At 68.8% G+C, this 57,483-nt stretch carries 53 protein-coding genes (1 of these 53 only partly in view); 25 read left to right on the plus strand and 28 right to left on the minus strand.

Going from position 1 to position 57,483, the window contains the following annotated elements:
• Nucleotides 1-129 precede the first annotated feature (129 nt).
• Nucleotides 130-540, plus strand: a complete 411-nt coding sequence (locus A8G15_RS20650; RefSeq protein WP_068163974.1) for a hypothetical protein — start codon at nt 130-132, stop codon at nt 538-540.
• Nucleotides 541-547: 7 nt separating this feature from the next.
• Here the strand turns inward: A8G15_RS20650 and A8G15_RS20655 are convergent, their stop codons facing one another.
• From A8G15_RS20655 to A8G15_RS20695, 9 genes are all read right to left on the minus strand, one after another.
• Entirely contained in the window at nt 548-1,705 is a 1,158-nt protein-coding gene (locus tag A8G15_RS20655) for a globin domain-containing protein (RefSeq protein WP_068163975.1), read from the minus strand.
• 275 nt (nt 1,706-1,980) lie between these two features.
• Complete coding sequence (locus tag A8G15_RS20660; RefSeq protein ID WP_068163888.1) at nt 1,981-2,424, minus strand: hypothetical protein; 444 nt, start codon at nt 2,422-2,424, stop codon at nt 1,981-1,983.
• A gap of 115 nt (nt 2,425-2,539) precedes the next feature.
• Complete coding sequence (locus A8G15_RS20665) at nt 2,540-3,202, minus strand: ABC transporter permease (protein WP_068163976.1); 663 nt, start codon at nt 3,200-3,202, stop codon at nt 2,540-2,542.
• Nucleotides 3,199-3,846: an ABC transporter permease gene (locus A8G15_RS20670; protein WP_068163890.1), complete on the minus strand. Its 648-nt coding sequence runs from the start codon at nt 3,844-3,846 to the stop codon at nt 3,199-3,201. The genes A8G15_RS20665 and A8G15_RS20670 overlap by 4 nt, the downstream gene beginning before the upstream one ends.
• Nucleotides 3,843-4,934, minus strand: a complete 1,092-nt coding sequence (locus tag A8G15_RS20675) for an ABC transporter ATP-binding protein (RefSeq protein WP_068163893.1) — start codon at nt 4,932-4,934, stop codon at nt 3,843-3,845. The genes A8G15_RS20670 and A8G15_RS20675 overlap by 4 nt, the downstream gene beginning before the upstream one ends.
• A gap of 9 nt (nt 4,935-4,943) precedes the next feature.
• Nucleotides 4,944-5,852, minus strand: coding sequence for an ABC transporter substrate-binding protein (locus A8G15_RS20680; RefSeq protein ID WP_068163900.1), 909 nt, complete (start codon nt 5,850-5,852; stop codon nt 4,944-4,946).
• Between the two features lie 69 nt (nt 5,853-5,921).
• Nucleotides 5,922-6,419 (minus strand): cysteine dioxygenase, encoded by a 498-nt coding sequence (locus tag A8G15_RS20685; RefSeq protein WP_068163902.1) that lies wholly within the window; start codon nt 6,417-6,419, stop codon nt 5,922-5,924.
• A gap of 191 nt (nt 6,420-6,610) precedes the next feature.
• Nucleotides 6,611-7,510: an amidohydrolase family protein gene (locus A8G15_RS20690; protein WP_068163979.1), complete on the minus strand. Its 900-nt coding sequence runs from the start codon at nt 7,508-7,510 to the stop codon at nt 6,611-6,613.
• A gap of 56 nt (nt 7,511-7,566) precedes the next feature.
• Nucleotides 7,567-9,660: a sensor histidine kinase gene (locus A8G15_RS20695; RefSeq protein WP_068163905.1), complete on the minus strand. Its 2,094-nt coding sequence runs from the start codon at nt 9,658-9,660 to the stop codon at nt 7,567-7,569.
• A 251-nt stretch (nt 9,661-9,911) separates the two neighbouring features.
• Here A8G15_RS20695 and A8G15_RS20700 point away from each other — a divergent pair, with 251 nt between their 5' ends.
• The 4 genes from A8G15_RS20700 to pucL all read left to right on the plus strand — a co-directional run bounded on the left by A8G15_RS20700 (nt 9,912) and on the right by pucL (nt 12,700).
• Entirely contained in the window at nt 9,912-10,835 is a 924-nt protein-coding gene (locus tag A8G15_RS20700) for a LysR family transcriptional regulator (protein ID WP_068163908.1), read from the plus strand.
• Nucleotides 10,836-10,937: 102 nt separating this feature from the next.
• Nucleotides 10,938-11,453, plus strand: a complete 516-nt coding sequence (gene uraD / locus A8G15_RS20705) for a 2-oxo-4-hydroxy-4-carboxy-5-ureidoimidazoline decarboxylase (RefSeq protein WP_245687925.1) — start codon at nt 10,938-10,940, stop codon at nt 11,451-11,453.
• Nucleotides 11,450-11,773 carry a hydroxyisourate hydrolase gene (uraH, locus tag A8G15_RS20710; RefSeq protein ID WP_068163910.1) on the plus strand — a complete coding sequence of 108 codons (324 nt, stop codon included), beginning with the start codon at nt 11,450-11,452 and terminating at the stop codon, nt 11,771-11,773. Before uraD ends, uraH begins: the two co-directional genes overlap by 4 nt.
• A gap of 18 nt (nt 11,774-11,791) precedes the next feature.
• On the plus strand, nt 11,792-12,700 hold the full coding sequence (pucL, locus tag A8G15_RS20715) for a factor-independent urate hydroxylase (protein ID WP_068163912.1): 909 nt from the start codon (nt 11,792-11,794) through the stop codon (nt 12,698-12,700).
• Between the two features lie 2 nt (nt 12,701-12,702).
• Here pucL and A8G15_RS20720 read toward each other — a convergent pair whose 3' ends face one another.
• Nucleotides 12,703-14,184, minus strand: coding sequence for a PucR family transcriptional regulator (locus tag A8G15_RS20720; protein ID WP_068163984.1), 1,482 nt, complete (start codon nt 14,182-14,184; stop codon nt 12,703-12,705).
• A gap of 174 nt (nt 14,185-14,358) precedes the next feature.
• Between A8G15_RS20720 and A8G15_RS20725 the strand changes: the two genes are divergently transcribed.
• From A8G15_RS20725 to A8G15_RS20735, 3 genes are read left to right on the plus strand one after another with little or no spacing between them, the layout of a single operon-like run.
• Entirely contained in the window at nt 14,359-15,732 is a 1,374-nt protein-coding gene (locus A8G15_RS20725; protein WP_068163914.1) for an 8-oxoguanine deaminase, read from the plus strand.
• 4 nt (nt 15,733-15,736) lie between these two features.
• Nucleotides 15,737-16,546 (plus strand): FAD binding domain-containing protein, encoded by an 810-nt coding sequence (locus A8G15_RS20730; RefSeq protein WP_068163916.1) that lies wholly within the window; start codon nt 15,737-15,739, stop codon nt 16,544-16,546.
• Nucleotides 16,543-19,245 carry a molybdopterin-dependent oxidoreductase gene (locus A8G15_RS20735; RefSeq protein ID WP_068163920.1) on the plus strand — a complete coding sequence of 901 codons (2,703 nt, stop codon included), beginning with the start codon at nt 16,543-16,545 and terminating at the stop codon, nt 19,243-19,245. Before A8G15_RS20730 ends, A8G15_RS20735 begins: the two co-directional genes overlap by 4 nt.
• A gap of 27 nt (nt 19,246-19,272) precedes the next feature.
• On the opposite strand, the gene A8G15_RS20740 is transcribed toward A8G15_RS20735, so the two are convergent.
• On the minus strand, nt 19,273-20,145 hold the full coding sequence (locus A8G15_RS20740) for a LysR family transcriptional regulator (protein WP_068163923.1): 873 nt from the start codon (nt 20,143-20,145) through the stop codon (nt 19,273-19,275).
• A gap of 76 nt (nt 20,146-20,221) precedes the next feature.
• On the opposite strand from A8G15_RS20740, the gene A8G15_RS20745 reads away from it, so the two are divergent.
• Complete coding sequence (locus A8G15_RS20745) at nt 20,222-21,484, plus strand: MFS transporter (protein WP_082900040.1); 1,263 nt, start codon at nt 20,222-20,224, stop codon at nt 21,482-21,484.
• On the opposite strand, the gene A8G15_RS20750 is transcribed toward A8G15_RS20745, so the two are convergent.
• Entirely contained in the window at nt 21,427-22,212 is a 786-nt protein-coding gene (locus A8G15_RS20750) for an ABC transporter ATP-binding protein (protein ID WP_068163986.1), read from the minus strand. The genes A8G15_RS20745 and A8G15_RS20750 overlap by 58 nt on opposite strands.
• Before the next feature lie 412 nt (nt 22,213-22,624).
• Between A8G15_RS20750 and A8G15_RS20755 the strand changes: the two genes are divergently transcribed.
• Genes A8G15_RS20755 through A8G15_RS20805 form a run of 11 tightly spaced genes read left to right on the plus strand, consistent with a single transcriptional unit; the run spans nt 22,625 to nt 34,442 of the window.
• Nucleotides 22,625-23,980 carry an 8-oxoguanine deaminase gene (locus tag A8G15_RS20755; RefSeq protein WP_245687926.1) on the plus strand — a complete coding sequence of 452 codons (1,356 nt, stop codon included), beginning with the start codon at nt 22,625-22,627 and terminating at the stop codon, nt 23,978-23,980.
• A 58-nt stretch (nt 23,981-24,038) separates the two neighbouring features.
• Nucleotides 24,039-25,685: an ABC transporter permease gene (locus tag A8G15_RS20760; protein ID WP_068163930.1), complete on the plus strand. Its 1,647-nt coding sequence runs from the start codon at nt 24,039-24,041 to the stop codon at nt 25,683-25,685.
• 9 nt (nt 25,686-25,694) lie between these two features.
• Nucleotides 25,695-26,729 (plus strand): ABC transporter substrate-binding protein, encoded by a 1,035-nt coding sequence (locus A8G15_RS20765; RefSeq protein WP_068163935.1) that lies wholly within the window; start codon nt 25,695-25,697, stop codon nt 26,727-26,729.
• A 23-nt stretch (nt 26,730-26,752) separates the two neighbouring features.
• Nucleotides 26,753-27,418 carry a Rieske (2Fe-2S) protein gene (locus A8G15_RS20770; protein WP_068163939.1) on the plus strand — a complete coding sequence of 222 codons (666 nt, stop codon included), beginning with the start codon at nt 26,753-26,755 and terminating at the stop codon, nt 27,416-27,418.
• Nucleotides 27,415-28,017 (plus strand): glutathione S-transferase family protein, encoded by a 603-nt coding sequence (locus tag A8G15_RS30770; protein ID WP_068163941.1) that lies wholly within the window; start codon nt 27,415-27,417, stop codon nt 28,015-28,017. Before A8G15_RS20770 ends, A8G15_RS30770 begins: the two co-directional genes overlap by 4 nt.
• Before the next feature lie 28 nt (nt 28,018-28,045).
• Nucleotides 28,046-28,546 carry a thiamine pyrophosphate-binding protein gene (locus tag A8G15_RS20780; protein ID WP_068163944.1) on the plus strand — a complete coding sequence of 167 codons (501 nt, stop codon included), beginning with the start codon at nt 28,046-28,048 and terminating at the stop codon, nt 28,544-28,546.
• 20 nt (nt 28,547-28,566) lie between these two features.
• Complete coding sequence (locus A8G15_RS20785; protein ID WP_245687927.1) at nt 28,567-29,157, plus strand: thiamine pyrophosphate-dependent enzyme; 591 nt, start codon at nt 28,567-28,569, stop codon at nt 29,155-29,157.
• Nucleotides 29,144-30,694 carry a GMC family oxidoreductase gene (locus tag A8G15_RS20790; protein WP_068163948.1) on the plus strand — a complete coding sequence of 517 codons (1,551 nt, stop codon included), beginning with the start codon at nt 29,144-29,146 and terminating at the stop codon, nt 30,692-30,694. The genes A8G15_RS20785 and A8G15_RS20790 overlap by 14 nt, the downstream gene beginning before the upstream one ends.
• A 4-nt stretch (nt 30,695-30,698) precedes the next feature.
• On the plus strand, nt 30,699-32,081 hold the full coding sequence (locus tag A8G15_RS20795) for an amidohydrolase family protein (RefSeq protein ID WP_082900042.1): 1,383 nt from the start codon (nt 30,699-30,701) through the stop codon (nt 32,079-32,081).
• Nucleotides 32,068-32,937, plus strand: a complete 870-nt coding sequence (locus tag A8G15_RS20800; protein ID WP_068163951.1) for a (2Fe-2S)-binding protein — start codon at nt 32,068-32,070, stop codon at nt 32,935-32,937. The genes A8G15_RS20795 and A8G15_RS20800 overlap by 14 nt, the downstream gene beginning before the upstream one ends.
• Nucleotides 32,934-34,442, plus strand: a complete 1,509-nt coding sequence (locus tag A8G15_RS20805) for an aldehyde dehydrogenase family protein (protein WP_068163954.1) — start codon at nt 32,934-32,936, stop codon at nt 34,440-34,442. Before A8G15_RS20800 ends, A8G15_RS20805 begins: the two co-directional genes overlap by 4 nt.
• Nucleotides 34,443-34,592: 150 nt before the next feature.
• Here A8G15_RS20805 and A8G15_RS20810 read toward each other — a convergent pair whose 3' ends face one another.
• The 7 genes from A8G15_RS20810 to A8G15_RS20840 form a co-directional block, all read right to left on the minus strand.
• Nucleotides 34,593-35,315, minus strand: a complete 723-nt coding sequence (locus tag A8G15_RS20810) for an SRPBCC family protein (protein WP_068163955.1) — start codon at nt 35,313-35,315, stop codon at nt 34,593-34,595.
• Between the two features lie 18 nt (nt 35,316-35,333).
• Nucleotides 35,334-36,188, minus strand: coding sequence for an FAD binding domain-containing protein (locus tag A8G15_RS20815; protein WP_068163956.1), 855 nt, complete (start codon nt 36,186-36,188; stop codon nt 35,334-35,336).
• Entirely contained in the window at nt 36,185-38,581 is a 2,397-nt protein-coding gene (locus A8G15_RS20820; RefSeq protein WP_068163957.1) for a xanthine dehydrogenase family protein molybdopterin-binding subunit, read from the minus strand. The genes A8G15_RS20815 and A8G15_RS20820 overlap by 4 nt, the downstream gene beginning before the upstream one ends.
• Nucleotides 38,578-39,069, minus strand: coding sequence for a (2Fe-2S)-binding protein (locus A8G15_RS20825; RefSeq protein WP_068163958.1), 492 nt, complete (start codon nt 39,067-39,069; stop codon nt 38,578-38,580). The genes A8G15_RS20820 and A8G15_RS20825 overlap by 4 nt, the downstream gene beginning before the upstream one ends.
• A 117-nt stretch (nt 39,070-39,186) precedes the next feature.
• Complete coding sequence (locus tag A8G15_RS20830; protein WP_068163960.1) at nt 39,187-40,329, minus strand: XdhC family protein; 1,143 nt, start codon at nt 40,327-40,329, stop codon at nt 39,187-39,189.
• Nucleotides 40,322-41,458 (minus strand): vWA domain-containing protein, encoded by a 1,137-nt coding sequence (locus A8G15_RS20835; RefSeq protein ID WP_245687928.1) that lies wholly within the window; start codon nt 41,456-41,458, stop codon nt 40,322-40,324. Before A8G15_RS20835 ends, A8G15_RS20830 begins: the two co-directional genes overlap by 8 nt.
• A gap of 7 nt (nt 41,459-41,465) precedes the next feature.
• Nucleotides 41,466-42,359 (minus strand): AAA family ATPase, encoded by an 894-nt coding sequence (locus tag A8G15_RS20840; protein ID WP_068163961.1) that lies wholly within the window; start codon nt 42,357-42,359, stop codon nt 41,466-41,468.
• A gap of 254 nt (nt 42,360-42,613) precedes the next feature.
• Here A8G15_RS20840 and ahpC point away from each other — a divergent pair, with 254 nt between their 5' ends.
• On the plus strand, nt 42,614-43,177 hold the full coding sequence (gene ahpC / locus A8G15_RS20845; protein ID WP_068163995.1) for an alkyl hydroperoxide reductase subunit C: 564 nt from the start codon (nt 42,614-42,616) through the stop codon (nt 43,175-43,177).
• A 146-nt stretch (nt 43,178-43,323) separates the two neighbouring features.
• Nucleotides 43,324-44,919: an alkyl hydroperoxide reductase subunit F gene (ahpF, locus tag A8G15_RS20850; RefSeq protein ID WP_068163962.1), complete on the plus strand. Its 1,596-nt coding sequence runs from the start codon at nt 43,324-43,326 to the stop codon at nt 44,917-44,919.
• A gap of 53 nt (nt 44,920-44,972) precedes the next feature.
• On the opposite strand, the gene A8G15_RS20855 is transcribed toward ahpF, so the two are convergent.
• Both A8G15_RS20855 and A8G15_RS20860 read right to left on the minus strand, forming a co-directional pair.
• Complete coding sequence (locus A8G15_RS20855) at nt 44,973-46,094, minus strand: CaiB/BaiF CoA transferase family protein (RefSeq protein ID WP_068163963.1); 1,122 nt, start codon at nt 46,092-46,094, stop codon at nt 44,973-44,975.
• A complete protein-coding gene (locus A8G15_RS20860; RefSeq protein ID WP_068163964.1) occupies nt 46,091-47,278 on the minus strand; it encodes an acyl-CoA dehydrogenase family protein in 1,188 nt (395 codons plus the stop codon). Before A8G15_RS20860 ends, A8G15_RS20855 begins: the two co-directional genes overlap by 4 nt.
• Nucleotides 47,279-47,420: 142 nt before the next feature.
• On the opposite strand from A8G15_RS20860, the gene A8G15_RS20865 reads away from it, so the two are divergent.
• A complete protein-coding gene (locus A8G15_RS20865; protein WP_068163965.1) occupies nt 47,421-48,428 on the plus strand; it encodes a LacI family DNA-binding transcriptional regulator in 1,008 nt (335 codons plus the stop codon).
• On the opposite strand, the gene A8G15_RS20870 is transcribed toward A8G15_RS20865, so the two are convergent.
• From A8G15_RS20870 to A8G15_RS20900, 7 genes are all read right to left on the minus strand, one after another.
• A complete protein-coding gene (locus A8G15_RS20870; protein ID WP_068163966.1) occupies nt 48,429-49,193 on the minus strand; it encodes an alpha/beta fold hydrolase in 765 nt (254 codons plus the stop codon).
• On the minus strand, nt 49,190-50,254 hold the full coding sequence (locus tag A8G15_RS20875) for an isopenicillin N synthase family dioxygenase (RefSeq protein ID WP_068163967.1): 1,065 nt from the start codon (nt 50,252-50,254) through the stop codon (nt 49,190-49,192). The genes A8G15_RS20870 and A8G15_RS20875 overlap by 4 nt, the downstream gene beginning before the upstream one ends.
• Nucleotides 50,235-51,662, minus strand: coding sequence for a uracil-xanthine permease family protein (locus A8G15_RS20880; RefSeq protein WP_068163968.1), 1,428 nt, complete (start codon nt 51,660-51,662; stop codon nt 50,235-50,237). The genes A8G15_RS20875 and A8G15_RS20880 overlap by 20 nt, the downstream gene beginning before the upstream one ends.
• Nucleotides 51,663-51,774: 112 nt before the next feature.
• Nucleotides 51,775-52,743, minus strand: coding sequence for an allantoicase (gene alc, locus A8G15_RS20885; protein WP_068163969.1), 969 nt, complete (start codon nt 52,741-52,743; stop codon nt 51,775-51,777).
• Entirely contained in the window at nt 52,740-54,104 is a 1,365-nt protein-coding gene (gene allB, locus A8G15_RS20890) for an allantoinase AllB (protein WP_068163970.1), read from the minus strand. The genes alc and allB overlap by 4 nt, the downstream gene beginning before the upstream one ends.
• On the minus strand, nt 54,101-55,378 hold the full coding sequence (locus tag A8G15_RS20895) for a DUF6986 family protein (RefSeq protein ID WP_068163971.1): 1,278 nt from the start codon (nt 55,376-55,378) through the stop codon (nt 54,101-54,103). The genes allB and A8G15_RS20895 overlap by 4 nt, the downstream gene beginning before the upstream one ends.
• A 120-nt stretch (nt 55,379-55,498) precedes the next feature.
• Entirely contained in the window at nt 55,499-56,272 is a 774-nt protein-coding gene (locus A8G15_RS20900; RefSeq protein WP_068163972.1) for an IclR family transcriptional regulator, read from the minus strand.
• A 205-nt stretch (nt 56,273-56,477) separates the two neighbouring features.
• Between A8G15_RS20900 and A8G15_RS20905 the strand changes: the two genes are divergently transcribed.
• Nucleotides 56,478-57,245, plus strand: coding sequence for a CoA transferase subunit A (locus A8G15_RS20905; RefSeq protein WP_068163973.1), 768 nt, complete (start codon nt 56,478-56,480; stop codon nt 57,243-57,245).
• Nucleotides 57,242-57,483, plus strand: the start of a protein-coding gene (locus A8G15_RS20910; protein ID WP_281180727.1) for a 3-oxoacid CoA-transferase subunit B. 439 nt of this gene lie beyond the right edge of the window; 242 of the gene's 681 nt are visible here — the first part of the coding sequence; the start codon lies at nt 57,242-57,244; the stop codon falls past the right edge of the window. The genes A8G15_RS20905 and A8G15_RS20910 overlap by 4 nt, the downstream gene beginning before the upstream one ends.

Below are 57,483 nucleotides of genomic sequence, written 5' to 3' on the forward strand. Positions count from 1 at the left end.
TCGCTCCATTACAAGTCGGACCCTTCACCCGGATAGGCCGACTGAAGGTTCCCATCGCCGTTAGGGTGGTGTGGCAGTTCGCAATCGGATGTCGGGAACAGTGTGTCGGGGAGAACAGTGAGGACGAACATGCGCGCAGTCACCCGACGGGCCGCACGGATCACCGCAGCGGTGACCGGCGCGGCGCTGATCTGTACAGGTGGTGCGGGCATCGCCGCTGCCGACGAATGGCCGCCCGTGCCGGACGGGCCCAGCGCCATCGGCCCCTTCGAGACGAGCGGGTTCCTGACCCCCGACAATCCGGACTTCTGGAACCCGCTGGTCAGCCGGAACCGGCTGACCTCGCCGTTCGGCAACAACACCCGCATCGTGTGCACTGCATTCCACGGCGTGCTGATGGACTGCTGGCAGGCCGATCGGGACGGAAACCCGCACAAGCTCGTCAAGTTGCCGCTCAACTTCCCGTCCGTCACCGGGTCGTCGCTGCCGGGTGGCGGTCCCGGCCACTACGTCTATCCCGGCTTCGTCCCCGGCATCTGAGGGAGCGTCAGGGCTGCGGATCGTGGTGGATGCGCTCGAGCGGAACACCCGCCGCCCGCAGGTGCGACACGGTGGTGCGCACCATCGACGGTGACCCGCAGATCTGCACGTCGTGATCGGTCCACCTGCCGTGGTCCGCGACGATCCGGCCCACGCTGCCCTCGTACACTGCCGGTTGCGGACCGGCCGGACCGGTGTGCCAGCGCGGGTTCTCCGCGTTCTCGACGACCGGGACCACCGTCAGCCAGGGCGCCACCCGCGCCAGGGCATCCAGGGTCGTCAGGTCGTAGAGGTCGTACGAGAAACGGCCGGAGTAGAACACGTGCACCGGTGTGTTGTCGGTGCGTCGTGCCATCGACATCAGCTGTGCCCGGATCGGTGCGATTCCCGTGCCGGACGCGATCATCAAGCGTGCGCGCCCTACACGGTCGCTGTCGTCGCGATCGCCGAGCGAACCCAGGGGAGATCCGAGCACCCACGTCTCCCCGACCCGGGTGTGGCGCACGATCGACGGGCTGACCCAGCCGCTCGACACTCTCCGGACATGGAACTCGACGATCCCCGTGCTGTCCGCCGGGGTGGCCGGTGACAGATACCGCCACATCCGTGGCCGTCCCGGCACCTGGACGCTCACGTACTGTCCCGGAACGTAATCCATCGGCCGGTCGAGCCGAAGCCGGACCACGGCGATGTCGTCGGTCAGCAGTCGATGCTCGACGACGGTGCCGACCCACGCGGCCGGACCCTGGTCGGCGCGAGCCGCATCGGTCATCGCGGTGGTGACGAGATCGAGGGCAGTACTCCATGATTCGGCGAGATCGCGAGTCCAGTCGTCACCGTTCGCCTGTTCCACGGCCAGTGCCAACGCCTCGGTGAGACAGGCGAACCGGGACGGATCGAACCCGTGTTTCCGGTGTTCACGCCCGAGTTGCCGGACCAACGGCAGAATCGAATCGGGCCGGTCGAGCCCGTCGACGATATGGGCGAGGCCGTGCACGATACGGTCGCGCTGGCCGCCCATCGACGCGGGAAAGTACTCGCGAGTCTCGGGATGGCGCGCAAAGAGTATGGAGTAGAACGAGTTGGACAGTGCGTGTGTCCGGTCGGGACTGTCGGTCAGAGATTCGAAATTGGACCGGATCAGCGAGCACTGCCTCGATTCCACCGCGTTCGCCACCTCCGTGATGCGCTCCCTCCGTACGGATGTGAGGGGCGTCGTCCCGGAAGGCGACTCTAGGCGGCGCGCGTGCCGCCCCGAACACACATGCCCTTCGAAACGTTCTCTGCGGCATCGAAAACGGGGACCATGGATACCGGTCCGAGGTCCCGGTCCGATGGGGGCTTCCGGTCATCGTCCGATGTAGGCGCCGCCTTCGCCGATGCGTCCGGTTCGTGACGAACGTCTCGACATCGTTCGGGCGTGGCCCGGTCCCGGGCCTGTCAGGCGGCGCCGACCGAACACCAGTCGACGGTGACCGACCGCGCACCGGAATGACACAGCAGGGAACGCAGCGGCCCGTCGCAGCACAGCCGGTGATCCAGGTCGCGTTGCCCGGCGGCCTCGTCGCGGTCGTCGGTGCCGACGAGGATCTCCGCCTGCAGGCCGCTGCGTCCACCCTCCAGAAGCAGGCGCTCCTCACCGACTGCGCGGACCGGCACGTCGTCGCACCCCCGCACGTCCCCGACCATCAGGGCCACGTAGTCGTGGTCGTCGTCGGCGTCGTGGTACGCGAGCAGACGCCCCCGTACCGTCCCGGTGGCGACCTGCCGGTCCATCGTCAGGCCCGAACCCGACGCGGTGCCCGAGACCACCGCGGTCAGTGTCCGCGGCAGCATCACCCGCCGCGAAGTCCAGCCGAAGAACGCCCCGCGCTCCGTGTCCATGACACTCGCGCCTCCCTGATCGCAGTCGGCCCTGTCGAAACCGGCCCCGTCGAAAACCTGCCGAGCAATCCTGTTGAACACCAGTGTGAACCGGGGGTCCGACACGTTCGCCGGCTCAGCGCAGACCCGGGGACACCAGCACGCGCCGCAACACCGCGAAGATCCCGAGCACCACGAGCGAACACAGGGCGGCCAACGCCGCGCCACCGACGACCAGCGCGTAGTCGCTGCGGGCGAGCCCGTCGACGATCGGACGCCCGACCCCGCCGAAGCTGACAGCGGCAGCGATCGTCGCGGTCGCGACGATCTGCACCGCCGCCGTCCGCGTCCCCACCAGGATCAGCGGCAATGCCACAGGCAACTGGGCGCCGAGCAGCACCTGCCGGCGCGTCATGCCCATCCCGCGTGCGGCGTCGGTGAGGGCGGGGTCGACGCCGCGAATCCCCTCGTACGTGTTGAGCAGGATCGGGGGAATCGCGAGCGCGAGCAGCGGAATCAGCACCGGCACCAGCCCGATCCCGGACAGCACCACGAGCAGCACGAGCAGACCGTAGGTCGGCAGGGCCCGCGCGGAGTTCGCGACCAGCGTGACCACGGCACCGCCCCGGCCGGTGTGACCGGTCCACAAACCCAGCGGAAACGCGACAGCGAACGCCAGGACCAGCGCGAGCAGTGTGTAGCCGACATGCTCGCGTATGCGGGTGGGGATGCCGCCCGGACCGGTCCAGTTCGCGGCCGAGCCGAAGTACTCGGACAGATAGTGCAGGAGCGTCGTCATCGGGTCCTCCCGCTCCGTGTCCGGCGCAGCCACGGCGTCGCCAGCCACTGCACCCCCAGCAGCGCCCCGTCCACGACCAGCGCCATGCCGACGGTCACGAGGATGCCGGTGATCGCGAGGCCCAGCCGGTCGAGCTGGACCGCGGCGGTGAACAGCGATCCGAACGCCCCCATGCCGATGAGCGCACCGACGCTGACCATGCTGATGTTCGCGACCGTCGCGACGCGCAGGCCGGCCAGCACCGTCGGTGATGCGATGGGCAGATCCACCGTCAGCAACTGGCGGGTCGGTGAGTACCCCATCGCGGTGGCGGACTGGCGTACGCTCTCCGGGACCGAGCGCAGGCCGTCGACGACGTTGGGAACCAGCACGGCGAGCGTGTAGACGGCGAGGGGGATGACGACCGTCGTCCGGCTGATCCCGGTGAACGAGATGAGCAGCACGAAGAACGCAAGGGACGGAATCGAATACAGCACACTCGCGAGCGCGAGCACCGGCGGATACCACCGTGGATGGCGCGCGCACAGCAACCCCAGCGGTAGTGCGACGACCAGTCCCAGCAGCGACGCCCCCAGCGCCATCAACAAATGGTCGATGAACAGTTCGCTGAAACTTCCCAGATACGAAGGGATTCCGAGGTTCACGCATCCGTCCGATCGGCGGTCCCGGCGGAGCGGGCGGCGTGCCGGGCGCGGATCGTTCCGGCAAGGTCCTCCTGGCTGATCACGCCGAGCACCCGACCGTCCGGATCGACCGCCACGGCGTGCCCGGACGGGGAGAGCACCGCCGCGTCCAACGCCACCCGCAGCGGATCGCGGCCCGGAACGAATCCCCGGCCCGTGGGGACGAGTGCCCCGGCGCGGTCGCGCCAACCGAGCGGTCGCCGCTCGGTGTCGACGAGCAGCAGCCACGCTTCGCCGCTCGCGGCACGATCGTCGTCGGCGTCGACGACCGGTTCCGTGCGCAGCGGCAGGTCGTCGGACGGGAAGAACGACAGCAGCCGGACACCGCGGTCCGTGCCGAGGAAGTCGGCGACGAAGTCGTCGGCCGGCGCCGTCAGCAGATCCTCCGGCGGACCGTAGTGCGCGAGCGTCCCGCCCGGGCGGAGCACCGCGACCCGGTCGCCGAGGGTGATCGCCTCGTCGATGTCGTGGGTGACGAGCACGATCGTCTTGGCGAGCACCGACTGCAGGCGCAGCAGCTCCTGCTGAAGCTCCTTGCGTACCACCGGGTCCACCGCGGAGAACGGCTCGTCCATCAGCAGGATCGGCGGATCGGCCGCGAGTGCGCGCGCCACCCCGACACGCTGCTGCTGGCCGCCGGACAACTGGGCCGGATAGCGCCGCGCGTATTCCGCGCCGAGCCCGACCCGTTCGAGCACCTCGAGCGCGGTCGCGCGGGCCTGCCTGCGGGTCGCCCCCAGCAGCCGCGGCACCGTCGCGACGTTGTCGACGACCGTGCGGTGCGGGAACAGACCGGCGTGCTGGATGACGTATCCGATGCCGCGCCGCAGAGTCTGCGGATCCTGATCGCGAACGTCGTTGCCGTCGAGCAGAACCCGGCCGGCGGTCGGATCGACCATCCGGTTGATCATGCGCAGCGACGTCGTCTTCCCGCAGCCGGACGGGCCGACGAGGACCGTGAGTGTCCCGGTCGGCACCTCGAGGCTGAGCCCGTCGACCGCGACCGTCCCGTCCGGATACCGCTTCTCGACGCTGTCGAACGTGATCACCTGCGTGTCCTACCCGATACCGGCGGACTGCAACCATTCCGCGGCGACCACATCGATGTCGCCCCCGTCCGTGACCACCTGCCCGACCAGAACGATCAGGTCCTCGGTGCTCAGCTGCGCGGACACCTCGTTCAGGGTGGCGACCGCCTCGTCGGACAGGTCGGCGCGATGCACGAGCGGCGTCACGTTCTGTGCGCCGAACAGCGTCTTCGGATCCGAGAGCGCAACAAACGGTTTCGTCGACAGCGACGGATCCGTGGTGTAGATGTTCGCGGCCTGGACGGTGCCGTCCTCGAGCGCGGCGATCGTGATCGGCCCGCCCGTGTCGGTGGGGACGAACTGCCGGAACTCCACGCCGTACACATCCTTCAACCCGACCACCCCCTGCTGCCGGGTCTCGAATTCCGGTGCCGCTCCGATCGCGAGCTCGCCCGCGACCGGAGCGAGGTCGGCGATGCTCTCCAGGTTGTACCGGTCCGCCGTCTCCCGGGTGACGACCACGGCATCCTTGTTCTCGGCGCTCGCCGAGTCCAGGATCTGCACGCCCTCCGGAAGCGATTCGCGCAGTGCGGCATTCACGTCGTCCGTGGTGGTCGCCGTGCTGTCCGGGTCGACGCGGGCCAGCAGCGCCCCATTGTATTCGGGCAGCACGGTGATGCCGCCGGAGGTGACCTGGTCGTAGTAGATCTCGCGACTTCCGATGTTGAACCTGCGCGTGACGTCGGCGCCGGTGCTCTCGAGCGCCTGCGCGTAGATCTCAGCGAGCAGGACGTTCTCCGGGAAGTTGGCCGATCCGACGACGATGCTGTCGGTGTCGCCCCCGGATGCCAGCGGATCGGTGGTGTCCCCGCCGGAACAACCGGTGAGGACCACGGCCGCGGCAGCGGCGGCGGCGAACGTACGCACGAGACTCTTCATGCGGGGAACTCCCTTGCAGGTCGGCGACCGACCGACTCTAACCCGCGGTCCCGTCGTGTGCCGGATTTGTCACCAATCGGCCCCGGCGCGTTCGGAACTCGTCAGGCGCAGAACGTCGTCCTCGAGGCGGTACCGGTGCATGGAACTCAGCGCCGGCGCATAGACGTGCACGGTCACGGCGCGACGGTCGCTGTCGTTGACAACCTCGTGCACGTGATGGGGGCCGAACGCCCGGGCCTCCCCGGCGGCGTACACCGCGGTGGACAACGCCGCGGTCGCACCGTCGAGCAGGCCGGGACGCGGATCCTCGACGACGATCTCGCGCAGCGTCCCGTCCGCGACGGCGAACACCCCGGCGCTGCCACCGTGGTCGTGGATGCCGGTCCGCTGCCCGGGCAGCCAGCTCAGCAGCCACACCTCGTACTCGTCGGTGAACGCCAGCCGCGTGTACCAGCGTTCCTCAGCGTCGAAGCGGACGAACGGCAGCCACTGTTCGGGGTCGGCGGCGATGGAGCGGGCGACGGCGGTGAGATCGACGGACGTGCGGAGACGAACGGGGGCAGACATCGTGGTTCCTCGAAGTACGGCGGGGGCGCACGCACCCGAGAGCAGGCAGGGTTGTCGGGGTCAGTCGAGACAGTGACAACAACAGCCACAGGAACCACCGGCGACATGGACGAGGTCCACATGAAGCCCGCGTGGTCGCGGGGTCGCCGAAGGATGCATGCCGCCCATGTCATCGGCGATCGTTCGCTTTGTCAAGGGTTTCGTGCGGGAAAACTCGGCCCGAGCAGCAGCGCGGGATTCTCGACCCGCAGCTGCCGATTCCGGGCCCGGGCGCTCAACGGCGCCGCGTACGGACGGTCGGACCCGAGCACGATACGGTCGGCGCCGAGCTGCGCGGCCACCGCATCGACGATCCCGTGTCCGTACGACGACGTCTCGACGAACACGCCGGCCGCCGGGAGTCCCTCCGGCCCTCCGCGCGCGGCAAGACGATCGCCGTGCAGCGGAGCGAGTCCGGCCAGCATCGCGAACACCACCCGCAACCGCGGGTACCGGCGCGCACCGTACTCGTGCCATGCGAACCACGCCGCGTGCATCTGCCCGACGTACCCGACGACCGCAGCCCACCACGCCGGGCCGCTCGCGGACGGCACCGGCCCGGGGTGCACGAACAGAGGCTTGCCGCTCCGCTCCAGTTCGGCCAGCAGCGGGGCGCAATGCTCGTATCCGGCGCCGTCCGCCAGGGCGTTCGCGGGCAGCTGTAGACCCACACACCCTGCTGCGAGGACATCGCGCAGCGCAGCCGGGTCGGGGACGTCGAGTCCCGCGGCCGCCCACGCCCCGAACGGGCGGGGCAGCGCGAGCACCCCTTCGTGATACGCGTCGAGCAACGGCCGGGCCTCGTCCGCAGGCAACGACTCGATGCCGAGCGGACTCGACAGCGACACCAGCGCGAGATCGATTCCGTCCGCCGCGGCGAGTTCGGCACGCGCCGAGATCGAATGATCGCCGGGCTCCACCCGGTACGGTGGCTCCCCGGTCGTGTGCAAAGTCCAGTCGTCGAGCCGGGGCGCGGACCGCCGCGCCCGCAGCGCGGCCAGAAACGGCTCCGGCCACACATGCTGGTGGACGTCGATCCGCGGTTCGCTCATGTGTCCACGGTCGCAGACCACCGTGGCCCTGTGCCAATCGCGGACCGCGCCGGGCGTCAGGGACGCAGCGTCCACCCCTGGGTGTCGGGGCTGTCCGGTTGCCACGGCTCGGACGGGCGGTGGTGGTGTGCACCGCTGGCCGCACCCACGGGCTGCCACTGCTGCGTGGCCACCTGCGGATCCGGTTCGGGGGTCTCGGGGATCACCCCGTGGTACGGCTCGACGGCACCGCCGTACGGCGTCGGCTCGTAGTCGTTGCCCGGCAGCCGCCGCGGCTCGACGCGATAGGGGTCGACGAAATGGCTTGTGCCGGTGAGTAGTTTCGTCGGAATGTACACGCTGGCGGTGATCCCGCTGTTCGCCGCGGTATCGAAGGTCGGGCGCAGCCGGATGGTGATGCCGTGCCGTTCGGCGAGCCGCGCCACCACGAACAGGCCCATGCGCCGGGTCGCGCCGGTCGCGTTCTCGTTGCCGGATGCCAGTCTCGCGTTGACCTCCGCGAGATCTTCGGCGGGGATGCCGATGCCCTGGTCGGCGATTTCGAGGAGCATCCCGCCGTCGACCGCGCCGGAGAACGCGAACTTGACCGTGGTGTTCGGTGGCGAGGCGCGCAGCGCGTTGTCGAGCAACTCGGCGACGAGATGGGCGACGTCGGCGACGGCGCTGCCGACGAGGTTTCCGGCCGGCATCGCGCCGATGTGCACGCGCTCGTAGTTCTCCACCTGGGACACGGCCCCCCGCAGCACGTCGCCGAGCGGTGTGTCGGGCATACGGCCGAGACGCTGCCGGGTTCCGGCGAGCACGAGCAGGGAGTCGCCGGTGCGGCGCATCCGGGCGGCGAGGTGGTCGAGCGCGAACAGACTCTGCAGCCGGGCGGGATCCTTCTCCTCGAACTCGAGCGATTCGATCAGCGAAAGCTGCTGTTCGACGAGGGTTTTGTTGCGTCGCGCGAGCGTTTCGAGCATCTCGTTGACCTGCCGCCGCAGGTGCGCCTGCTCGCCGGCGAGGCGCAGGGCCTCGAACTTCATGGTGTCCACGGCGCGAGCGACCTGGCCGACCTCCTCGACGGTGTTCACCCGGACCGGCGGCAGCACCACCGAGTCGATGTCGCCACCCTCGCGGATGCTGGTGATGGCCTCGGGCAGGTCGTGCTCGGCGGCGCGCAGCGTGTCGTCGCGCAGCCGTCGCAGCGGCCGGACGAGCGAGACCGACATGGCGATCGCGAGGACAATCGCGAGGCCGAGGACCGTGACGACGGCGATGCCGTCTCGCCACGATTCCGCGCGGGTCCGGGAGGCGAGGTCGTCGAGGGTGACGACGATCTTGTCGGCCGAGGCGTCGACGAACTCGTTGTACCCCATCAACGCGGCGAACAGAGAGTTGCGCAACGTGCCGACGTCGGCTGTCGAATCTTCGAGATTCGCGGTCAGTGCACGCCGGTTCTCGACTTCGACGATGAGCGCGTCGACCGGTGCCCGGTCGGGAACGGAATCGGCGAGCACACGCAGCTCGGCGAGCTCGGTGCCCATCGCGGTGTTCCACATGAGCAGCGCGGATTCGGGCTCGTTGCGCAGCGCCGAGAACGCCACGACCTGGTCGAGCAGCACCCATTGGATCGACCAGCCGTCGAGGAGGGTGTTGCCTTCGGCCAGGACCGCCGGGTTGGTCGACGAATTGATGATCGCCCGGTACGCGTCTGTCATGCGGGAGACGAATTCGCGGACGCGTTCGTTGGCGACGAGCGGGGTCATCTGCCGCGACAGGGAGCTGGCGAGCAGCTGTTTGCCGTCCTCGAGGATCCGCGCCACCGGCGCCGCGATCGCGGGATCGAGGTTGCCGTTGCGCAGCAGATCGACGAGCACGCCTTCGTTCTCCCCGGCGATCTGCGCCCCGTTCTCGGCGGGGATGCCCAGGATCGTGGCGGCACCGGCACCGGCGACCGCGGTGCCGTACTCGGTCAGGGCCGGCAGCACGGCCACCTGCTCGGACTGGGCCGAGTAGTGCCTGGATTCCTCCAGCAGCCGGTTGACCCGGGACGCACCGAACAGGCTTGCCGCGATCACCGGCAGGCAGAGCAGCACCGCGACCTTGCGCCACAGGCGCCAGTTCTGCGGCGAAAAGGACCGTAACGGCCGCGCTGCTCGGCTCATGGAAGGACCGATTCCTTTCGAGCTTCGGGCACCACCGGGCCTGGGGAAACGGCGTTATACACGAATATGGCGATGTCGAAACAGATTTCGGGGGGATTCAGGAGGTCAGACTAGGAATGGCGCATGCCGCGCACAAGGTGCGAGGCACATTCGAATAGCAGATATATGTCTGGACATATGTGTCGAATCGGACTACGCACGGGTTAAGATCCGGTGGAATTTCACAGTGGGGCCGGGTGTGGGGAGACAGGGTGGATTTGCGACGGGTCGACCTCAACCTGCTCGTGGTGCTCGACGCGCTGCTCACGGAGTGCAACGTGACCCGGGCCGCGCGTCGCCTGCACATGTCGCAACCGGCCACCAGCACCGCCCTGGCGAGGCTGCGACGGCAGCTCGAAGACCCGATCCTCGTCAAGGACGGCCGCTCGCTGCGCCCGACGCCTCGTGCGCTGGCGTTGGCCGAACCTCTGCGCAGCGTGCTGGCGACCGTCGAACGGTCGATTCTCAGCCCCCCGGACTTCGACCCGGCCCGCGACTCGCGCGTGTTCACCGTGCTCGCGGGTGACTACGCCGAGGTCGCGTTGCTCCGGGTGCTGATGCGGTCCGACCGGTACCGGGCCACCGCCGTGCAGTTCGACCTGCGACCCGTCACCGGGCGGAGCCTGGCCGCATTCCACCGCCACGACGTGGACCTGGCGGTCCTGCCCGACCATCTCCTCGAACAACCACAGTTCGACCGCTGCGGCCGGGCGCTCGTACTCACCGACCGGTTCGTCGGGGCGGTGTGGCACGGTCATCCCTACCGCGGGAACGAGCTCACCCCGGAGGTCCTCGCCCGATACCCGATGCTGTCGTACGCACCCCACGACGGCGTCAGCCACCTCGACCGGTCACTCGCGCGCGCCGGTGTGCACGCCCGGATCGGAGCGACCACCTCGAACGTCGCGGTGATGCCGTATGCGCTGGAGGAAACCCACCTGGTCACCCTCCTGCCCGCGCGGATGGCGGCACGGCTCGCCGGAAGCGCGGACATCCGCATCCTCGAGCCGGCATTCGCGCTGGCGCCGGTGCGGCAGTACGCGGTGTGGCACGAAGTGCACGAGTCCGATCCCGCGCACACCTGGCTGCGCGGACAGATCGTCGAGATGTCCGGCCTCGTTGCGCGGGTTGGCTGATCCTCCAAATCGGGCCGGACGCTCCCCGTCGACTTTGTCGCGGTGTTCCCGTTGCCGTGGCCGCCGATCCGTCAAGGTGGAGGGGAACAGATCGGAGGAACCGTGCACTGTGCGACATTCGATGCGCTGCCCGACGACGAGGCCGTCGCGCTCTTGCAGACGTGCTGCAGCAGTCCCGCGTGGGCGCATCGGGTGGCCGCGGCCCGGCCGTACGGCAACCGCGATGCCCTGCTGCGGGCCGCGGCCGATCTCGCCCTCACTCTGAGCGACGCCGAACTCGCTGACGCCTTGTCCGGGCATCCGCGGATCGGTGAGCGCAGCGACAGTGCGGCATCGCAGCGGGAACAGGCGTCCGTGGCGACCTCGACCGCGGAGGTGCGCGCGGCGCTGGCCGCCGGGAACCGCGCCTACGAGGAGAAGTTCGGGCACGTGTACCTCGTGCGTGCCGCGGGTCGTTCGGCCGGTGAACTGCTCGGGATCCTGAACCGGCGGCTGGGCCACGACGCCGAGACCGAGCGCGGGGAGGTTCGTGCCGCGCTCGCCGACATCAACCGCCTGCGGCTGGAACTGCTGATCGACGGTGCGGCCGGCGCGGAGGGCACTGGAGGTAACGAGTGAGCACTGTGAGTACACACATCCTCGACGCCACCGCCGGCGTTCCTGCCACCGGAGTGACGGTGACGCTCGCGAGCGGGGGCACGCCCCTCGCGTCCGGGGTCACCGACGACGACGGCCGCATCGGTTCGTTCGGCGATGTTCCGCTCGAGCCGGGCACGTACACCCTCACGTTCGCCACCGGCGGGTACTTCGAGGCGCGCGGCACCGAGTCGTTCTATCCGGAGGTCGTCGTGACCTTCCGCGTCCCGCACGACGACCGGCACCTCCACGTGCCGCTGCTGCTGTCGCCGTTCTCGTACTCCACCTACCGAGGGAGCTGATCCGTGGACCCTGTGCCCGTGAACCACCTGACCGGCCGGATCGTTCTCGGCCCGAATCGGTACGGCAAGGCCGAGAACCGGGTCGTGCGCATCTACCGCGACACCGTCCGGCACGAGATCCGCGACCTGAACGTCACGTCGAGCCTGCGCGGCGATTTCGACGCTGCGCACGTGACGGGCGATCAGCACGCCGTGCTGCCCACCGACAGTCAGAAGCAGACGATCTTCGCCTACGCCGCGACGCACCTGCGCGGGTCGGTCGAGGACTACGGGCTTGCGCTCGCCCGGCACTTCGTCGACGACATCGGTCCGGTGTCCTCCGCGCGCATCGAGATCGAGGACTTCCCGTGGGAGCGTGTCGGAGATCATCCGCACACGTGGACCCGGAAGGGCTCGGAGGTGCGTACCGCCGCGATCACCGTCTCCGGTGCCGGGGGCACCCGCCGGGAATGGGTCGTCGCGGGGCTGAAGGATCTGGTGGTCCTCAAGTCCACCGGCTCCGAGTTCTCCGGGTTCCTCGAGGATCCGTTCACGGTGCTCGAACCCACCGACGATCGCGTTCTCGCGACCAGTCTCGTCGTCCGGTGGCGGTACGCGCACACCGACGCCGACTGGGACCGGACCTACGCGGGTGTTCGCGCGGTGATGCTCGACCGGTTCGCGAACCTGCAGTCGAAAGCCTTGCAGCAGACCCTGTTCGAGATGGGACGCGCGGTCCTCGAGGCATTCCCGTATCTCGCGGAGATCCGCCTGCAGGCGCCCAACAAGCATCATTTCCTGTACGACCTCGACGCTTTCGGTATCCCGAACCGCGGCGAGGTGTTCCACGCCGACGACCGTCCGTACGGGCTCATGCACGTGACCGTGCAACGTGAGGACGCTCCCGAGGCCGGCATCGCCTGGGACGAATACACCGGGCGTGCCTGAGCTCAGGTCAGCGCCCGCACGGCCAGGAACACATCGAGCCGGTCGCCGGTGTGTGCGAGGTTGCGTCCGGTGAGCGCCTCGACGCGTCCGATCCGGTAGCGCACAGTGTTGGGGTGCAGGTGCAGCCGATCCGCGGTGCGCCGCCACGAGCCGTCGCAGTCCAGGAACGCCTCGAGGGTGGTCATCAGGCCGGCCCGGCTGCGGCGGTCGTAGTCGAGGACCTGCCCCAGGGTGCGGTCGGCGAACGCGCGGCGCACCCGGTCGGGCACCGCGGCCAGCAGACCCACCGCGGAATCCAGTTCCGCGGCCCGCACCGACACCTGATCGGCGTCCTCACGCGCGATGGCCGCGGCGGCCTGGGCCGAGCGGATCCCGCCGTCGATCGACTCACCGGCACACGTGCCGCTCACCCCGGCGGCGATCCGTCCGCCGGCGAGCGCGGGGGTGAGACGACCGAGCCGGCGCCCGAGTGCCGTGATGATGCAGGACCCGGTGCCCGGCACCACCGCGACGACGCGTCCGCCCGCGTCGATCCCGGTCACACACGACGGCAGCGCATCGTGCACCGCGGCGCGCAGGGCGATCCGCTGTTCGGGGGTCGCGGCGGGTGCGCGCTCGACGACGACCGCCACGAGCGGGGTGCCCGACGGGTGGGCCGCCCCGACCACGTCCGCCAGGTGCCGCGCGTCCGAGGTCTCCCACACCGCACGCCGCCGGTCCTCGCGCCGTACCCGCTCGAGTGCGGCGACCGTCGCGAGTTCCGTGAACGCGTCGAGGCATTCCTCGGGGCCGGCCGTCCCCGGCCCGAGTGCGAGGAACCACGCCGTCGTGCGGTCGCGCAGGGCTGCACCGACCGGCAGCACCGTGTGTCCGCCGCCGGTCGTGGCGGGGAAGCGCGGTGTGGTCAGCGCGGTCGTGCAGATCGCGTCGACCGCGGTTTCGTCCACCGGGCCGTTCCCGGCCACGAGGGTGCCGGTCGCGGTGAACAACCATGCCGGAACATCGAATTCGCGGCACAGCCGGGCGAGAAGATCGTCGAGCGCGTGACCGTCCGCGAACGCGGCGAGCAACCTGCGCTGGCGGGCCAGGCCGGTCTGCAGCCGGTCCATCCGGGCACCGGACCACTGCCGGGTCATGAACTCGATGACTCGGCTGAACGGCACCTCGTCGGGTACCGCCAGCAACGGTAGATCGTGCCGCACACAGGCATCGACGAAGTCCGCGGGCACCTCGCCGAACAGGGCCTCTCCGGCCGCGACGGCCGCGACCCCGGACCGGACGAGATGCGCGACGAACACCTCCGAGTCCTCCGGCGCGCGCCGCCACACGAGCCCCGTGAACACCACCGATCCGGTGCTGACGTAGCGGGTCGGGTCGGGCATGTCGGTGGTGCACGCGCGGTGCACCGGGCGGGTGAGCGCCGCGGCGCCGTGGAGGAGCCGGATACCGAGATCGGGTGCGTCGAGGACGTCCTGCAGCAGCACGATCGTCACTCCTTCCGGGCGAGGACCGACAGCAACCGCCACCGGATCCGCGGGATTGGACGATCGCACAATAGGAAGCCGCTGTTTCGATTCGGTTTCGTCGATGCTGCACGCGATATTGCGGCCGATTCGGAGGTTGACTGGAACTGTTCGCAAGGGTGAGGAGCAGCGCCGATGAATCCGCAACAGCCGACGGCCCCGATCGTGATCCGCAACGCCTACGTGGTGACGATGGACGCCGCCCGTACCGAGCACCGCCGCGGATACGTCGTCGTGGACGGTAGTCGCATCACCGAGGTCGGTGCCGGTGAACCGGCCGGATACGATCGCGCCACGGTCGTCGACGGCAGCGGATGCGTGGTCACGCCCGGATTGATCAACACCCATCACCACCTGTACCAGTGGATCACCCGTGGGCTCGCGGTCGACCACACGCTGTTCGAATGGCTCACCACGCTCTATCCCGTGTGGGCCGGGATCGACGCCGACGCCGTGCACGTCGCGGCGAAGGGCGCGCTCGCGCACCTCGCGAAAACCGGGTGCACGACGAGCACCGACCACCATTACGTCGTGCCCCGCGACGGCGGCGACGTGTTCGGCGCGGAGATCGCCGCGGCCGCCGAGGTCGGAATCCGGTTCCATCCGTGCCGCGGTTCGATGGATCTGGGCACCAGCGCCGGGGGCCTGCCGCCGGACCACATCGTCGAGGACCTCGACGCGATCCTCGACGGCAGCCGGCAGGCGGTCGAGCAGTGGCACGATCCGTCGTTCGATTCGATGCTGCGGATCGCGCTGGCGCCGTGCTCACCGTTCTCCGTGACCACCGAGCTGCTGCGCCGATCCGCGGTGCTGGCCCGCGATCTCGGGGTGCGCCTGCACACGCACCTCGCCGAGACGCTCGACGAACAGGAATTCTGCCTCGAACGGTTCGGTTGCAACCCCGTGCAGTACATGGAGTCGCTCGGCTGGACCGGCCCGGACGTCTGGTACGCGCACGCCGTGCACCTCGACGACCGCGACATCGGTGTCCTGGCCGCATCCGGCACCGGAGCCGCGCATTGTCCGACCTCGAACGGCAGGCTCGGCGCGGGTATCGCGCGTGCCGCCGACCTGTACGCGGCGGGAGTGCCGCTCGGTCTCGGCGTGGACGGCGCCGCCAGCAACGAATCGTGCTGCATGCTCGAGGAGGCTCACCATGCGGCACTGTTCGCCCGCGCCCGCAGCGGGCCCCGTGCGATGACGGTGCGGCAGAGCCTCGAGCTCGCCACGATCGGCGGAGCCCGAGTGCTGGGCAGGGAGAACGAGCTCGGATCCGTCGAGGTGGGCAAACTCGCCGATCTCGCGCTGTGGCGCATCGACACGCTCGCGCACTCCGGGATCACCGACCCGGTCGCGGCGATCGTGCTGGGTTCGCAGCCGCCCCTCGAACTGCTGTTGATCAACGGCCGCGAGGTGGTGCGCCGTGACGAGGTCCTCACGGTGGACGAGGACACCGTCGCGGGTGAGGTCGCCGCCGCGCACCGCGCCCTCGTCGCGAAAGCGGGGTGAGGTCATGGATCTGCACACCGTCACCGACTACACGGTCGCCCGTGATCGCGTCGATCTCGTGACCGAGCCGGGCACGGCATTCGTCGGAGGGGGAACGTGGTTGTTCTCCGAACCGCAGCCGCACCTGACACGACTGCTGGATCTGACGGGTCTCGGGTGGCCGGCGCTCACCGCCGACGACGACGGGATCGAGATCGCCGCGACCTGCACCGTGGAGCAGATCGCGGCGCTGTCCGATTCCGGAATGTGGACTGCGGCACCGCTGTTCCGGCAGTGCGCGTCCGCGCTGCTGGCGTCGTGGAAGATCTGGAAACGTGCGACGGTCGGTGGCAACCTGTGTCTGTCGTTTCCGGCCGGTGCCATGATCTCCCTGGTCGCGGCCCTCGACGGAACCGTGCTGATCTGGTCTCCGGACGGAACCGATCGTCGAATGCCGCTGGCGGACTTCGTGACCGGGAGTGCCGCCAACGCTCTCGGCGCCGGCGAAGTCCTACGCAGCATCCACATACCTGTCCGATCGTTGGAGGCGCGCACCGCGTTCCGGAAGATCGCGTTGTCTCCGCTCGGGCGGTCGGGTGCGGTCGTGATCGGCCGCCGGGACCGGGACGGGACGTTCGTGCTGACCGTCACCGCCGCCACCGACCGTCCGTACGCGCTGAGATTCGACCGTATTCCCGGCCCGGGAGAATTGGGGAACACACTGCGCGAACGGATTCCGGTTCCGGCGTACCTCACCGATGCACACGGCGCGGCGGACTGGCGACGTGCGGTCACCGCCGTGCTCGCCGGTGAGATCTGTGAGGAGCTGTCGTGAAATTCACCGTGAACGGCCGTGAGATCGACGCTCCCGTCCGGCCCGGGCAGTGCCTGCGCACCCTGCTGCGCGAGAACACCCACTTCGAGGTGAAGAAGGGCTGCGACGCCGGTGACTGCGGTGCCTGTTCTGTCCTCGTCGACGGCGAGGCGGTGCACTCCTGCGTCTACCCCGCCCAGCGTGCCGGCGGCCACGTCGTCACCACCGTGTCCGGGCTCGGCACACCCGGAAACCTGCATCCGATCCAGCGCAGGTTCGTCGAGGCCGCAGGTTTCCAGTGCGGATTCTGCACCGCCGGAATGATCGTCACCGCCTCGACGTTCACCGACGACGATCTCGACCACCTGCCGAACCGGCTCAAGGGCAACCTGTGCCGGTGCACCGGCTACCGGTCCATCGACGACGCCCTGCACGGGGTGACCAACGTCGATCCTGCCGGGTCCGCACCGTCGTGCGGCCGGTCGCAGCCGGCGCCTGCCGGCCCCCGGGTAGTCACCGGCACAGAGGAATACACGTTCGACACCGTGGTCGAGGGCGCGTTGCACGTCGCGGTGCTCGGCAGTCCGCACGCGCACGCCCGCATCACCGCGATCGACACGGCTGCGGCCGAGGCACTGCCCGGTGTGCACGCGGTGCTCTGCCATCGGGACGCCCCCGACGTCGCGTACTCGACTGCACGGCACGAGAACCGGACCGAGGATCCCGACGACACCAGACTCTTCGATCGGGTGCTGCGCTTCCACGGGCAGCGTGTCGCCGTCGTCGTCGCCGAAACACCGGCGATCGCGCAGGAAGGCTGCCGCCTGCTCGACATCGAGTACGAGGTGCTGCCGTTCGTGCTGGACCCGGACGAGGCCCGTGCCCCCGGAGCGCCGCTGCTGCACGCGGACAAGGGACCGGACTCGCGGATCGGCGACCCGACCCACAACATCATCGGTGAATTACACGGCGGGATCGGGGACGTGGATGCCGGGATCGCTGCGGCTGCCGCGGTCGTGCGCGGACGGTGGCAGACCCAGCGGGTGCAGCACACCCACCTCGAAACCCACGGGGCCATCGGCTGGATCGACGACGACGGGCGTCTGGTGATCCGCAGCTCCACCCAGGTGCCGTTCCTCGTCCGGGACGAGCTGTGCCACATCTTCGGTCTCGAGCGGGACCGGGTGCGCGTGTTCACCGCGCGGGTCGGCGGCGGTTTCGGCGGGAAGCAGGAGATGCTCGTCGAGGACGTCGTCGCCGCCGCCGTGCTGCGGACCGGCCGGCCCGTGCAGTGGGAGTTCACGCGCAGCGACCAGCTGACGATCGCGCCGTGCCGGCACCCGATGCGCATCGACGTCACCGTCGCCGCCGACGCCGACGGAATCCTCACCGCCCTGACCATCGACGTGCTCAACGACGGCGGCGCATACGGAAACCATTCGGCGAGTGTCATGTTCCACGGCTGCGGCGAATCCGTCGAGGTGTACCGGTGCCCGAACAAGCGTGTCGACGCCCAGTCGGTGTACACGAACAACCGCCCGTCGGGGGCGTTCCGCGGATACGGCCTCGGGCAGGTGGTCTTCGCCGTCGAATCCGCGATGGACGAGCTCGCGCTGGAACTCGGCATCGACCCCTACGAACTGCGGCGGCGCAACATCGTCGTGCCGGGCGACGATCTGGTCGGAGCGCATCCGGAGGGCGCCGATCTCGTGTTCGGCAGCTACGGTCTCGACAGGTGTCTCGACGTCGTGCAGGACGCCCTCTCCCGGGGTAACGGCGTCGCGGCGCCGGCCGGTGCGCAGTGGCGCGTCGGCGAGGGTATGGCGCTTTCGATGATCGCGTCCAACCCACCCGGTGGCCACTGTGCCGAAACCTCGATCGAATTGAACTCCGACGGAACATATCTCGCGCGTGTCGGCACCGCCGAGTTCGGCAACGGCACCACCACGGTGCACACCCAGATCGCCGCCACCGAACTGGGCACCGGTCCCGATCGGATCCGGGTCGAGCAGTCCGACACGGACGTCACCACCTACGACACCGGCGCCTACGGATCCGCCGGGACCGTGGTCGCCGCCAAGGCGCTGCTGGCCGCGTCCCGCGAACTGCACGGCCGCATCCGCAAACTCGCCGCCGAACTGACCGGCACCGACGCCGACGCGGTCGTGCTCGAACCGGACGGCGCCCGCGCCGGGGACGTCCTGGTGACACCGGCGGAACTGCTCGCGGCGGCCGGTGAGCCGCTGCGCGCGGAGGGTAACCACGGCGGACTGCCGAGGTCGCTGTCGTTCAACGTCCAGGGATTCCGGGTCGCGGTGGATGTGCGCACCGGGGAAATCCGTATCCTGCAGTCGGTGCAGGCAGCCGACGCCGGTACTGTCGTCAACCCGGAACAGTGCCGCGGGCAGGTGGAAGGCGGCACCGCACAGGGGATCGGCACGGCCCTCTACGAGGAACTGATCACCGACGACCACGGCCGGGTGATCACGAATGTACTTCGCAACTACCACATTCCGCAGTTCGGGGACGTGCCGCGCACCGAGGTGCACTTCGTCGACACGTTCGACTCGATCGGCCCGATGGGCGCGAAGTCGATGAGCGAGGCGCCGTTCAACCCCGTCGCCGCGGCGCTGGCGAACGCGGTGCGTCGTGCGATCGGTGAGCGGCCGCACGAGCTGCCGCTCTCGCGGGACCGAATCTGGCGTCTGCTGCAGGAGTGAACCCGTCCTCGGCGTTCCCGGCTCCGGCTACGGGGTGCCGAGCAGCTCGAGAAAGAGCTCCGCGGCCATGCTCGGGGACGCGGGGGCCCGGCCCACGAGTGCGACGGTCCGGAGAGGGCTTCCGGGATGAATGTGGATCCGGTGCAGACCGCTGCGCAGGGCGATGGGGTCGGGTACGACGGCGATACCGAGGCCGTGGCGCACCAGTTCGAGCACCCGGTCGATGCTGCCGACCCGGAAGGTGATGTGGCGGTGTGCCCCGGCAGCGGTGAAGAGTGATTCGATCGTGGTCTGCAGGCCGGTGCCGGCCTGGAAGTCGACGAACGGATACGCAGTCAGTGCTTCCAGCTCGATCCGGTCCACGGCGGTGAGGAGGTGGCCCGGCGCCACGACGACCGTCAGCTCCTCGCGGTAGGTCTGCAGCGCGGTCAGCCCCCGGGGAAGCGGGCGCGCGTCGAGCGCGACGAACGCCAGGTCGAGTTCGGCTGCGGCCACGGCATCGAGAAGTTCGGCCGTGGTGCCCTCTCGCAGCGTCACGTCGATTCCCGGACGTGTCCTGTGCAGCCGCGCCAGCAGTGCGGGTATGTCCACCGCGGTGAAGGTCTGCACGGTCCCCAGAGTCAGCGTGCCTGCCTCACCGGTTCGCAATCGCTCGAGGGCGACCACGGCGTCCCGCGCCTCGCCCAGCATCCTCTGCGCATGGGGATAGAGCACGGTGCCGGCATCGGTGGGCACCACCGAGCGCGTGGTTCGCTCGAACAGCGTGACGCCGAGCTCGTCCTCCAGGGCGCGGATCGACGAACTCAGCGCAGATTGGGACAGATGTACCGATTCGGCGGCCCGGGTGAAGTGGCCTTGCTCGGCGACCGCCACGAAATGGCGAAGCTGACGAAGCTCCATTGATCGATCCTGTTTCTCGATGTTATGAATTTATCCTGTTGGACAGATTAGTGGATTTCGTTCCACGATCGGAGTCATGTCCCGTACCGATACGCCGCGGCCTCGAATGGATCGCCGCCTCGTCGCCGTGATGGCGCTCGCATCCGGGTTGGTCGTGGCCAACAGCTACTACGCGCAGCCCCTCGTCGGTGCGATCGCCGGGACCTTCGACGCCTCCACCTCCGAGGCCGGGCTCGTCGTCACGGCCGGCCAGGTCGGGTACGCCCTCGGACTGGCATTCCTGGTTCCTGTGGGCGACATGGTCGAACGCAGGAATCTTCTGCGCTGGTTGCTGCTCGTCACCGCTGTGGGACTCGTGGTCATGGCATGGTCACCCGGCTGGCAGATCCTCGCGGCGTCCGCAGTTCTGGTCAGCACCGGATCGGTCGTCGGCCAGATCCTGGTGCCCTTCGCCGCGAGCCTCGCCCACGACGACGAACGCGGACGCGTCATCGGCAATGTGATGACCGGTCTGCTGCTGGGCATCCTGCTCTCCCGGGTGGTGGCAGGACTGATCGCCGAGGTCGCCGGCTGGCGAGCCGTGTTCATGTGTGCAGCGGTGCTCATGCTGCTCACCCTGCTGTTGGTCCGCGCCCTGCCGGTGTCCGTTCCGGCCACGAACGCCGGGTACCGAGCGGTGCTCGCCTCCGTCGTCGAACTGGTGTCCGACGAACCGGTGCTGCGGCAACGAATCGCCTACGGCGCACTGACATACGCGTCATTCGGAGTGTTCTGGACGACTGTCGGATTTCTGCTCGCCGGACCCGCCTACGGATGGTCCGATGCTCGCATCGGGTGCTTCACCCTCTTCGGCGTGGCCGGCGCACTTGCCGCTCGTGCCGCCGGTTCTCTGGCGGACCGGGGATACGCGCGTCACCAGACCGGATTCTTCACGGCGGTCACCGCCGGGAGTTTCGCCCTGCTCGCTGTGGGGGAGCACCACGTCGTCGCATTGGCGGTCGGTGTTGCGTTACTGGACCTGGGGATTCAAGGAACACACATCAGCAACCAGAGTCTGATCTATCCGCTGCGGCCCGATGCGAGAAGTCGCCTCAACACCGCCTACATGACCTGCTACTTTCTCGCCGGATCGCTCGGCAGTGTGCTGTCCACCCTCGTCTACTTCGGTGCAGGATGGCGGGCGGTGTGCGTACTCGGCGCCGTCTTTCCCGCATGCGCTGTGCTGCTCTGGATCCGGGAACGGCGAGGGCGTCACGCGCCTCCGTGCGACGGCGGGCGCGTTCAGACGCCGACCGAATCCCCGTTGTGGAACAGCAGCCCGGACAGCCGGTCGACATAGGCGTGGAACTCCGGGCTCCGCATCGTCTCCGCCGTGCGGGGACGAGGCAGGTCGATCGGGACGACGTCGAGCACCCGGCCCGGTCGCGCGCTCATCACCGCGACCGCGTCGGACAGCAGCACGGCCTCGGCGATGCCGTGGGTCACCATGAGGGTGGTGGCGGGCTTCTCGGTCCAGATGCGCTGCAGTTCGAGGTTCAGGCGCTGGCGGGTCATGTCGTCCAGCGCCCCGAACGGCTCGTCGAGCAGCAGCACCGACGGACGCAACACCAGAGCCCGTGCGATGGACACCCGCTGTCGCATACCTCCGGACAGTTGGGCGGGCTTGGACTTCTCGAACCCTGTCAACCCCACGAGTTCGACGAGTTCCCGGACCAGTCCGGCATCTGCGGGAAGACCCGCAACCTGACGGGGAAGGGCGATGTTCGCCTCGACGGTCCGCCACGGTAGCAACGCCGAATCCTGGAACGCCACACCGAGTTCGTGGGCCTCCCGTAGTTCCTGCGGACTCATGCCGTTCACGAGTACCGTGCCGGCATCCGGGTGATCGAGGCCGGCGAGGATCCGCAGGACGGTCGACTTACCGCATCCGGACGGTCCCAGGACCGAGAGGAACTGTCCTTCGGAGGTACGCAGGTCCACGCTGTCGAGCGCCGTGACGGTGTTCCGGCCCGACGTGAAGCGGCGGGACAGGCCGGTGATGTCGAGTCCTGTGCCGAGAGGGCGCAGTCCGGTGGCGTCCGGCGGGCCCGCCGCGGTGTCCGGTGCCGGGACAGCCGGTGAAGAGGTAACAGTCACGATGTCGCAACTCCGATCCATGGACGATTCGGGAACGACCGGAACGGGTGCGGCCGGGGACGGCTGCGCGAGTGCGGGTCCGGTGCGAACCCTCACCGTGCCGCTCGCGACCCGCTCTGTCAAGCCATGAAGTCGTGTTACGCACCGTTAACGGATGCGCAAAGAGAACGTTCATCCCGATCCGTAACTTCTTGTGTCGTAAGGGCATCCCCGAGGTGCCTGCACAGTCCGTCCGGCGCAGCCGGTCAACGATCCGGAGCTCCCCTCCGGAGGAGGACTCGAACTTCCGGTGATGGGTGCGAGGGCCGTCACAGACACACACGTCTGTCAGTGGAGGTTCCTCGTGCACGATCTCGTGATCCGTGACATCGGTCATCTGGTTCTCGGACCCGGTTCCGAGCGGTCCGGTGCCTGGCTTGCGGTGTCGTCGGGCCGCGTCGCCGCGGTCGGGGACTCCGGTACGGAACCTTCTGCACAGCAGAGTATTTCCGTCGGCGGTCGTACCGTGACTCCGGGCCTGGTCAATACGCATCACCACATCTATCAGAATCTGACCCGTTCCTACGGCCCGGTGGTCAACGGGTCGTTGTTCGACTGGCTGTCCGGGCTGTATCCGATCTGGGCCGGCCTCGACGAGGAAGCGGTGTACGTCTCGACCTACGTCGGCCTCGCCGAGCTCCTGCTCGGAGGGTGCACGACCTCCACCGATCACCTCTACGTGCATCCGAAGCCGAACCTGATCGACGCGCAGATCCGCGCCGCACGTGACATCGGTTTCCGCTTCTACCCGACGCGGGGTTCGATGTCCTTGTCCGTCAAGGACGGTGGACTTCCACCGGACAGCGTGACCCAGGACTGCGACACGATCCTGGTCGACAGTCAGCGGTTGATCGACACCTACCACGATCCATCGCCGGGAGCGATGACGCGGATCGCTCTCGCACCGTGCTCGCCGTTCTCGGTGGACGAGACCCTGATGCGGCGGACCGCGGAACTGTCCGAGCGCACCGGTACGCGGATGCACACCCATCTCGCCGAGGACCTCGACGAGCATGCCTACTGTCTCGCCAGGTACGGCCGGACACCCGTCGAACACTTCGAGGAACTCGGGTGGGCCGTCGACCGCTCGTGGGTCGCGCATTTCATCCACCCGTCCGACGACGAGGCCCGCCGGCTGGGTGCCGCCGGCGTCGGTGTCGCCCACTGCCCGAGCTCGAACATGCTCATCGGCGGCGGCACCGCGCGGGTGGCCGAACTGCGCCGCAACGGAACTGCCGTCGGGCTCGGGTGCGACGGATCGGCATCCACCGATCACGCCTCGTTGTGGCTCGAGGCGCGCACGGCGCTGCTGCTCGGTCGTTTCTCCGGTGGGCCGACCGCGACGACCGCGCGTGACGCGCTCGAGATCGCCACCGTCGGGTCCGCTCGCTGTCTCGGTTGGGACGACGAACTGGGAAGGCTCACACCGGGTTCGGTCGCCGACCTCGTGGCCTGGCACCTCGATCCGGTTTCCCTGGCCGGCGCGCTCACCGATCCTGTCGAGGCGCTGCTGCGTTGTGGTCCCGCGCGGGCCTGGACGACGGTCGTGAACGGCCGGGTCCTGGTGGATTCCGGGGAGCTTCGCCTGCCCGGCCTGACCGATGCGCTGGCCGATCACCGCCGAATCGCGACGCGCATGCAGCGAGCATTCGTGAACTGACGACTCGGGAGGTTCGAATGAGGAACGGAGGATCATCAGACATGTCGCTCACCGAGAAATGTCCACTGCACCGCGGCTTCCGGACGCCGGAGCGTCCCGCGTGACCGCGGTGCCGATGGTCGCAGCCACCGGCGCGACCGTGACGTCCGCGCTCGGCGCGCCGATGCGGGACCGGCTCGCGGGATGGCTGCCCCGCGTCGCCGGCATCGCAGTGTTGCTCGTGCTCTGGCAGGTGCTGGCCGCGACGGTGTTCTCGTCGTACTACGCGCTGCCCACGCCGACATCGATCGTCGCGCAGGCCGTCACCGACCGGTCGATGGTGTGGCCGAACCTCGTGCAGACCGCACGGGAAGCCGGTCTGGGCTGGTTGTTCGGCAACGCCCTCGCGTTCGTCCTGGCCCTGGTGTTCCTCACCGTGCGCCCGGTCGAGAAGATCGCGACTCAGGTGGCCCTGGCCCTGTACTGCCTTCCGGTGATCGCGATCGCACCGATCCTCACCGCGGTTCTCGACGGGGACCGTCCGCAGATCGTGATCGCGGCACAGGGCGTGTTCTTCACGACCCTGGTCGCGCTGATGCTCGGCGCGAAATCCGCCGACCGGTCGGCACTGGATGTCGTGAGCACGGCCGGCGGTTCCAAGTGGCAGCAGTTCCTCCGGGTCCGTCTGCCGGCCGCGCTGCCGGCGACGTTCGGCGGTCTGCGGATCGCGGCCCCCGCGGCGGTGCTCGGTGCGATCATCGGCGAATACCTCGGCGCGGAATCGGGTCTCGGCGTCGCCATGGTGTACGCGCAGCAATCACTCGACGTCGAACGCACGTGGGCACTGGCGCTGTACGCGACGTTGCTGGCCGGCGCCGCCTACGCGATCACCGCAGTCGTCGACCGGCGGGTGTGCCACTGGTCGGCGGGCATGAACGGTGCTGCACCCGAAACGAAGCCGCAGTCCACGGCCGAGCGCGCCGCGACGGCGGTCGTCACCGCCGTGGGTGCGACCGCCGGATCGGTGGTGCTGTGGCAGCTGGCGATCGGCGGACTGGACCCGTACTTCGCGAAGGGCCCGGCCGACGTGTGGACCTACCTGACCACGCCCGGAGACGAGCGGACGCAACTGCTCTCCGCCCTCGGAACGACGGTGCTGCACGCGGCGTACGGCTATCTGGCGGGCACGGTCGCGGCGCTGCTCGTCGCCGCCGCGGTGCTGACGTGGCCGGCGGTGGACGCGGCGGTGATGCCGGTGGCGATCGCCCTGCGCGCCGTGCCGCTCGTGGCCATGACCCCGCTCATCGCACTGGTGTTCGGCCGCGGCGTCGTCACGGTGATCGTGATCGCGGGCATCGTCACGTTCTTCCCGTCACTGGTCACGATGGTCACCGGTCTGCGGTCGGTACCGCAGGGCGCGGTCGACCTGCTCACCGCGTACGGTGCGTCGACCCTCGGTGTGATGGCCCGGGTCCGCATCCCGTACGCGCTGCCGAGCGTATTCGCGGCGGCCCGCATCGCTGCTCCCTCGGCCGTCATGGGAGCACTGCTCGCAGAGTGGCTCGCCACCGGAGACGGCATCGGATTCCTGATGCTGCGCGCCTCCACCACCGCGAACTACGACCGGTTGTGGTCCGCGGTCGTCCTGGTGACCGCCGTCTCCCTCCTCGCCTACGCACTCGCCGCCGCCGCCGAGAACGCGTTGAGCCGCAACCGCTTCCACTAGGAGAATTCGATGAACCCTGCAGGATCGCCACTGTCCCGCCGCTCCCTGCTCCGCGGTGGCCTCGGAATCGGCGCGATGGCCCTCGGCGGATCGGCACTGCTGTCCGGATGCTCGTCCGGTGCGGGCGGTACCACCGCCGCAGACGGCACCACCGCCGTCAACTATCAGCTGAGCTGGCTGCCCACCACCGAGCACTCGGGCAGCTGGATCGCGTCGGATCGCGGCTTCTACCGCGACGGCGGACTGACGGTGAACTTCCTCAACGGCGGACCGAACACCAGCCCCGACACCGTGGTGATGTCAGGGAAGGCGCTCGTCGGCGGCAGCAACGCCGATGTCGTGTCCAAGGCGATCACCCAGGGTGCCGATCTGACCGTGTTCGGTACGCGCTTCCAGAAGAGCCCGTTCAGCATCCTGTCGCTCGCCGACAACCCGATCCGCTCGCCGCAGGAGATGGTGGGCAGGAAGATCGGTGTCGCGGCGATCAACGAAACCGCGTTCAACCTCCTGTTGAAGATCAACAACATCGATCCCGCCTCCGTGGATGTCGTTCCGGTGCAGTTCGATCCGTCGCCGGTCACCAACCGCGAGGTGGACGGCCAGGTCGTGTTCGTCATCAACGAACCGACCCAGCTCGAAGCGAAGGGGATCCCGACGCATACGTTCCTGTTCGCCGACCACGGATACGCGGTGTTCTCCGGGGTGTACTTCGCGAAGCGGAAGACCGTGGAGGAGAACGCAGACCAGCTCGCCGCCTTCCTACGTGCGGAACGCCGCGGCTGGGAGGCGAACATCGCCGATCCCCGGCTCGGCACCGACCTCACCGTCGACGTCTTCGGTAAGGACCAGGGCTTCGATCGGGCGCAGCAGCTGCTGGAATCGCAGACGCTGCCGCGGATCATGATCACCCCCGACACCGACACGTCGGGGCTGCTCACACTCCCGCCCGCGCTCATCGAACAGAACATCGAAACCCTCAGGGCCAACGGGCTGGAGGTGACCGCCGAACAACTGTTCAGCACCTCCATCCTCGAGATGCTCTGACACCTGCGAAAGAGAGGACGGCCATGACCGAGTGGGTCCCGGTCGCACTGACCCGCGACATCGAGTCCGGATCCGCGACCGCTACAACCGTCGCGGGTGCCCCCGTCGCCCTGTGGCGGGCCGGGAACGGCACCGTGCACGCGTGGGCGGATCGCTGCCCTCACCGCGGAATGAGACTGAGCCTCGGCTTCGTTCGCGGGGATCGGTTGATCTGCCTGTATCACGGATGGCAATTCGATGCGGACGGCTCGTGCCGGCACATTCCCGCCCACCCCGGCCTCACGCCACCGTCCCTCGCGCACACGGTGTCGTACCGGGTACACGAGACAGGCTCGATCGTCTGGGTGGCACCGGTTCCCGGTGAGCTGGACGCCTCCGACGACGCACCGCTCGATCTGGGTACGGCGGTACCCGCATGCTCGGTGTGGATCGAATCCGACCGGCTCGACGGACTCGGCCGGGCACTCGTGGCCGAAGCGGGGTTCGACGTGTCGGGCACCGTCGCGGTCGGCGAGATCCACGGTGTCCCGGTGATCGCCGCGATCCAGATCGTCACCGCGCGGCAGACGGCCCTGCACACAGCGGTCCGCGACGAGACCGCCGACGCCGACGTCATCGCGCTCGTGGTGCGCTGGGCACACGAGCTGAGGGACCGGATCGGTACGGCCCCCCGGGCGGTGGCCTCGTGACCGGAATCGTTCTGCACGACTTCCCCCTCGACCCGCGCTGCTACGCGGCGCGGCTCGCACTCTCGATCCTCGGGATCGGCCATCGGGTTCGGCCGGTCGACGTCTACCCCGGCCGGGAACACCTCGCTGACACCTACCGTGCGCTCACCCCGACCGGACTGCTTCCCGTCCTCGAGAGCGGCGACACGGTCGCCATCGGAACGGTCGACGTGCTGAAGCATCTGACCGGCGGAGATGATTCGACCGCGACGTGGACCGGACCCGGCGTCGAGCGATGGCTCGACTTCGCCGCCGGCCCCCTCGAGGCGGTGTACGCGGCACGCGAGATCGCGCTCTACACCACCGAGCCACCAGACATCGGCGACGCGGTGGCGGCACTGCGGACGCTCGACGACCATCTCGCGGTCCAGCGCCTGCGCGGCCTCTGGGTCGTCGGGGAGCACCCCACCATCGCGGACATCGCACTGTATCCGGCGGCGGCGCTGAGCCGCGACATCGGTATCGACCACGACACGTTCCCCGCGCTGCGGCACTGGCTGCGCCGCGTCAAGGCGCTCCCCGGGTTCGTCGAGATGCCCGGCATTCCCGTATTCCCCTGACCATCGAAGAGAAAGGGTCCGATCCGACATGGACTCGACAACTGTGGACGCGGTCATCCGCGGACTCGAGAAAGCCGGTGTGAGTACCGTCTGCTATCTGCCGGACTCACTGTTCAAGGAGCTGTACCCGGCTCTGGACGCCGACCCCCACATCCGCACCATCCAGGTCACCAACGAGGGGGAGGGCGCGGCGATCTGCGGCGGAATCTTCCTGTCCGGCAAACGTGCCGTTCTCGTCATGGAGAACTCGGGTCTGCGTGCCTCGGTCGAACCGCTCGCCCGGATGGGCCTCGGCGCGGGCATTCCGGTGATCATGCTCATGAGCTACCGCGGCGAACTCGGTGAGAACAACTGGTGGGCCGTACCGCACGGCATCACGATGGAACCGATCCTCGACGCGCTGCGCATCCCCTATCGCATCGTCCGCGAAGAGGATCGGATCGAACGGGCCATCTGCGACGCGTTCGAGTGGTCCTACGCCGCATATCACCATTCCGCGATCGCACTGGGTGGAGGTTTGGTCCGTTGATCATGACACGATTCGACTGCATGAAACTGCTCGCGGACAAGCTGTCCGACGAACTGGTGATCGTCTCTCTCGGCGCCAGCGTCGACGAGTGGTACAACGCCGCCCCGCACATGCGGGAGGCGAGCCTGTTCCAGCAGCAACTCGGGTGCGTGACCCCGCAGGCGTTCGGCCTGGCCATCGGCCTTCCGCACCGCCGGATCGTCTCGCTCGACACCGACGGCGGCATGCTGTTCAACCTCGGCATCCTTGCGACGCTCGCCAACGAGCGGCCACGCAACCTGTTCACCATCGTCTGGGACAACGAGTGCTACCAGTCGATCGGTGGTCCGCCGACCCACACCGCGAAGGGCATCGTGAGCATCGCCGCGATCGCGAAGGGCGCCGGCATCGAACATTCCTACACGGCGACCACATTGGAGGAGTTCGACAAGCACTGCGTCGCCGGCCTGACGGCCGAAGAGCCCTACATCCTGGTCGCCAAGGTGTCGAGCATCGTGCAGCCCGGCATCAAGCGCAAGCACAGCGACGGCCGGGAGGACAAGTACATCTTCGTGCGTCACGTGGAGGCGACGGAGAACATCACCATCATGGGGCCCAGTGAACACAACTGAGCGACTTCGCGTTGCGTACGACTATGTCGTCGTCGGCGGTGGATCCGCGGGATGCGTTCTCGCGGCACGATTGTCGCAGGATCCCTGCGTGACCGTCCTGCTCCTGGAGGCAGGCCCGGGGCACGCCGGAGCAGAGCCGGTGGATCACCCGGAGACGTGGGCGACTCTGCTCGGCGGAGAGTACGACTGGGGTCATACCTACGAACCGAACCCGTTGCTGGGCGGGCGGGCCGTGCCGATTCCGCGAGGCCGGGTACTCGGCGGCTCGAGCAGTATCAACGCGATGCTGTGGTACCGCGGATGCGCCGACGACTACGACGCGTGGGAGGAGGCGGGCGCGAAGGGCTGGAACTTCCGGGCGCTGCTGCCGTACTTCCGTCGGGCCGAGGACTGGGAGGGTGGCGCGACCGAACTCCGCGGCGAAGGTGGACCGTTGCGGATCACGCGTCCCGCCGATCCTCACCCGATTGCGTCCGGGTTGCTCGGTGCCGCATCGGAACTCGGTATGGCGGTGCTCGACGACTCGAACGGTCCCGACATCGAGGGTGCGTCGCTCGCCAACCTCACGGTCGCGGACGGGCGGCGGGTCAGCACGGCCCGTGCCTATCTGGATCCCGCCGCCGGGCGCCCCAACCTGACAGTTCGCACCGACGTGACCGTGATCGGCCTGCTCGTCGACGGGAACCGCTGTGTCGGTGTGCAGTACGACGCAGGCCACGGCGTCGAGGAGGTTCGGGCCGAGGCGGAGACACTGCTGTGCGCCGGTGCCATCTCGAGCCCGCACCTGCTGATGCTCTCCGGGATCGGCGACCCCCTACAGTTGCGGGAACACGGCATCGGCGTGAGGGTCGAGCTGCCCGGTGTCGGCCGGAACCTGCAGGATCATCCGCTGCTGATGGGGGTGAACTTCCGGTCCAAGAACCCGCTCGGCCCGGGACGCGACAACGGCGGCGGCGCGATCCTGAACTGGAAGTCGGATCCGGCACTCCCGCAACCGGATCTGCACGCGTTCGTCGTGCAGGGCGTGCACGCGACACCCGAGGTCGCGGCCCGGTACGACATCGCCGGCGATGTCTTCGCCGTGTCACCGGGATTGATGCGCGCCCACAGTGTCGGTGAGCTGACGCTGCGGTCCGCGGACCCGGCCGTCGCACCGCGTATCGACCCGCGCTACCTGTCCGATCCGCGTGACCTGGCGGCGTTGGTCGCCGGTCTCGACCGGATCTTCGACCTCGCCGGCACCCTCTCCTACCGTGCGTTGATCGACCACCCCGTCGCACCGGACCGCCGGCTCTCCGGCGCCGAGGCGGAAGAGTTCGTGCGGAGGAGCTGCGCGACGTTCTTCCACACCGCCGGCACCTGTTCGATGGGGTACGGACCCGACGCGGTCGTCGACTCCGAGCTCCGGGTCCACGGTGTCGAAGGACTGCGCGTCGCCGACGCCTCGGTCATGCCCGTGCTCCCGTCCTGCAACACCAATGCCCCGGTCGTCGCGCTCGCCGAGCGTGCGGCCGCACTCATCCGCGGAGAGGAGTGACCCCGTGCCCGCATCCACACTGCTGTTCGCCGACGCCGTCATCACCATGGACGCCGCGCGCACCGTGATCCCCGACGGTGCGGTCGTCGTGACCGGGGACCACATCACCGCGATCGGCGGCACCGACGAACTGCGGTCGCGGTTCCCGGACGCCACCGAGGTCGACATGTCCGGCCGGTTGCTGATGCCGGGCCTGATCAACACGCATTCGCACTCCGGGCTGTTGCGCGGTACCGCCGAGCACCTGCCGGTGTGGGAGTGGCTGCGCGTGCACATCGACCCGATGCACCGCGTGCTCACCGCGGACGAGGCCGAGGCCGCGTCGTGGCTGTGCTACGCGGAGAGCGTGCTGGCCGGTACCACGACCGTCGTCGACATGTGGCGGTTCATGGACCGCAGTGTCGCGGCGGCGACGGGCATCGGCAACCGGCTCGTCACCGTCAGCTACGTCGGTGCCCACCCCGAGCACGACTACTTCGATTCGCTCGACGACAACGAGCGGCTCCTCCGGCAGTGTCAGGGAGCGGCGGACGGTCGCGTGAACGTGTGGGTGGGCCTGGAACACGTCTTCTACGCCGACGACGCCGGTCGCCGGCGCGCGATCGACCTGGCCCGCGACTACGACACCGGGTTCTACACGCACTGCAGCGAATCGGAGATCGAGCTCGCCGAGTTCGACCGCCGCTTCGGGCGACGGCCGATGTTCGCCCTCGAAAGCCTCGGGTTCTTCGACACCCCGCGCACCATGCTCGCGCACGCGGTGTGGCTCGACGCCGCAGAGATCGAGCACCTCGCGCAACGCGGCGTCGGGGTGGCGCACAACCCGGTCAGCAACATGAAACTCGCCAGCGGTGTCGCGCCGGTCGCCGCGATGCTCGACGCTGGTGTCGCGGTGGGTATCGGTACCGACGGAGAGAAGGAGAACAACAACCTCGACATGTTCGAGGAGATGAAAGCCGCGTCGCTGCTCGGCAAGCTCGCCGCGAACGATGCTGCGGCGATGGACAGTTGGACGGTGCTCGAGGCCGCGACGATGGGTGGTGCCCGCGCGCTGGGGATGGAGACCGACATCGGCTCCCTCGAGGTGGGCAAGAAGGCCGACCTGATCGCGGTGCGTACCGGAACGCCGCGGATGACGCCCCTGTTCCGGGACGGCCCGTTCGCGAATCTCCACCACAACCTGGTGCATGCCGTCCGCGGCAGCGACGTCGACCTGACGATGATCGACGGCCGCGTCGTGGTCCGCGACGGAAGGCTGGTGGACAACGACCTTCCGGCGATCATCGCCCGCGCCCGTGCCGCAGTGCCGGGACTGTTCGCGCGTCGCGCGCAATGGCTGGCCTCCCACGACGGAGAGCCGAAAGGAGTATTCCATGAACAGGTGTGACGACCCGGTGGTGCTCGACCAGTGGTACGCCGTGTGCAGTGAACTCGAACTCGGTGAAGGTCCGATCTCCACCCGGCTGCTCGGCGTCGACCTGGAGTGCGAGCTCGGCGTCGACGGATCACCGGAGGTGCACGCCGACCGCGAACTCCTGCCGGTACGGAAGCGCTACGGATTCGTCTGGACCACAATGGGATCCCCTGACGGGGACGTGTTCGACATCGCGGAGTCCCTCGAACCGGACCGCCGCTACGTTCAGTGCGGCTGGGTGACGATGCGAACCTCGCCCGGTCGGGTGGTCGAGAACTTTCTGGACATGGCGCATTTCCCGTTCGTGCACAGCGGAATCCTCGGTGGCGAGGCGAACACGGAGGTTGCCAAGTACGAGTGGGAGGTGCGGCGGGATGTCGACGAGCTGTGGGCGACGAACTGCCGGTTCTTCCAGCCCCAGGTTTCGGCGGCGTCGGACGGGGCCTTCGCGCAGCTGACCTATCGGGTTCCCGCGCCGTACATGGTGATGTTGTACCGGGTTTCGCCGTCGGACCCGAGCCGGCTCGATGCGATCGCGCTGTTCATCCAGCCGATCGAGCAGGACCTGTGCCGGGCCCAGCCGGTGATGTACCTCGTCGATCCCGATTCCGGTCACACCGACCTGCTGCAGTTCGAGCAGGTGATCTTCCTGCAGGATCGCATCATCGTCGAGAATCAGCGTCCGCTGCTGCTGCCACTCGAGCCGCGCGGCGAATTCCCGACCGGCGCCGACGGATCGTCGGTGGGTTACCGGCGCTGGCTTCGGACCAAGGGATTGCGCTGGGGTGCAGTCCCTTCCGCCAAGGTCGCGAAGGGAGTCCGCGCATGACCGTTCTGCCGACCGAATCGACGGTCACCGTGCGGCACAGCGCCGACTTTCTTGCGGGCCCGCCGAAGAAGCTGCTGATCGACGGGGCGTGGATCGCTGGCGGGGGACCGGAGTTCGTCTCCCTCGACCCGGCCACCGGCGCCGAGCTGGCCGTGCTGTCGTCGGCGGCCGAGGCCGACGTCGACGCGGCGGTCGCCGCGGCCCGCGCCGCGCTGCACGGCAGCTGGGCGGCGTGCACGCCCAGTGCACGCGCCCGGATCCTGTGGCGGGTGGCAGAACTGATCGACGCGCGCATCGACGAACTCGCCGAACTCGAAACTCTCGATCAGGGGAAGGCCTGGGCCACCTCGCGATTCGCGGAGATTCCTTCGGCCGCCGAACAGTTCCGGTACTACGCCGGGTGGGCCACGAAGATCACCGGCACCACCGTGTCCCCGTCGATCACGTATCAGCCCGCGGGCCGAAAGGTGCTCGCGCACACCGTCCGCGAGCCCGTCGGGGTGGTCGCGGCGATCGTCCCGTGGAACTCCCCGCTGCTCATGGCGGCGATGAAACTCGCACCCGCCCTGGCCGCAGGCTGCACGGTCGTGCTCAAGCCTGCCGAGGACACATCGCTGACCGCGCTGCGGTTCGGGGAACTGCTCGCCGAGGCGGGGATGCCGGCGGGCGTCGTGAACATCCTCACCGGCGGCGGCACCGTCGGAGAGCTGCTGTCCCTGCACCGCGACGTCGACAAGGTGACGTTCACCGGCTCCACCGGCGTCGGCAGGAAGCTCACCGCCGCCGCGGGTGCGAGCAACCTCAAGCGGCTCACCCTGGAGCTGGGCGGCAAGTCGCCGGTGGTCGTGCTCGGCGACGCCGATCTCACCGAGACGATTCCCGGTGTGGCCCGGGGTATCTTCGCGAACTGCGGGCAGGTGTGCGTATCGGGATCGCGGGTCTACGCGGCACGATCGGTGTACGAGCAGCTCGTCGACGGGCTTGCGACGGTGGCCGGGGAGATGCGGCTCGGACACGGACTCGATCCCGACGCCGATCTGGGTCCGCTGGTGAGCCTGCGGCACCGTGATCGTGTCGCGGCGTACGTGGACGAGGGGGTACACGGCGGGGTCACCGTCGTCACCGGTGGCCGTGCCGTCGGTGAGACCGGCAGCTTCTACGAGCCGACCGTCGTGGTCGACGCGGCAGCCGATCTGCGGATGATGCGGGAGGAGATCTTCGGACCCGTCGTCGCCGTCACGCCGTTCGACGATCTCGACGAGGTGATCGATGTCGCCAACGACACGGAATACGGTCTCGCCGCGAGTGTGTGGACGCGGGATCTGTCGACGGCGCACCGGGTCGCCGGACGGATCCGGGCCGGCACCGTGTGGATCAATTGCCACTCGTACTTCTCGCCGGAACTGGTCAAGGGCGGCCACAAGCAGTCCGGGTGGGGTTACGAGAACGGAGCTGCGGGGCTGGACAACTACCTCGAGAACAAGACGGTGTGCATGACGGTGTGACCCCGTGCCGGGGCGGAACGGAAGGTCGCACCTTCCTACCCCGGCACGGTTCTCGAAGTGTCACCTTTGCTTCGAGGTAGTCGTGTGTCGCATCGAAGCGGCACAGCATGTACTCCCCGGCCGCCACCGCGCAGGTGGCGGCCGGAGACGTCAGTCGCGTGAGCCGAGGAGGCGCCGCACCAGCACGAGAACCAGAATCAGTACCGCGGCCGCGCCGACGGCGGGCCCGATGCGCTGGATCGCCGAACCCCGCGCGTATTCCATGAGGTCGAGCGGCTCGGCCTCGGGGGTCGCGGTCGCGGCAGGTGTGGTGGCCGCGGGTGCGGGCGCGACCGCTTCGGGCGTCGCCGTGGGTGCCGCGGTGTCGGCGGCAGGAGCGGCAGAGGAAGGCGCTGCCGCGCTCTCGGTGGCCGGAGCGGTTTCCTCGGCCGCCGGGCCGAGCTTCTTCGACAGGCACGACGCGAACTGCTCGATGATCTTGCCGCCGACGTCGGAAATCATGCCGCGGCCGAACTGGGCGGGCTTGCCCGTGATGGCCAGGTCCGTCGTCACCGCACCATCCGTGTTCTCGCCGTTCTCGGTGAGGGTGATGGTGATGGTCGCGTCGACCGTGCCGTTGCCGCGGGAGTCCTTCGCCTTGGCCAGGAGCACGACCTTCCGTGCGGCCTCGTCCTTCTCCACGTACTCCCCGGTGCCCTTGTAGGTCAGGGCGACAGGGCCGATCTTCACCTTCACGGTGCCGGTGAACGTGTCACCGTCGACACCGGTGAGGGTCGCGCCCGGCATGCACGGCGCAACCTTCTCCGGATCGAGCACCGCCGACCACACCTCGTCGATCGGGGCGGGCACGGACAGTTGGTGTTCCAGTTGCATGGTCGATCCCCCTAGATGTCAAAGCCCGGCTACGGTCGTCACGGCTCGGCGCGTGAGGACCCGGGCGAGATGCGTGCGGTACTCGATATCCGCGTTGCCGTCGCCGATCGGGCTGGTGCCCTCGGCGGCGTGCTCGGCGGCCTTTCGGATCGTATCCGCGTCAGCGGGGCGACCGGCAAGTAGCTGCTCGACGCCGTGCGCCCGGACCGGGACCGACGCCATGTTCGTCAGCGCGATCCGCGCCTGTGTGATCGTGCCGTTCTCGACAGCGACGGTCGCCGCGACCCCGACGATCGACCACGCGTGCGCGACCCGGTTGAACTTCTCGTAGTGCGCCGCCCAGCCGGTGTGTTTCGGGATCCGGATCTCGGCGAGGATCTCGTCGGCGGCCAGCGCCGTGGTGAAGTAGTCCTCGAAGAAGTCGGCGGCCGGGATGCTGCGGCGCCCGGACGGACCGACGGCGACGAACGTGCCGTCCAACGCCAGCACCGACGCTCCCATGTCGCCGGCGGGGTCGGCGTGCACGAGCGCGCCGCCCAGTGTGCCGCGATGCCGGATCTGCGGGTCGGCGACCGTCGAGGCGGCCTCGGCGAGCAGGCGGGCGTGCTCGCCGATCGACGGGTCGTGCATCACGTCGTGATGGGTGGTCATCGCACCGATCACGAGTTCGTCGCCGTCGACACGGACGCCGCTGAGCTCCGGAACGCGTCCGAGATCGACGAGCACCGTCGGCGCCGCGAGCCGCAACCGCAGCACCGGCATCAGACTCTGGCCGCCGGCAATGACCTTCGCGTCCTCACCGGCGGAGGACAGCGCGGTGACGGCCTCGTCGAGACTCGCCGGGGCGACGTAGTCGAACGTGGACGGAATCATCGGGAACCTTCCTGAGCGGATTCGATCGCGTGCCACACCCGCATCGGTGTGCACGGCATGTCGATGTCGCGGACACCGAAGTGGCGCACCGCATCCAGCACCGAATTGACCACCGCCGGTGTCGAGGCGATCGTGCCCGCCTCACCCACACCCTTCACGCCGAGCGGGTTGCCTGTAGCAGGGGTTTCGGTGCGGCCGGTGGTGAACGAGGGCAGATCCGCGGACGACGGCAGCAGATACTCCGCGAACGATCCGCTGAGCAGTGTGCCCGTCTCGTCGTGCACCGCCTCCTCGTACAGAGCCTGAGCGATGCCCTGCGCGAGCCCACCGTGCACCTGACCGTCGACGATCAGCGGATTCACGACGTGACCGATGTCGTCGACACACACGTACTTCCGGATCTTCACCCCACCGGTCTCGGTGTCGACCTCCACCGCCGACAGGTGGGTGCCGTGCGGGTACGAGAAGTTGTCCGGGTCGTAGGTGGCTTCCGAATCGAGATTCGGTTCGATCCCGTCGGGCAGGTCGTGCGCCGCGAACACCGCGAGCGCCACGTCGGTCAGGGCAACCGCCTTCTGCGTGCCCGCCACCCGGAACCGGCCGTCGGAGAACTCGAGATCGTCCTCGGCGCATTCGAGTAGGTGCGCGGCGATGGGGCGGGCCTTGGCGACGACCTTCTCGGCGGCCGCGACGACCGCGATGCCGCCGACCGCCAGCGACCGGGACCCGTACGTGTCCAGACCCCGCGGTGACGACTGCGTGTCGCCGTGCAGCACCTCGATGTCGTCGAACGGAATGCCGAGCCGGTCCGCGACGATCTGGCTGAACGCCGTCTCGTGACCCTGGCCGTGCGACGACGCCCCGGTGACCACCTCGACCTTGCCCGTGGGCAGCATCCGGATCGACGCGTGCTCCCAGCCACCGGCGCCGTAGGACAGGGATCCGAGCACGCGCGACGGGGCGAGCCCGCACATCTCGGTGAACGTCGACACCCCGATCCCGAGTTGCACCGGATCGTTGCGTTCGCGCCGCTCCGCCTGCTCACGTCGCAGCCCGTCGTAATCGAACAGTTCCTTCGCCTGCTCGGTCGCGGCCTCGTAGTTCCCCGAGTCGTAGGTCAGGCCGGCGACCGTGGCGAACGGGAACTCGTCGTGGCGGATCCAGTTCTTCGCGCGGAGCTCGAGCGGGTCCATCGACAGTTCCGCGGCGAGTTCGTCCATGATCCGTTCGATCGCGAACGTCGCCTCCGGCCGGCCGGCGCCGCGATAGGCATCGGTGGGCACCTTCGTGGTGAACACGTTGGTGCACTTGAAGTGATACGCGCCGAACTTGTAGATGCCGTTGAACATGAATGCACCCAGGATCGGCACACCCGGCGTCACCAGACGCAGGTACGCGCCCATGTCGGCGAGCAGTTCCACCTTCAGTCCGGTCACCGTGCCGTCGCGGCGCGCGGCCAGGGTGAGCTTCTGGATCTGGTCGCGACCGTGGTGGGCGGCCGCCATCGACTCACTGCGCGACTCGGTGTACTTCGCGGGCTTGCCGAGCCGCCGCGCCACCAGCAGCGTCACGACTTCTTCCGGGGTGACCTGCAGCTTGCCGCCGAACCCGCCGCCGACATCCGGTGCGATCACCCGCAGTTTGTGTTCGGGGATACCCAGACTCATCGCGAGCATCAGTTTGAGCACGTGCGGCACCTGCGTCGCCGACCACATGGTGATCTGCGGACCGGTCGGGTCGACGACCGTCGACCGTGGCTCCATGAACGCGGGAATCAGCCGTTGCTGCCGGAACGTGCGCTCGACGACGACCTCCGCGTCGCGGATCGCGTCCTCCACGTTGCCGCCGGTACCGGCCTCCGCCGAATCGAACGTCCACGTGGCGCTGACGTTCGTGCCCAGATCCGGATGCACAAGATCGCTGCCGTCGCGCGCGGCCGCGGCGAGATCGAGCACGACCGGCAGTTCGTCGTAGTCGACGTCGATGGCCTCGAGTGCGTCGTGCGCCTCGTACGCGCTGCGTGCCGCGACCACTGCGACAGCCTCGCCCGCGAAGTGCACCGTGTCCACCGCCAGCGCGGGTGCGGGCGGCGTTTTCATGTCGGGGGTGATCGGCCACGCACACGGCAGGCTGCCCTGTTCCTCGGCCAGATCGGCACCGGTGTAGACGGCCAGCACGCCGGGCATCTTCCGGGCCTCGGTGACGTCGATGCCGGTGATGCGGGCGTGCGCGAGCGGGCTGCGCAGTATCGCCAGGTGCACCATGCCGGGCAGCACCAGGTTGTCGGTCCACCTCGTGCGGCCGGTCAGGAGGTGCTCGTCCTCCTTGCGGGTCCGGGCCTTGCCGATCTCCGGTTCCGGAACGGCGGTGCCGGGGTCGGTGACGCTGGTCATCGTCCACCTCCCGCGGTTGCGTCGGTGTCACGCAGTCGCCGCGCGGCGTCCTGCGCGGCGGCGACGATGTTCTGGTATCCGGTGCAGCGGCACAGATTTCCTTCGAGACCGAACCGGACCTGTTGTTCGTCGGGATCCGGGTTCTCGCCGAGCAGATCGAGGGTCGACATGATCATGCCGGGGGTGCAGTAACCGCACTGCAGGGCGTGATTGTCGTGGAACGCCTGCTGCACGGGGTGCAGCGAGCCGTCGGTCGCGAGACCTTCGACGGTGGTGACCTCGCTGCCGTCGGCCTGCACGGCCAGCACCGAGCAGGATTTGACGCTGCGTCCGTTCAGATGGACGGTGCACGCGCCGCAGTTGCTGGTGTCGCAACCGACGACCGTGCCGACCTTGCCGAGGCGGTCGCGGAGATAGTGGACCAGCAGCAGACGCGGTTCGACCTCGTCCGTATAGCTGGTGCCGTCGACGGTGACAGTGATGCGCATCGAGCCTCCCGTGCCGGTGCATCCCAATTCGGATGACTGACTTCAGATGACTGACACTGTGCTCCACGGACACCCCCGGAATGGCCGGAATCGCGGAATCACCGGCAGCGCAGGGGCTCAGCCGTGCTGCGCCGGCGGCGCACCCTCGTGCCCGTGGATCGGGCCCTCGGTGCGGGCGAGTCGTTCCCCGCCGCCTCCCCAGCGCAGCGCGATGATCTCCGCGGCGATGGACACCGCCGTCTCCTCGGGCGTCCGGGCCCCCAGGTCCAGGCCGATCGGTGACGACAGGCGCGCGAGGTCGGTCTCGCCGACCCCGGCCTCCCGCAGCCGGGCGAGCCGGTCGTCGTGCGTGCGCCGCGAGCCCATCGCCCCCACGTACGCCAGGTCCATGCGCAACGCGACCTCGAGCAATGGCACGTCGAACTTCGGGTCGTGTGTCAGCACCGCGACGACCGTGCGGCCGTCGACCCGTCCGGCCTCGGCCTCGGCCGCGAGATAGCGGTGCGGCCAGTCCACGATCACCTCGTCGGCGGCGGGGAAGCGGGCCGCGGTCGCGAACACGCCGCGGGCGTCGCACACCGTCACCCGGTATCCGAGGAACGACCCCAGCTTCGCCATCGCCGCCGCGAAGTCGATGGCGCCGAACACCAGCATCCGCGGGGGCGGCTGGAAGACGTTGACGAACACCGACATTCCCTCACCGCGGCGCTGCCCGTCCGGTCCGTAGTGCAACGTGCCGGAGCGGCCCACGTCCAGCAGACCGCGGGCGTCGTCGGTGACGGCCTCGTTCATGCGGTCGGATCCGAGCGCACCGTCGGCGCGGTCCGGCCACACCACCACGCGGCGGCCGAGAGTCGCGGTGTCGGGATGTTCGGTGACGGTCGCGACGGCCACCGGCTCGCCCGCGCGCACCGAGTCCACGAGCGCGCCGAACGCGGGGAAACTCGCCGCGTCGATCCGCTCGACGAACACGTCGATGATGCCGCCGCACGTCAACCCCACGGAGAACGCGTCGTCGTCGGACACGCCGTACCGCTGCAGCACCGGGGTGCCGTCGCCGATGACGTCCTGCGCGAGTTCGTACACCGCACCCTCGACGCACCCGCCGGACACACTGCCGGTGACGGTGCCGTCCGGGGCCACCAGCATCGACGCTCCCGGCCCGCGCGGAGCCGACCGGAAGGTCGACACGACGGTGCCGAGCGCGACGGGCTCGCCGTCCCGGTAGCGGCGGTCGAGCTCGTCGAGAACCTCACGCACGATGAACCTCCTCCAGCAGTTCCTGCAGCGTGGCCAGACTGTGGCCCGCGAGCAGGCGGTCGATGTACGGCAGTGCCGCCGAGATCCCGGATTGGACAGGCTGATAACCGTCGACACCGGCATGCGGATTAACCCACAGTACGGCGTGGGCGAGACGCCGCAACTGTGCCATCTGCTCGGCCAGCAGCGTCGGGTCGCCGCGTTCCCAGCCGTCCGAGAACACGACGACGACGGCACCGCGTGCGAGACCGCGCCGGCCCCATCGATCCAGGAAGGCCCGTAGCGTTTCCCCCAGCCTGGTCCCGCCGGCCCAGTCGGGCACGGCGCGACCGGCACCGCCGAGCGCGATCTCGGGGTCGCGTGCCCGCAGCGCCCGGGAGAGCCGGGTGAGCCGGGTACCAAGCGAGAACACTTCGGTGCCGGACGGGTTCGCCCGGGTGACGACGTGCGCGAACCGCAGGAGGGCGTCGGCGTACGGGCTCATCGATCCGGACACGTCGACGAGCAGCACGACGCGACGCGGGCGGGTGGTCTTGCGGTGGTGGCTCGGCCGCACGGGTTCGCCGCCGGCGGCGAGCATCGCGCGCAGGGTGCGGCGCGGGTCTACCGGTCCTCGCCGCGACGGCCGCACCCGCAACGCCGCGCGCAGCGGGGGGCGCGGACGCAACGTGGCGATGAGTTCGTCGAGGTGGGCGCGCTCGGCCGGGGTGAGCTCGGCGATGTCACGGTGCCGCAGTACCTCGGTCTCGTCCGCGGCGACCTGCAGCTCGGGTGCCGCCTCGTCCGAGCTCCGGGTGGCCGCTTCGGCGAGGGCGGCGATTCGCGAGTGCTTCGGTTGCGGTTCCGGCGTCGCCCCGGACCGGGCGGGAACGCTTCCCCCGAACCAGCTTTCGAAGGCCAGATCGTAGCGGGCGAGGTCGTCGGGGTTGTGGCACAGCGTCGCGCGTCCGGCCCAGTACACGTGCGCCGGGTCGGCGAGATCGAGCCGGGTCACAGCCGTTGTGAACGCGGCGGTGGCGTCCGGGGTGACGGGCAGACCGGCCGCGGCGAGCGCGCGGGTGAAGCCGGTGAGGCCGACGAGTACTCCGCCGGGGGGCGAGGCGGTGTCCACGGTGGGGTCGGTGTCCACGGTGGGTTCACCCCGCCAGCAGCCGGTCCAGGCCGGCGCGGGCGACCCGTTCGAGGTCCTCCCGATACTTGAGCACAGCGCCGAGGGTCGCCGCCGCGGTTGCCGCGTCCAGCACGGTGCGGTCGAGTTCGAGCAGGGCCCGCGCCCAGTCGAGCGTTTCGGCGACGCCGGGGGGTTTGAGCAGTTCCATCTCGCGCAGGGTGTGTACGGCACGGGTGACCTGCCGGGCGAGGGTCTCGTCGATGCCGGGTATGCGCCGGCGCAGGATCGCGACCTCGCGTTCGAGGTCCGGGTGGTCGACCCACAGGTACAGGCAGCGCCGTTTGAGAGCGTCGTGGACTTCGCGGGTGCGGTTGGACGTGAGCACCACCAGCGGGGGTACGGTCGCGCGGATCTCGCCGAGTTCGGGGATGGTGACGGCGTTCTCGTCGAGCAGTTGCAGCAGGAATGCCTCGAACTCGTCGTCGGCGCGGTCGATCTCGTCGACGAGCAGTACGCACGGGGAGTCTGTGAGGGCACGCAGCAGCGGTCGCGCGAGGAGGAACCTCTCGGTGTAGAGCGAGCGTTCCGCGGCGTCGGCGTCGAGGGCTCCGGTCGATGCGGCTTCGAGGGTGCGCAGGTGCAGCAGCTGACGCGGGAAGTCCCAGTCGTAGAGGGCCTGCGCGGCGTCGATACCTTCGTGGCACTGCAGCCGGACGAGGGGCAGGGCGAGTGCTTCGGCGAGCGCCACCGCGAGGGATGTCTTGCCGGTGCCGGGTTCCCCCTCGCAGAAGAGTGGCCGGCCCATCCGCAGCGCGAGATACGCCGAGACGGCCAGGCCGTCGTCCGCGAGATAGCCGGTGCCGTCGAGTTTTTGCATCAGGTCGCCGGGGGAGTCGACCGCGTCTGCAGGTGCGCGCATGCCGCGAGCCTAGGTGCGGCTCCGCCGCTGGTGTGCCTTTCCGGCGGTGGGACGCCCCAAAAGGCACACGGGCGCGTCAGCGCACCTTGTGTCGTCTGTCACATCGGAAAAAACGGACAACGCGGCTACCTGCGCGAACCACCGTTTGATAGCTTTCCTTTATTGAACTTCTAGGAACAATCGATTGGCGCAATCAATCGGTGGACGTTAACGTCGATAACTGTCAACCCCATCCAAAACGAATGAGGCTCTACATGTCGCTGATCAACAAGCAGATCAAGCCCTTCACCGCGGAGGCCTTCAAGGACGGCGCCTTCGTGACCGTGTCCGACGAGGACATCAAGGGCAAGTGGGCGATCTTCTTCTTCTACCCCGCCGACTTCACGTTCGTCTGCCCGACCGAGCTCGGTGACCTCGCGGATCACTACGAGGAGCTGCAGGGCCTGGGTGTCGAGGTCTTCTCCGTCTCGACCGACACGCACTTCACGCACAAGGCGTGGCACGGCTCGTCCGAGACCATCGGCAAGATCAAGTACGCCATGATCGGCGACCCCACCCTCCAGATCAGCAGCGACTTCGAGGTCCTCCGCGAGAACCAGGGCCTCGCCGACCGCGGCACCTTCCTGGTCGACCCGGACGGCGTCGTCCAGTTCACCGAGGTCACCGCCGAGGGCATCGGCCGCAACGCCGCCGAGCTCGTCCGCAAGGTCAAGGCTGCTCAGTACGTCCGCAACCACCCGGGCGAGGTCTGCCCGGCCAAGTGGGAAGAGGGCGACGAGACCCTCGCTCCGTCGCTGGAGCTCGTCGGCAAGATCTGATTCGCCGACGGAATCCGTTCCGGTGGCACGGGGTCTCGGTCCCGTGCCACCGGGCACCGTCCGGATCTCCCTCGGCTCGAGCTGAGAAGTTCGCCGACTCCCTTCCCTCACAAGTCACAGTTCTTCCACGTCTGGAGTTGATCCTCATGCTCGATGCCCCCCTCGCCAAGCAGCTCGAGTCCCTGCTCGAAAAGGTCACCCAGCCGATCGAGCTGGAGTCCTCCCTCGACGACCGCCCGAAGTCGAAGGAACTCGCCGATCTGCTCGACCAGATCGCCGGCATGTCCGACCTCGTCACCCACGTGCGCACCGGCAACGACCGCCGCCGCCCGTCCTTCGTCATCCGCCGCCTCGGTTCCGACATCGAGGTCCGGTTCGCCGGCATCCCGCTCGGCCACGAGTTCACCTCCCTCGTGCTCGCCCTGCTCCAGGTCGGCGGCCACCCGTCGAAGGAAGCCGCCGAGCTGCTCGACCAGGTGCGCAACCTCGACGGCGACCTGCACTTCGAGACGTACTTCTCGCTGTCGTGCCAGAACTGCCCGGACGTCGTGCAGGCATTGAACGTGATGAGCGTGGTCAACCCGCGCATCAAGCACACCGCGATCGAAGGATCCCTGTTCCAGGACGAGGTCGACGCTCGTCAGGTCATGGCCGTGCCGACCGTGTTCCTCAACGGTGAACCGTTCGGTTCCGGCCGCATGAACCTCGAGCAGATCGTCGGCAAGCTCGACACCGGATCCGCCGAGCGCACCGCCGCCGCGATCTCCGAGAAGGACCCCTTCGACGTCCTCGTCGTCGGTGGTGGACCGGCCGGCGCGACCGCCGCGATCTACGCCTCCCGCAAGGGAATTCGCACCGGTGTCGTATCCGAGCGGTTCGGCGGTCAAGTGCTCGACACCATGGCCATCGAGAACTTCTCCTCGGTTCCCTACACCGAGGGCCCGAAGTTCGCCGCCGAACTCGAGAACCACGTGCGCCAGTACGACGTCGACATCATGAACGTGCAGAACGCCGCGAAGCTGATGCCCGCCACCAACGAGGGCGGTCTGGTCGAGATCGAACTCGAGAACGGCGCGCGACTGCTCTCGCGCAGCATCGTCCTGGCGACCGGCGCACGCTGGCGCGCAATGAACGTGCCCGGCGAGAACGAGTACCGCAACAAGGGCGTCACCTACTGCCCGCACTGCGACGGTCCGCTCTTCAAGGGCAAGCGCGTCGCCGTGATCGGCGGCGGCAACTCCGGCGTCGAGGCGGCGATCGACCTCGCCGGTGTCGTCTCGCACGTCACGCTCATCGAGTTCGACTCGGTGCTGCGCGCCGACGAGGTGCTCCAGCGCAAGCTGCGCAGCCTGCCCAACGTGGACATCGTCGTCAGCGCCCTGACCACCGAGGTCCTCGGCGACGGTTCGAAGGTCACCGGTCTGGCCTACACCGACCGCACCACCGACGAGTCGCGCACCGTCGACCTGGACGGCGTGTTCGTCCAGATCGGTCTGCTGCCCAACACCGACTGGCTCTCCGGCACCGTCGACCTCAGCCCGCGCGGCGAAATCGTCGTCGACGCGCACGGCCGCACCTCGGTGCCCGGTGTGTTCGCCGCCGGTGACTGCACGACGGTCCCGTTCAAGCAGATCATCGTCGCCGCCGGTGCGGGTGCGACAGCCGCGCTCAGCGCGTTCGACCACCTGATCCGCACGAGCAGCCCGGCCGAGGCCGACGAGAAGGTCGGCGCGACCGTCTGACGGTCGAACCGGAAACACTGTGGCCGCTGTCCTCCGGGCAGCGGCCACGGTTCTCATCCGAGCAGTGGTGGTGGGGTGCGGTACGTCGCGGGTGTGCTGCTCAGGCGGATCGGATTCGCGATCTGCCGTACCGGGGCACCCCTGCTCGGATCGTCGATCTCCACCACCGGTGCCAGGCCGAGACGTTCGGCCAGCGCGACCGCGTCGGCGATGTCGTTCAGGGGCCCGCACGGGACGCGCTCGGCGGTCAGTGCCTCGAACCAGGCATCTGCGGTGCGGGCCGACAATGCCTGCCCGAGGACCGTGACGAGGGTGTCGCGGTGGGCGACCCGCGCCGCGTTGGTGGAATACCGCGCGTCGGCCGGGAGGTCGACGAGACCGAGAACCTTGCACAGCGAACCGAATTGGCGGTCGTTGCCGACGGCGAGCACCAGCGGCCGGTCCGCCGTGGCGAACAACTCGTACGGCGCGATGCTCGGATGCCGGTTGCCCATCGCTCGGGGCACCACCCCGGCCGACACGTAGCCGGAGGACTGATTCGCCAATGCCGACAACAGCGACGACAACAGATTCACCTCGACGCGCTGCCCCTCGCCGGTGCGGTCCCGGTGCCGCAGCGCAGCCAGGATGCCCAGCGCCGCATGCATTCCGGTGATCACGTCGACGACGGCGACTCCCACCTTCGTGGGTGTTGCGGCGTCCGGGCCGGTGATGCTCATCAGTCCGCCAACAGCCTGGATCAGCAGGTCGTAGCCCGGCAGATTGTTGTGCCCACCGAATCCGGTGATCGAGCAGTACACGATGTCGGGATTGATCTGCCGAACCTGGCCGTAGCCGAGTCCGAGTCGCTCCATCGTGCCGGGTAGGAAGTTCTCGACCACGACGTCGGCGCGTTCGACGAGACGACGTGCCTCGCTGAGCCCCTCCGGGGTCGCCAGGTCGAGTGACACCGATTTCTTGTTGCGGTTGACTCCGAGGAAGTAGGTGGACTCGTTGCCGACCCAGGGTGGTCCCCAATGACGGGTGTCGTCGCCGAACCCGGGGCGTTCGATCTTGACGACCTCGGCGCCGAGGTCGGCGAGCAGCATCGTCGCGTAGGGACCGGCGAGCACCCGACCGAAGTCTGCGATCACCAGCCCGTCCAGCGCCCCGGTCGCACTCCCCGTTTCGGTCACCGGAATGCGGCCTCTCCGGTCAGGGCGTTGCCGATGGTCAGCTGGTGCACCTCGGAGGTGCCCTCGTAGGTGAGCACCGACTCGAGGTTGTTGGCGTGACGGATGACCGGGTACTCGAGGGTGATCCCGTTGGCGCCGAGGATGGTCCGGCACTCGCGAGCGACGGCGATGGCCTCCCGCACGTTGTTGAGCTTGCCGAGGCTGACCTGCTCGGGGGTGATCTCACCGCGGTCCTTGATGCGGCCGAGGTGGTAGGCGAGCAGGTGGCCCTTGCCGACCTCGAGGGCCATGTCGGCGATCTTGGCCTGGGTGAGCTGGTAGCCGGCGAGCGGCTTGTCGAACACCTCGCGGCTGCGGGCGTAGTCGACGGCGGTTTCGAGGCAGTCGCGGGCGGCGCCGATTGCACCGAAGACGATGCCGAATCGGGCCTCCCCCAATGCGGTGAGCGGGCCCCGCAAGCCCTTGGCCAGCGGCAGCATCGCCGAGGCCGGCAGGCGCACTCCATCGAGGACGAGTTCGGATGTCACCGAGGCGCGCAGCGACAGCTTCGCGTGGATCTCCGGCGCTGAGAAGCCGGGGGTGTCGGTGGGGACGACGAACCCGCGGATGCCCCGGGCGCCCTCGTCGAGATCGGTCTGCGCCCACACGACGGCGACGTCGGCGATCGATCCGTTGGTGATCCACATCTTGGTTCCGTTGAGGATCCAGTCGTCACCGTCGCGCTTGGCGTTGGTGCGCATCCCGGCGGGGTTGGACCCGAAGTCCGGTTCGGTCAGGCCGAAGCAGCCGATCGCCTCACCGGCGGCCATCCGCGGCAGCCACTGCTGCTTCTGCTCCTCGCTGCCCCAGTGGTGGATGGAGAACATCGCGAGTGAACCCTGCACGGAGACGAGGCTGCGGATGCCGGAGTCGACGGCCTCGAGTTCGAGGCAGGCCAGACCGTATGCGGTGGCGCTCATGCCGGCGCAGCCGTAACCGTCGAGGTGCATGCCCAGCACGCCCAGCTGCCCGAGTTCCTTGGCGAGCTCGCGGGCCGGGAGCTTCGCTTCCTCGAACCACTTGGCCACATGCGGGCGGATCCGCTCGTTCGCGAACTTGCGAACCGTATTGCGGATTTCGATCTCCTCCGGTTCGAGGAGGGCGTCGAGGGCGAACAGCTGGGTCAAGGACTGGGGCTGGGACATGTGGCTCTCCGAAGTTCGGGCTCGTCGTATGCAATCGATAGGAAGAACGTTCGCGAGAACGTTTGCATCGCCTAGGCTAGGGGCGTGGTCGGGCATCGTCAACCCGGATCCGCACAGACGCGAGAGAGCTGGAGAAAACCGTATGCCGCCCCCCGATCGAGCACCGACGCTCAAGGAGATCGCCGAACGAGCCGGCGTCCACGTCTCGACGGCGTCCAGGGTGCTGCGCCAGCCCGAACCCGTCGACGGCTGGTCGGCCTCGGCTCTCCGGGTGCGCGAGGTCGCCGAAGAGCTCGGCTACCAGCGCAACCTGTGGGCGGCGAGCCTGCGCACCCGCCGGACCACCACCCTCGGTGTGGTGATGCCGCGACTGACCGACGGGGTTGTCGCGACCACCTACCAAGGCATCGAGGAGGCGGCTACCCGCGCCGGGTACTCGGTGCTGCTGTCGAGCCCGCCCGACGACCTCGATGCCCAGCGTCGCGCGATCGGATTGCTCGTCGGCCGACAGGTCGACGGTCTCCTGCTGAGCAGCCTGCACATCCCCGGCCGTCCGTTCGTGGATTCGCTCGCGCTCGGTCCGCTGCCGATCCTCACCGTCACCCGGCACGCCGACGCCGGGCTGCCGTTCGCCGGCGGCGACGACTACCGCGGCGGCACCCTCGCAGCCCGGCATCTGCTCGACCGCGGATATACGGATCTCGCGATCATCGCCGGCCCTGAGCATGCGAGCACGGCCCGCGACCGCACGAACGGGTTCCTCCGCACACTGGAGGACGCATCGATCGTGCTGCCTCCGGAGAGGATCGTACGGTCCGGGTTCGATGTCGCCGGCGGTGTCGAGGCCGGACGCGCCCTGCTCGACCGACCGGACCGGCCCCGGGCGGTCTTCACCGTCAGCGACACCATCGCGATCGGAGTGCTCGGAGTCGCCCGCGATCTGGGTCTGTCCGTCCCCGACGACCTTGCGGTGGTGGGCTACAACGACATTCCCATCGCCGCCCAGTTGCCCGTCGCGCTCACGACTGTGCGGTCCCCGGCGTACGACATCGGCGCGGTCGCGGTGCGTTCGCTGCTCGACCTGCTGCGCGGTGCCGACGCCGAGACCGTGCGCCTGCCGGTCGAGCTGGTCTCGCGGGCGAGCACCTGATCAGGTCGCGGACGCGACCTCCGGTCCGGTCCTGCCTGCGACACGGTCGGCGAAGCCGGTGAGCGCCTCGGCGAGTTCGTCGCGGGCCGACAGCTGGGGCGCGTGATCGCTGACGACCGTGACGACCTGCGCTCCAGGCACCAGGCGCTGCATCTCGCGTTGTGTGACGAGCGGAACCGAACGGTCCAGTGTCGCTTCGACATACAGGCGCGGTACGGATCCGAAGCGCCGGTCGGTCCAGGTCGGCGCCATCAGCCGCGCCGTTTCGAGTTGCGGTACGAGGCGGCGGGCCGCGCCGATCGCATCGGCGACCGTCGCTTCGTGGAAGAACACCGCCGCGCCCGCTTCCGGTGGCACCACCGTGCCGCGGCCGTCCGCGGTCGGCCGCAGCCACGCCGAGATACCTACGGGTGCAGCCAATCCGAGGCTGTCGCACAGTATCCCGAAATCCGTACCCGACGGCAGCATCATGCCGGCAACGTAGGCGACCCCCGCGACCTTCTCGGTCATCATCTCGGCGACCCGGGTGACGACGATACCGCCACCGGAATGCCCGACGAGCACGACCGGCTCCCCGAGGCCCCGAATGTGGTCGGCGACATGGGCCGCGACGTCGTCGAGCGTGATGTCGTCGTCGCCCCACGAGCCGGCGCCCGGCAGCGCCGGCGCGTGCGGAACGTGTCCCGCGGCGCGCAGCGGCCCGAGCATCGTGTCCCACACCCAGGGCCCGGCCCACGCGCCGTGCACCAGAACGACATGGCTCACGGCGCCACCGCATTCCCCGCAGCGGCCAGCACCCGTGCCGCTTCACGGACCGCCGCGGTGTTCGCCTTTCCGTGCCGGGAGCCGGCCAGCTTGGCCTTGATGTGGTCGCGGACGGTGATCGGCTCGTATGCGTCGGCGTCCGCATCGACGAAAGCGGAAAGGGTCGCAACGACCGCGTCGACGTTGCCGTCGTGGAAGAACGCGGCGGAGCGGCGGCGCACGATGGTGCCGTCGACGATCGGCGGTTTGACGCGGTGCAGTGTCGACATCCACCGGTCGTTGGTCAGTCGGGCGGTGAGGTCTCCGAGGTTGACCAGCAGTGCGCCCTGACGTGGGGCGACATCGTGCCACATCCCGTCGCCGCCGAGTACCTGCAGACCGGCCACGTCGTCGGCCCACAGGACGGTGACGATACCGAAATCGGTGTGCTCACCCATTCCCACGAGGTCCCCGTCGAGGGTGACCGTGCCCTCGGGCAGCGCATAGTTGTTCATCCGCAGCACGTCGATGGAGTGATCGGTGAGAGCATCGAAGAAACCCGGGGCCTGGCCGAGCGCATCGGCGAAGATGCGTGTCAGGGTGCGTGCGACGCGGGACGCCTCGGCGAAGTACCGCTGCACGCGGGGCTCGAACCCGTCGACGGCGGGCCACAGGTTGAGGCCGTAGTCGGATTCGGAGAGGGCCAGTTCGGGGAACGAGCGGGCTTCGACACCGACGTTGAACGCCTCGAAGAAGTCGTTCATGCGGCTCGCGGATTCGACACCGAGGCTCAGCGACAGCGACTCGCTCTTCGGTGGGCTGTATCCGCGGTTGGCTCCCTGCACCCGGTAGGACTTCTTGTCGCCGAGCGGAAGAGCGAAGAACTCGTCCATCGCGCCGGTGAGCCCGCCGACGACGTCCGCGGATATCCCGTGCCCGACGATCTGGATGAAACCCACCCTTCGGCAGGCATCGTCGACCTGCCCGGCGACGAGCCTCCGTTCGTCCTCCGTGCCCGTTGTCACGTAGGGGGAGATGTCGATGGTCGGGACCTCGAAGGGGTCACGCGGTGGCGGGTTCATGCACGGCTCCTGGGCGGTTGGGGGGTCCGGCCGAGGTGACGGGGGCCGGTGTGCCGGGCTCGGTGCCGCCGGTGCCGGGACCGGCCGGCGCGACGGTCGCACGGGCGATGGTCCCGAGCCGAGTGTGGTTGAACAGCAGGTTGAGTCCGAACGCGGTGAGCGCGGCGAGGGTGATGCCGCTGCCGAGCAGGATCTGCGCGGACGACGGAAACTTCTCGAACATGCCCTCGGCGAGTTCGGGCATCAAACCGACGCCGACAGCGACCGCGGCGATCGTGGTGTTGATGCGGTCGGACAGATCCACCTTGCGAAGGGTGTTGATCCCGACGACGGCGACGGTGGCGAACAGGATGAGCCCGACACCGCCGACGACCGGTTGCGGCAGACCGGCGACGACCGCGCCGACCTTGGGGAGAGCGCCGAGCAACACCAGGATCACACCGCTGGTCGCGGTGACGTAGCGACTGTGGACGCGGGTGGTGGCGACCGCGCCGACGTTCTGGGTGAAGACGGTGTCGACGAACGCGTTGAAGACACCACCGAGGACGGCGGACAGGCCGTCGCCGGCGAGACCACGGGCGATGTCCCCCCTGCCGACCGGCTTGCCGGTGATCTCGGCGACCGCGAGCATGCTCGCGGTCGATTCGGCGAAGACGACCGCGACGACGATGCTCATGGCGACCACGGCGGTGATCGGGAATTCGGGGGCACCGAAGTGGAACGGGGCGGGGATCCCGATCCAGGCACTTCCGGCGACGCCTCCGAGGTCGATCAGGCCCATGGGCAGCGCGATGATCGTGCCCGCGACCAACGCCACGAGCACACCGAGCTGGGACCAGATTCCGCGGCCGAGGCAGATGAAGCCGATCGCGACGGCCATGACGGTGACGGCGAGCGCGATGTGCGACGGCGAGGCGAAGGTCGGGGAAGACGGGTCGTTGCCGATGATCAGGCCGCCCGCGACACCGATCAGCGAGATGCCGACGACGGTGAGGACCGCGCCGGTGACCAGGGGCGGGAAGAACCGGATGATCTTGGCGAACGGATACGCCAGCGCGAGACCGACGATGCCGCCGACGAGCATCGAGCCGTACACGGCCTGAAGTCCGTATTCGTTCGCGATGAGGATCATGGGGGTCAGGCCGGCGAACGTCGCGCCGCACACGATCGGCAGCCGCACGCCCATGAGTTTGCCGACGCCGAGGCTCTGCACGATCGTGATCACGCCGGCGATCAGCAGGTCCGCGCTGATGAGCATCGCGATGGTCTCGCGATCGAGTCCTACGGCGGCGCCGAACACCAGGGGCACCGTGATGCACCCGGTGTACATGATCAGGACGTGCTGGATGCCGAACGCGAGTTGTCGCAGGAACGGCAACGGGGTGTCGACGGGATGTGCTGTGGCCATGGGAAACTCCAACCGAGCGGGAAATCCGTGTCCCTTGCAGTTCTATCGGTGCGGAATTACGGTTACGCGACCGGATGTTTCGTCCAGGTAATCGATGCTCGGCCGGAGCACGTCAGGCGAGGCGGCCGTGCACACGCAGCCGGGCGATGCCGCCGTCCGGATACACGTCGAGCCGAACGAACCGCAGCGGGCCGTCCGCGTCGACCCGGAACCGGTGCCGGCAGTCCGGGAGCAACTCGACCCGCGGCACCAGCGTCACCCACGACGATTCGTCGGAAAGCGCGGACTCGTCGGCTGTTCCGGTCAACCGTGCCCAGCCGGGTGCGTTTCCGAGGAAGTAGGAGGTGTCGATCTCGACGTGCTCGATCAGGCCCGCACCGGCGAGGCGCACCACGACGTGGTCGTTGCCGTCGTCGCGGCGTCGTGCGTTCTCCCACCCCTCGCCCATGTGACGGGCGCGGCCGAGACCGATGATGTTCCGCGGCGACGAATAGAAGCGGTTCGAGCAGTCCACGACATCCCCACCGTTCTCGAGCGCGGCGAGATCGATGGTGCCGGTGAGGAACAACGGATCCGGTCGCGGCTCCCCGTGCACGCGCAGCCGCGCCACCCCGCCGTCGGGAAAGATGTTGAGCCGCACATGGGTCCACCGCTTCTCGCTCGCCACCGGGAACCCGTTTGCGGTGTCGCCCAGCAGTGCGACCTTGTCGAGGATCGGCTCCCACGGCGCGTCCTGCAACTGCGCTGCCGATTGATATCCCTCGACGCAGAGTCCGTCGATCGACGCGAACGGGGGATAGTTGCCGGTGAACCACGCAGTGTCGATCACGACGCCGCGGACGACGCCGGGCACCCCGAGCCGGACGATCGCGTAGTCGTGCCCGGGCTCTCGGCGGCGACGGGTCTCCCACCCGTCGTACACCTTGCCCTTGTGCCCGAAGTCGCTCACGTCGTGCGCCGCAGGTTCCGGACTGATGAGATTCTCTCTCTGGGCGAACAATTCGTCGTTCGCGAACATCACCGAGCCGGCCAGCGCGCGCGACGCGAGATCGGGCAACTGCAGGAAATCCGGGGTGCTCATGAAGATCCTTCCGAGGGTGGACGGGTGAGCAGGCCGCCGCGCGGCGCGGGGTCCTGGGTCGCATCGAGGGTGACGGTGAGCGGAGTGCCGGCCAGCCACGAGTGCCGGACCACCCCTGCCAGTGCCATCTCCGCGTAGGGGGTGACGGCATTGCGGTGGTGCAGCCGGTCGGGGAACACGACGAACGCGTCGTCGGGCGCGAAGACGCAGAGGTCGGCGGTGTTGCCGGCGGCAATCCCGCCGCGGTCGGCCAAACCCACCAGACTACTTGTGTTGCTTCCCATCCAGCGCACGACATCGACGAGGGTGTGACCGCGGCGGCGTGCCTCGGACCAGACGATGGGCAGGCCCAGTTGCAGCGACGAGATGCCACCCCAGGCCTCCCCGAAATCACCGCTGGTGAACTTCTTCAGTTCGGGGGTACACGGCGAATGGTCGGAGACGACGCAATCGATCGTGCCGTCGGCGAGTCCACGCCACAGCCCCTCCCGGTTGCCCGCTTCGCGGATCGGCGGACAGCACTTGAAATGTGTGGAACCATCGAGGATTTCCTCACTGAACAGCGACAGGTAGTGCGGGCACGTCTCGGCGGTGATGCGAACTCCGTCCGCCTTCGCGGCGGCCAGCATCGGCAGGCTCCCGGCGTCGGACAGGTGCAGGATGTGCACGCGGCAGCCGGTTTCCCGTGCCCCGTCGATCACCTGTGCGACAGCCCGGGATTCGGCGACGGGTGGCCGTGACCGCAGAAAATCGGCATAGTGACGCCCGGACGCCGGCGTCTGCGCGTCGAGGGTCGGGCCGTCCTCGGCGTGCACGATGAGAAGCCCGTCGAACTCGGCGATCTCGCGCATCGCCGCGACCATCTGTTCTCCGTCCAGGGGCGGATACTCGTCGAGGCCCGAATAGGCCAGGAAGCACTTGAATCCGTACACACCCTCGTCCCACAACGCGCGCAGGTGGCCGAGATTGCCGGGGACGACACCACCCCAGAACCCGACATCGACGGTCGTCTGCCCGATCGCGGTCGCGCGCTTGACTTCCAGTGCCGCGACGTCGATCGTCGACGGAATCGAGTTGAGCGGCATGTCGATCACCGTGGTGACGCCCCCGGCCGCCGCGGCCCGCGTGGCGCTCGCGAAGCCCTCCCATTCCGTCCGGCCCGGATCGTTGATGTGCACGTGTGTGTCGACGAGGCCGGGAAGCAGCACCTCGTCGTCGGCGAGGACGATCTCGTCCGCACCGGCGGGTAACGCCGTGTCGTAACCGTCGACGGCGGCGATGCGGCCCGCCTGTAACGTCACGGCGCAGGCGATGTCGCGGTCGCCGACGATCGCGCGGCGGGCACGGATCACGGTGGTCACAGCTGCTGTCCCTTCTCGATGGTGTGGCCGGCGAGGCGCCGAAGGTCCGCTGCCCCGATGCCGGTGCGGCCGTGCACCTCGCCGGCGGTGAGGGCCCCGCAGCCCAGGCCGCGCAGCAGGAACGACGCCAGGGCACGTGCGGTGGCCGGTTCGTCGAGGTAGCCGGAGTCGGCGCGGCCGACGTACGCGGCGATTCGGTCCGCGGAAGTGGGGAAGGAGCGGCGGTAGAACGCGAAGGTCGCGGCGAACCGGGTGGGTAGTTGCGCCGGGTGCAGGTCCCAGCCCTGATGGAAACCGCGGCGCAGCGACCGGTCGACCAGCCGCGCGTGCAGCGCCCACGCGCGGCGGATCTCCTCGGCGGTGCCCACCGGGATCCGGTTGGTGGACCCGTCGGACAGGAACACACCGGTGCCGGCGGCCGCGACCTGCATGGTGGCCTTGGCGTGGTCGGCGACCGGATGATCCATCGCCTGATATTCGGCCGCGATACCGCACGCCGCCGAGTAGTCGTACGTGCCGTAGTGCAGGCCCGAGCAGCGGCCGGCGGCAGCGTGGATCATCGCCGCGACCTGTGCGGTGCCGTCGGGTCCGCAGATCGCCTGCGGCGTCTCGATCTGGATCTCGAAGCGCAGCGGCACGGTGAGCGAATACGTGGACTCCAGGTGCTCGCACACCGTCACCATCGCCGAAACCTGCTCGGGTGAAGTGACCTTCGGGAGGGTCACCACGAAACCGTCAGGAAGGGAACCGTTCTCGGAGACGGAGCCCACGAATTCGTCCAGCGTCCGGACACCGCGCCTGCGGGTGGCCGCCTCGAAACACTTGAACCGGATGCCGGAGAACGGAGTTGCCGTACCGCTTGCCCGGAGGTCCGCCGCGGCCCGTGCGACGTGCGAGTCCTCGTCGGCGTCGCGGTCGGCGGCCGGTACCTCTGACTGGGGGAATCCGTCCTCGAAGTCGATGCGCAGATCCTCGATCGGTTCGGACTCGAGCTTGGCCAGCACGAGGGGCAGAACCTCCTCGGCAATACCGTGCTCGATCCCGGTGACGGCGGCGAGATCGGAGGCATCGGTGATGTTCTCCGAGAACACCTGCCGGGCCTGCTCGCCCCACGCTCCGACGGTGCCGGCGTCGTAGCGGTCGCCCGGTACGTACACGGTGTGCACCGGCTGCCGGCCGGGCCGTGGCCCCGGGTAGGCGGCAGCGTACGCGGCATCGACAGGGCCCAGCGTCTCGTCGAGCACCGAGTACAGCCGTTCGAGCCCGTCCGACATGCTGCCTCCCGCCGTTCGATTCCGACTTCGATGTTTCCACCTCGACAGCAGACGGTAACGGCGACATGTCAATCGGTTGGTTACCCAGGGTAACGGTGGTGTTACGCGGCAGCCGCCGGATCAGCGCTGGTGCCCGCGCAGCAGCTGCGTGAGCCGGTGCGCCTCGCGCAGCAGCAGTTCGCCGAGCTCGGGGCGACGATCCTCCCGGAAGCGGCTCTCCACCCCGGTCACGCTCAACGCCCACGCCGGCGAATCACGATGATCGAACACCGCGGCACCCATGCCCCAACTGCCCTCGACGAGCAGCGCCGGGTTCGTCGAGTAGCCGGTCAGCCGAGTCGCTGCGATACGTTCCTCGAGGGCGGCCCGGCTGTGAGGCTGCCCCCATCCGTCGGTGAGATCGGTCCGGGACAGGTACTCGTCGATGTCGTGGTCGGGCAGATGCGACAGGATCACCAGTCCCGCCGACGCGACCCCCAGGGGCAGCCGCCGGCCCACGTGCAGCACGTGCGAGCGCAACGGGAAACTGCCCTCCTCGCTCGCCAGGCACACCGTGCCGTCACCGCGGCGAGCCGACAGGTGCGCGGTCTCTCCCGTCTCCCTCGCCAGGCCGCGCAGGATCTCGCCGGCCAGATCGGTGATGTCGTAGCGCTCGGCCGCGAGCGACCCCAGCAGGTACAGCTCCGGCCCCAGCGACCACCGGCCCGACCTGGGGTCGCGGTCGACGAGACCCTCCTCGGCGAGGGACGTCAGCAGCCGGTGCGCGGTGGGCCGGGCCAGCCCGGTTGCGCGTGCCAGATCGGTGGTCGACGATCCGTGCGGTTCGAACCCCGCAACGGCCCGCAGCAGCGCACTCACCCGACTGATCACCTGCGGTCTCTGTTCACCGTCCACCGACCCAGCATACGTTCACTCAGTGAACGCGACGCCGACAGCCATTCCGGCGAGCGAGCAATCTCTGTAGGGTTGTCGCATACCCCTTGAAATGCGCGTCTGCTCCCTCTGTAGTTAGTAACGTTCGATGCGTCCTCGTCCACCCAGTGAACGCATCCGTAGGGCCGGCACCACACGGCCGAGGTTTCCCGAGAGAGGTCATGGAATGGCAACGAAAGTGTTCGACACAGCCGCGGCGGCCGTCGCGGACGTGTCCGACGGCGCGACGCTCGCCGTCGGCGGATTCGGCCTGTGTGGCATCCCCGACGTCCTGATCCAGGCGCTCGTCGACTCCGGTGTCGGCGATCTCGAAGTCTTCTCCAACAACTGCGGCGTCGACGACCACGGCCTGGGCCTGCTGCTCAACGAGCACCGTGTTCGCCGGGTCGTCGCGTCCTACGTCGGCGAGAACAAGGAGTTCGCCCGCCAGTACCTCGCGGGTGAACTCGAGGTCGAGCTGACCCCGCAGGGCACCCTCGCCGAGCGGCTGCGGGCGGGTGGCGCCGGCATCCCCGCCTTCTTCACCCCCGCCGGTGTCGGCACCCCCGTCTCGGATGGTGGCCTGCCGTGGCGGTACGCGTCCGACGGCTCCGTCGCGGTGGCCTCGCCGCCGAAGGAGACCCGTGTCTTCGGCGACAAGCGGTACGTGATGGAACTCGGCATCAATGCCGACTTCGCGCTCGTGCACGCCGTCAAGGGCGACACCGCGGGCAACCTCGTCTTCGACAAGACCGCGATGAACTTCAACCCGCTGGCCGCGATGGCCGGGAAGATCACGATCGCTCAGGTCGAGGAACTCGTCGAGCCCGGCGACATCGACCCCGCGCAGGTGCACCTGCCCGGCATCTTCGTCAAGCGGATCGTGCACACCGGCCCGCAGAACAAGCGCATCGAGAAGCGCACCGTGACGGCATCGGAAGGAGCGGCACAGTGACCGGAGAGAAGGCGACGACCGACAAGAAGGGCTGGAGCCGCAACGAGATGGCGGCCCGCGCGGCCGCCGAGATGGTCGACGGCGAGTACGTCAACCTCGGTATCGGCCTGCCCACCCTCATCCCGGGTTACCTGCCCGCCGATGTGCACGTCACGCTGCACTCGGAGAACGGCATCCTCGGCACCGGACCGTACCCGACCGAGGACAAGATCGACCCCGATCTGATCAACGCGGGCAA

Source organism: Rhodococcus phenolicus (genome assembly GCF_001646785.1).
GTDB classification, from domain to species: domain Bacteria; phylum Actinomycetota; class Actinomycetes; order Mycobacteriales; family Mycobacteriaceae; genus Rhodococcus; species Rhodococcus phenolicus.

What these genes read in the sequence shown, in the direction of transcription:
- A8G15_RS20805 (WP_068163954.1), top strand. Translation starts at nt 32,934, where the DNA reads ATGACCGTTCTGCCGACCGAATCGACGGTCACCGTGCGGCACAGCGCC.
- A8G15_RS20880 (WP_068163968.1), bottom strand. Translation starts at nt 51,662, where the DNA reads ATGGCCACAGCACATCCCGTCGACACCCCGTTGCCGTTCCTGCGACAA.
- ahpF (WP_068163962.1), top strand. Translation starts at nt 43,324, where the DNA reads ATGCTCGATGCCCCCCTCGCCAAGCAGCTCGAGTCCCTGCTCGAAAAG.
- A8G15_RS20875 (WP_068163967.1), bottom strand. Translation starts at nt 50,254, where the DNA reads ATGAACCCGCCACCGCGTGACCCCTTCGAGGTCCCGACCATCGACATC.
- A8G15_RS20770 (WP_068163939.1), top strand. Translation starts at nt 26,753, where the DNA reads ATGACCGAGTGGGTCCCGGTCGCACTGACCCGCGACATCGAGTCCGGA.
- A8G15_RS20690 (WP_068163979.1), bottom strand. Translation starts at nt 7,510, where the DNA reads ATGAGCGAACCGCGGATCGACGTCCACCAGCATGTGTGGCCGGAGCCG.
- A8G15_RS20685 (WP_068163902.1), bottom strand. Translation starts at nt 6,419, where the DNA reads ATGTCTGCCCCCGTTCGTCTCCGCACGTCCGTCGATCTCACCGCCGTC.
- A8G15_RS20895 (WP_068163971.1), bottom strand. Translation starts at nt 55,378, where the DNA reads ATGTCGGACGGGCTCGAACGGCTGTACTCGGTGCTCGACGAGACGCTG.
- A8G15_RS20865 (WP_068163965.1), top strand. Translation starts at nt 47,421, where the DNA reads ATGCCGCCCCCCGATCGAGCACCGACGCTCAAGGAGATCGCCGAACGA.
- A8G15_RS20760 (WP_068163930.1), top strand. Translation starts at nt 24,039, where the DNA reads ATGTCCACTGCACCGCGGCTTCCGGACGCCGGAGCGTCCCGCGTGACC.
- A8G15_RS20825 (WP_068163958.1), bottom strand. Translation starts at nt 39,069, where the DNA reads ATGCGCATCACTGTCACCGTCGACGGCACCAGCTATACGGACGAGGTC.
- A8G15_RS20780 (WP_068163944.1), top strand. Translation starts at nt 28,046, where the DNA reads ATGGACTCGACAACTGTGGACGCGGTCATCCGCGGACTCGAGAAAGCC.
- A8G15_RS20695 (WP_068163905.1), bottom strand. Translation starts at nt 9,660, where the DNA reads ATGAGCCGAGCAGCGCGGCCGTTACGGTCCTTTTCGCCGCAGAACTGG.
- A8G15_RS20660 (WP_068163888.1), bottom strand. Translation starts at nt 2,424, where the DNA reads ATGGACACGGAGCGCGGGGCGTTCTTCGGCTGGACTTCGCGGCGGGTG.
- A8G15_RS20815 (WP_068163956.1), bottom strand. Translation starts at nt 36,188, where the DNA reads ATGATTCCGTCCACGTTCGACTACGTCGCCCCGGCGAGTCTCGACGAG.
- A8G15_RS20680 (WP_068163900.1), bottom strand. Translation starts at nt 5,852, where the DNA reads ATGAAGAGTCTCGTGCGTACGTTCGCCGCCGCCGCTGCCGCGGCCGTG.
- A8G15_RS20745 (WP_082900040.1), top strand. Translation starts at nt 20,222, where the DNA reads ATGTCCCGTACCGATACGCCGCGGCCTCGAATGGATCGCCGCCTCGTC.
- A8G15_RS20740 (WP_068163923.1), bottom strand. Translation starts at nt 20,145, where the DNA reads ATGGAGCTTCGTCAGCTTCGCCATTTCGTGGCGGTCGCCGAGCAAGGC.
- A8G15_RS20860 (WP_068163964.1), bottom strand. Translation starts at nt 47,278, where the DNA reads ATGTCCCAGCCCCAGTCCTTGACCCAGCTGTTCGCCCTCGACGCCCTC.
- A8G15_RS20765 (WP_068163935.1), top strand. Translation starts at nt 25,695, where the DNA reads ATGAACCCTGCAGGATCGCCACTGTCCCGCCGCTCCCTGCTCCGCGGT.
- A8G15_RS20730 (WP_068163916.1), top strand. Translation starts at nt 15,737, where the DNA reads ATGGATCTGCACACCGTCACCGACTACACGGTCGCCCGTGATCGCGTC.
- A8G15_RS20665 (WP_068163976.1), bottom strand. Translation starts at nt 3,202, where the DNA reads ATGACGACGCTCCTGCACTATCTGTCCGAGTACTTCGGCTCGGCCGCG.
- A8G15_RS20905 (WP_068163973.1), top strand. Translation starts at nt 56,478, where the DNA reads ATGGCAACGAAAGTGTTCGACACAGCCGCGGCGGCCGTCGCGGACGTG.
- A8G15_RS20800 (WP_068163951.1), top strand. Translation starts at nt 32,068, where the DNA reads ATGAACAGGTGTGACGACCCGGTGGTGCTCGACCAGTGGTACGCCGTG.
- A8G15_RS20820 (WP_068163957.1), bottom strand. Translation starts at nt 38,581, where the DNA reads ATGACCAGCGTCACCGACCCCGGCACCGCCGTTCCGGAACCGGAGATC.
- A8G15_RS20650 (WP_068163974.1), top strand. Translation starts at nt 130, where the DNA reads ATGCGCGCAGTCACCCGACGGGCCGCACGGATCACCGCAGCGGTGACC.
- alc (WP_068163969.1), bottom strand. Translation starts at nt 52,743, where the DNA reads ATGAGCACCCCGGATTTCCTGCAGTTGCCCGATCTCGCGTCGCGCGCG.
- A8G15_RS20840 (WP_068163961.1), bottom strand. Translation starts at nt 42,359, where the DNA reads ATGCGCGCACCTGCAGACGCGGTCGACTCCCCCGGCGACCTGATGCAA.
- A8G15_RS20785 (WP_245687927.1), top strand. Translation starts at nt 28,567, where the DNA reads ATGAAACTGCTCGCGGACAAGCTGTCCGACGAACTGGTGATCGTCTCT.
- A8G15_RS20725 (WP_068163914.1), top strand. Translation starts at nt 14,359, where the DNA reads ATGAATCCGCAACAGCCGACGGCCCCGATCGTGATCCGCAACGCCTAC.
- ahpC (WP_068163995.1), top strand. Translation starts at nt 42,614, where the DNA reads ATGTCGCTGATCAACAAGCAGATCAAGCCCTTCACCGCGGAGGCCTTC.
- A8G15_RS20810 (WP_068163955.1), bottom strand. Translation starts at nt 35,315, where the DNA reads ATGCAACTGGAACACCAACTGTCCGTGCCCGCCCCGATCGACGAGGTG.